42 protein-coding genes and 1 tRNA gene (1 of these 43 only partly in view) are annotated in these 46,400 nt (G+C 40.1%); 23 read left to right on the forward strand and 20 right to left on the reverse strand.

What is annotated here, in order from left to right:
• The 4 genes from H148_RS17420 to H148_RS0107140 form a co-directional block, all read left to right on the forward strand.
• On the forward strand, nt 1-947 hold the 3' portion of the coding sequence (locus tag H148_RS17420) for an amidohydrolase family protein (RefSeq protein WP_051286265.1). 352 nt of this gene lie to the left of the window's left edge; the window shows 947 of its 1,299 coding nt (coding positions 353-1,299); its start codon lies beyond the left edge, outside the window; the stop codon is at nt 945-947.
• 315 nt (nt 948-1,262) lie between these two features.
• Entirely contained in the window at nt 1,263-2,558 is a 1,296-nt protein-coding gene (locus H148_RS17425) for an L-lactate MFS transporter (RefSeq protein ID WP_245583396.1), read from the forward strand.
• Nucleotides 2,559-2,945: 387 nt separating this feature from the next.
• Nucleotides 2,946-3,434 carry an RNA polymerase sigma factor gene (locus H148_RS0107135; RefSeq protein WP_029034188.1) on the forward strand — a complete coding sequence of 163 codons (489 nt, stop codon included), beginning with the start codon at nt 2,946-2,948 and terminating at the stop codon, nt 3,432-3,434.
• Nucleotides 3,418-4,023, forward strand: a complete 606-nt coding sequence (locus H148_RS0107140) for a hypothetical protein (protein ID WP_029034189.1) — start codon at nt 3,418-3,420, stop codon at nt 4,021-4,023. The genes H148_RS0107135 and H148_RS0107140 overlap by 17 nt, the downstream gene beginning before the upstream one ends.
• Before the next feature lie 117 nt (nt 4,024-4,140).
• Here the strand turns inward: H148_RS0107140 and H148_RS0107145 are convergent, their stop codons facing one another.
• From H148_RS0107145 to H148_RS0107165, 4 genes are all read right to left on the reverse strand, one after another.
• A complete protein-coding gene (locus tag H148_RS0107145; RefSeq protein WP_029034190.1) occupies nt 4,141-5,433 on the reverse strand; it encodes a paraquat-inducible protein A in 1,293 nt (430 codons plus the stop codon).
• A gap of 320 nt (nt 5,434-5,753) precedes the next feature.
• Complete coding sequence (locus H148_RS0107150) at nt 5,754-6,359, reverse strand: hypothetical protein (RefSeq protein ID WP_029034191.1); 606 nt, start codon at nt 6,357-6,359, stop codon at nt 5,754-5,756.
• 161 nt (nt 6,360-6,520) lie between these two features.
• Entirely contained in the window at nt 6,521-6,670 is a 150-nt protein-coding gene (locus tag H148_RS18595) for a hypothetical protein (protein WP_156877220.1), read from the reverse strand.
• Nucleotides 6,671-6,726: 56 nt separating this feature from the next.
• Nucleotides 6,727-8,067, reverse strand: a complete 1,341-nt coding sequence (locus tag H148_RS0107165; protein WP_029034192.1) for a ferredoxin reductase family protein — start codon at nt 8,065-8,067, stop codon at nt 6,727-6,729.
• A gap of 551 nt (nt 8,068-8,618) precedes the next feature.
• Between H148_RS0107165 and H148_RS0107170 the strand changes: the two genes are divergently transcribed.
• Nucleotides 8,619-8,897 carry a TFIIB-type zinc ribbon-containing protein gene (locus H148_RS0107170; RefSeq protein WP_245583397.1) on the forward strand — a complete coding sequence of 93 codons (279 nt, stop codon included), beginning with the start codon at nt 8,619-8,621 and terminating at the stop codon, nt 8,895-8,897.
• A 222-nt stretch (nt 8,898-9,119) separates the two neighbouring features.
• On the opposite strand, the gene H148_RS19035 is transcribed toward H148_RS0107170, so the two are convergent.
• Together H148_RS19035 and H148_RS0107180 are read right to left on the reverse strand one after the other, a co-directional pair.
• Nucleotides 9,120-9,422: a GIY-YIG nuclease family protein gene (locus tag H148_RS19035; protein ID WP_029034194.1), complete on the reverse strand. Its 303-nt coding sequence runs from the start codon at nt 9,420-9,422 to the stop codon at nt 9,120-9,122.
• Between the two features lie 137 nt (nt 9,423-9,559).
• Nucleotides 9,560-9,632: transfer RNA gene (locus H148_RS0107180), tRNA-Phe, on the reverse strand.
• 118 nt (nt 9,633-9,750) lie between these two features.
• Between H148_RS0107180 and H148_RS0107185 the strand changes: the two genes are divergently transcribed.
• From H148_RS0107185 to H148_RS0107215, 6 genes are all read left to right on the forward strand, one after another.
• Nucleotides 9,751-10,482 (forward strand): type III pantothenate kinase, encoded by a 732-nt coding sequence (locus tag H148_RS0107185; protein WP_029034195.1) that lies wholly within the window; start codon nt 9,751-9,753, stop codon nt 10,480-10,482.
• Nucleotides 10,479-11,726 carry a BamG family beta-barrel-assembly machinery protein gene (gene bamG / locus H148_RS0107190; protein WP_029034196.1) on the forward strand — a complete coding sequence of 416 codons (1,248 nt, stop codon included), beginning with the start codon at nt 10,479-10,481 and terminating at the stop codon, nt 11,724-11,726. The genes H148_RS0107185 and bamG overlap by 4 nt, the downstream gene beginning before the upstream one ends.
• A 34-nt stretch (nt 11,727-11,760) precedes the next feature.
• A complete protein-coding gene (locus H148_RS0107195; RefSeq protein WP_029034197.1) occupies nt 11,761-13,131 on the forward strand; it encodes a hypothetical protein in 1,371 nt (456 codons plus the stop codon).
• 1 nt (nt 13,132) lies between these two features.
• Entirely contained in the window at nt 13,133-13,699 is a 567-nt protein-coding gene (gene lptC / locus H148_RS0107200) for an LPS export ABC transporter periplasmic protein LptC (RefSeq protein WP_029034198.1), read from the forward strand.
• Nucleotides 13,700-13,892: 193 nt separating this feature from the next.
• Nucleotides 13,893-15,179: a hemolysin family protein gene (locus H148_RS0107210; protein WP_029034200.1), complete on the forward strand. Its 1,287-nt coding sequence runs from the start codon at nt 13,893-13,895 to the stop codon at nt 15,177-15,179.
• A gap of 97 nt (nt 15,180-15,276) precedes the next feature.
• Nucleotides 15,277-17,397 (forward strand): peptidylprolyl isomerase, encoded by a 2,121-nt coding sequence (locus H148_RS0107215; protein WP_029034201.1) that lies wholly within the window; start codon nt 15,277-15,279, stop codon nt 17,395-17,397.
• Nucleotides 17,398-17,558: 161 nt separating this feature from the next.
• Here the strand turns inward: H148_RS0107215 and H148_RS0107220 are convergent, their stop codons facing one another.
• Together H148_RS0107220 and H148_RS0107225 are read right to left on the reverse strand one after the other, a co-directional pair.
• The gene (locus H148_RS0107220) at nt 17,559-18,479 is read right to left on the reverse strand and encodes a GYDIA family GHMP kinase (protein ID WP_029034202.1); all 921 of its coding nucleotides are present in this window, start codon (nt 18,477-18,479) and stop codon (nt 17,559-17,561) included.
• Nucleotides 18,479-19,792 (reverse strand): hydroxymethylglutaryl-CoA reductase, degradative, encoded by a 1,314-nt coding sequence (locus tag H148_RS0107225; protein ID WP_029034203.1) that lies wholly within the window; start codon nt 19,790-19,792, stop codon nt 18,479-18,481. Before H148_RS0107225 ends, H148_RS0107220 begins: the two co-directional genes overlap by 1 nt.
• Before the next feature lie 209 nt (nt 19,793-20,001).
• Here H148_RS0107225 and H148_RS0107230 point away from each other — a divergent pair, with 209 nt between their 5' ends.
• The 4 genes from H148_RS0107230 (at nt 20,002) to H148_RS0107245 (ending at nt 26,567) form a co-directional block, all read left to right on the forward strand.
• On the forward strand, nt 20,002-22,203 hold the full coding sequence (locus H148_RS0107230) for a S9 family peptidase (protein WP_029034204.1): 2,202 nt from the start codon (nt 20,002-20,004) through the stop codon (nt 22,201-22,203).
• The gene (locus H148_RS17430; protein WP_037324732.1) at nt 22,203-24,134 is read left to right on the forward strand and encodes a peptide MFS transporter; all 1,932 of its coding nucleotides are present in this window, start codon (nt 22,203-22,205) and stop codon (nt 24,132-24,134) included. Before H148_RS0107230 ends, H148_RS17430 begins: the two co-directional genes overlap by 1 nt.
• Nucleotides 24,134-25,921: a peptide MFS transporter gene (locus H148_RS0107240; RefSeq protein ID WP_029034205.1), complete on the forward strand. Its 1,788-nt coding sequence runs from the start codon at nt 24,134-24,136 to the stop codon at nt 25,919-25,921. Before H148_RS17430 ends, H148_RS0107240 begins: the two co-directional genes overlap by 1 nt.
• 94 nt (nt 25,922-26,015) lie before the next feature.
• Entirely contained in the window at nt 26,016-26,567 is a 552-nt protein-coding gene (locus H148_RS0107245) for a thioredoxin family protein (protein WP_029034206.1), read from the forward strand.
• A 63-nt stretch (nt 26,568-26,630) separates the two neighbouring features.
• On the opposite strand, the gene H148_RS0107250 is transcribed toward H148_RS0107245, so the two are convergent.
• The 5 genes from H148_RS0107250 to surE are packed head-to-tail and all read right to left on the reverse strand — an operon-like array spanning nt 26,631 to nt 31,408.
• On the reverse strand, nt 26,631-28,646 hold the full coding sequence (locus tag H148_RS0107250) for a ComEC/Rec2 family competence protein (protein ID WP_029034207.1): 2,016 nt from the start codon (nt 28,644-28,646) through the stop codon (nt 26,631-26,633).
• 37 nt (nt 28,647-28,683) lie between these two features.
• Nucleotides 28,684-29,235 (reverse strand): C40 family peptidase, encoded by a 552-nt coding sequence (locus H148_RS0107255; protein WP_029034208.1) that lies wholly within the window; start codon nt 29,233-29,235, stop codon nt 28,684-28,686.
• Nucleotides 29,232-30,350: a lipid-A-disaccharide synthase gene (lpxB, locus tag H148_RS0107260; RefSeq protein WP_029034209.1), complete on the reverse strand. Its 1,119-nt coding sequence runs from the start codon at nt 30,348-30,350 to the stop codon at nt 29,232-29,234. Before lpxB ends, H148_RS0107255 begins: the two co-directional genes overlap by 4 nt.
• A gap of 1 nt (nt 30,351) precedes the next feature.
• The gene (locus tag H148_RS0107265; protein ID WP_029034210.1) at nt 30,352-30,633 is read right to left on the reverse strand and encodes a hypothetical protein; all 282 of its coding nucleotides are present in this window, start codon (nt 30,631-30,633) and stop codon (nt 30,352-30,354) included.
• Nucleotides 30,626-31,408: a 5'/3'-nucleotidase SurE gene (gene surE / locus H148_RS0107270; RefSeq protein WP_029034211.1), complete on the reverse strand. Its 783-nt coding sequence runs from the start codon at nt 31,406-31,408 to the stop codon at nt 30,626-30,628. Before surE ends, H148_RS0107265 begins: the two co-directional genes overlap by 8 nt.
• Before the next feature lie 146 nt (nt 31,409-31,554).
• Here surE and H148_RS0107275 point away from each other — a divergent pair, with 146 nt between their 5' ends.
• Complete coding sequence (locus tag H148_RS0107275; RefSeq protein ID WP_029034212.1) at nt 31,555-33,687, forward strand: carboxy terminal-processing peptidase; 2,133 nt, start codon at nt 31,555-31,557, stop codon at nt 33,685-33,687.
• Between the two features lie 295 nt (nt 33,688-33,982).
• Here the strand turns inward: H148_RS0107275 and rodA are convergent, their stop codons facing one another.
• The 6 genes from rodA to purH are packed head-to-tail and all read right to left on the reverse strand — an operon-like array spanning nt 33,983 to nt 41,031.
• Nucleotides 33,983-35,233, reverse strand: a complete 1,251-nt coding sequence (gene rodA, locus H148_RS0107280) for a rod shape-determining protein RodA (RefSeq protein WP_029034213.1) — start codon at nt 35,231-35,233, stop codon at nt 33,983-33,985.
• 2 nt (nt 35,234-35,235) lie between these two features.
• Entirely contained in the window at nt 35,236-37,104 is a 1,869-nt protein-coding gene (mrdA, locus tag H148_RS0107285) for a penicillin-binding protein 2 (RefSeq protein WP_029034214.1), read from the reverse strand.
• Nucleotides 37,101-37,607: a hypothetical protein gene (locus H148_RS0107290; protein WP_029034215.1), complete on the reverse strand. Its 507-nt coding sequence runs from the start codon at nt 37,605-37,607 to the stop codon at nt 37,101-37,103. The genes mrdA and H148_RS0107290 overlap by 4 nt, the downstream gene beginning before the upstream one ends.
• The gene (mreC, locus tag H148_RS0107295) at nt 37,600-38,427 is read right to left on the reverse strand and encodes a rod shape-determining protein MreC (RefSeq protein WP_029034216.1); all 828 of its coding nucleotides are present in this window, start codon (nt 38,425-38,427) and stop codon (nt 37,600-37,602) included. Before mreC ends, H148_RS0107290 begins: the two co-directional genes overlap by 8 nt.
• A gap of 9 nt (nt 38,428-38,436) precedes the next feature.
• Nucleotides 38,437-39,465 carry a rod shape-determining protein gene (locus H148_RS0107300; protein ID WP_029034217.1) on the reverse strand — a complete coding sequence of 343 codons (1,029 nt, stop codon included), beginning with the start codon at nt 39,463-39,465 and terminating at the stop codon, nt 38,437-38,439.
• A 39-nt stretch (nt 39,466-39,504) separates the two neighbouring features.
• Nucleotides 39,505-41,031, reverse strand: coding sequence for a bifunctional phosphoribosylaminoimidazolecarboxamide formyltransferase/IMP cyclohydrolase (purH, locus tag H148_RS0107305; protein ID WP_029034218.1), 1,527 nt, complete (start codon nt 41,029-41,031; stop codon nt 39,505-39,507).
• Between the two features lie 147 nt (nt 41,032-41,178).
• Here purH and H148_RS0107310 point away from each other — a divergent pair, with 147 nt between their 5' ends.
• The gene (locus H148_RS0107310) at nt 41,179-42,432 is read left to right on the forward strand and encodes an ABC transporter permease (protein WP_029034219.1); all 1,254 of its coding nucleotides are present in this window, start codon (nt 41,179-41,181) and stop codon (nt 42,430-42,432) included.
• An 82-nt stretch (nt 42,433-42,514) separates the two neighbouring features.
• Complete coding sequence (locus H148_RS0107315; protein WP_051286267.1) at nt 42,515-43,831, forward strand: serine hydrolase domain-containing protein; 1,317 nt, start codon at nt 42,515-42,517, stop codon at nt 43,829-43,831.
• 136 nt (nt 43,832-43,967) lie between these two features.
• On the opposite strand, the gene H148_RS0107320 is transcribed toward H148_RS0107315, so the two are convergent.
• Nucleotides 43,968-44,423 (reverse strand): GAF domain-containing protein, encoded by a 456-nt coding sequence (locus H148_RS0107320; RefSeq protein ID WP_029034221.1) that lies wholly within the window; start codon nt 44,421-44,423, stop codon nt 43,968-43,970.
• 87 nt (nt 44,424-44,510) lie between these two features.
• Here H148_RS0107320 and xrtF point away from each other — a divergent pair, with 87 nt between their 5' ends.
• The 5 genes from xrtF to H148_RS0107345 form a co-directional block, all read left to right on the forward strand.
• A complete protein-coding gene (gene xrtF / locus H148_RS0107325) occupies nt 44,511-45,068 on the forward strand; it encodes an exosortase family protein XrtF (RefSeq protein WP_029034222.1) in 558 nt (185 codons plus the stop codon).
• Nucleotides 45,052-45,501: an exosortase F system-associated membrane protein gene (locus H148_RS0107330; protein ID WP_029034223.1), complete on the forward strand. Its 450-nt coding sequence runs from the start codon at nt 45,052-45,054 to the stop codon at nt 45,499-45,501. The genes xrtF and H148_RS0107330 overlap by 17 nt, the downstream gene beginning before the upstream one ends.
• A 30-nt stretch (nt 45,502-45,531) precedes the next feature.
• The gene (locus H148_RS0107335) at nt 45,532-45,930 is read left to right on the forward strand and encodes an HYC_CC_PP family protein (RefSeq protein WP_029034224.1); all 399 of its coding nucleotides are present in this window, start codon (nt 45,532-45,534) and stop codon (nt 45,928-45,930) included.
• 77 nt (nt 45,931-46,007) lie between these two features.
• Nucleotides 46,008-46,199, forward strand: coding sequence for a hypothetical protein (locus tag H148_RS0107340; RefSeq protein ID WP_029034225.1), 192 nt, complete (start codon nt 46,008-46,010; stop codon nt 46,197-46,199).
• Nucleotides 46,192-46,400 (forward strand): ISAon1 family transposase N-terminal region protein (locus H148_RS0107345; protein ID WP_029033138.1); only part of this gene is annotated, 209 nt, incomplete at its 3' end. The genes H148_RS0107340 and H148_RS0107345, both read left to right, overlap by 8 nt.

Consider the following 46,400-nt stretch of genomic DNA (forward strand, 5'->3'; position numbering starts at 1 on the left):
CAAAAAGAGCCAGGTCTTATCTTGATGCGGGCATTACGAGTATAAAGGATTTGGGAAATTCAGGGCTATTTCTTGATGTGGCTTTACGCGATGCGATTAACGAAGGCACCGTTGAAGGTCCGCGTATTTTTGCATCGGGACCCATCATGGCTGCTGCCGGTGGCCAAATGTATGGAGTTTCACATGATCACCAGGAGCTGGTAAATCTTGAATATCGAATTATTGAAAGTGTGGCAGATGCAAAGAATGCTGTTCGGGAACACATCAATCAAAATGTTGATATCATTAAAATTTGTGCTGATAATTTGCCGAATAATATTCGTTTAACGGTTGAAGAAATGAAGGCTATTGTTGAAACTGCCCATTCCTACGGAATTACTGTTACAGCACATTCCGTTACCAATCAATCGGCTTGGGAAGCGGCAATAGCAGGGGTGGATGGCATCGAACACGGTTTTATTCTCGCAGATTCAACTTTGAATTTAATGGCAAAAAAGAATATTTATCTCGTGCCTACAGAAAATAGCAGAAGTTATATGAATGCCTACTACACCCTTGCAGGAAGAAACCCCGCAGAACTTTCGTGGTTGGATAACTATTTTAATAAATCCGGTGAAAGACTGAACAGAGCAATAAAAAGCGGGGTGACTATAGTCGCCGGTTCAGATAATTACACCTATATTCAAATTTCTGCCGGTGCTTCTTCCAAAGATATGTTACGGGCCTACTACGAAGCGGGAATGGAGCCTTTGGATATTTTACAGTCTGCTACTTTTCTTTCTGCTAAACACTTCAAAAAAGAAAAAGAAATTGGGATTCTCCAGGAGGGTTCGTTTGCTGATATTATTGCCGTAAAAGGAGATATTGAAAAGGATTTTTATAATACTATGGAAAATGTGGTTTTTGTGATGAAAGACGGCAAGATTTATCTGGAAGATTTAGATTAAATATTGCGGGTACTTGTTGGTTTGTCTTTGACCTATAATTAGTAATAATCATTCCTTTTTTAAGAAGAAACAGAATAATCAAGACAAATAAATACACTATACTCTGGATCCTGAATCAATTTTATTTTGTGATTTTAAGAAAAATTATAGTTCTTAGACATTCAGGCGCAGGTGCAGGGGATTTTCATAAAAAATTCAGGCAGGAGAAAAATCGGACATTAAAAGTTAAGCAGAAGCCGTAGTAAACTTGCTAATAATTCTCTGTTCTTTCTACTTGTGTTTCTATGGATCATAAATTATGAATAAGAAATTGAGATGGTAAAAGAAGGAATGCCTGTAAAGGCCAAAAAGAACAGATGGCTTATAGCGCTTTCTGCAATTTGTATACATCTTTCAATAGGTGCTGCATATGCGTATAGTGTTTACACAATTCCATTGGTGGAAACCCTGGGCTGGACCGTTGCTTCAGTTACCATAGCTTTTACTGTAATGATGACTCTGGGTGGAGCTTCAGCAGCTGTTTTTGGAAAGTTTGTAGAAAGAAGTGGTCCTAGAAAATCGGCCATAGTTGCTGCAGTATTATTTGGAATTGGGCAGGCAGGATCGGGTTTTGCCGTATCGATTGATTCTCTTGAGCTTTTTATTCTTTCGTATGGATTTCTTAGTGGAGTTGGACTCGGCATAGGATATATTGCTCCGGTGTCGACCCTGGTAAAATGGTTTCCAGATAGACGGGGACTGGCAACAGGGATGGCAGTATTAGGCTTTGGAACAGGTGCCCTTATCACGGCCCCCGTCGCGGCTGCTCTTATGGAAAACGTGGGTATCTCTACAACCTTTTATATTTTAGGGACAAGTTATTTTATTTTGATGCTGCTTGGAGCCCTATATATCGCTCCGCCTCCACGCAACTGGATGCCGCAGGGTATGAAAGAAAAAAGCATCAGGGGCGTACGAAAACTCAATGATCTTTCTTCTCTTACTGCAAAGAAAGCAGTGAAAACAAGGCATTTTTGGATGCTATGGACTATTATGCTCATTAATACCAGTGCAGGTATTATGATGATCTCTGTGGCTTCACCGATGGCCCAAACCATTGGCGGACTCTCTGCCGCAGCTGCAGCGGTCATGGTAGGTCTTATGGGGATCTTTAACGGTGCAGGACGTATAGGTTGGGCAGCAGCATCTGATTATCTTACACGGCCTGTGGTGTTTATTATATTTTTTGTAATTCAACTCGTCGCTTTTCTTACCCTGCCTAACACATCCAGTGCTTTGGTCTTTCAGGCGCTTATATTTTTGGTGGTGAGCTGTTATGGAGGTGGGTTCTCCAATTTACCGGCATTTATCGCCGATCTCTTCGGAACCAAAGAGCTCGCTGCTATTCATGGTTATCTTTTAACCACCTGGTCTCTGGGCGGACTAATCGGTCCCACTTTGGTTTCCCAAATTTATGCCGGGACAGGCAGCTACATACCCGTTTTTCATGTCTTCATCGCATTAATTGCAGTGGCTTTGGTCATAGCCGTCCTTTTGAAGTGGGATGTAAGACGCATTAGAAAACGACAAAAAGAACCTGTAGCCACAGTCTACGATGAAACTCAGGGTTAATAAATGTTCAGTGTTTCTTGCTGTGTAAACAGTTTTTCGTGCAGGTAATTCCTAAATTATGAAATCAAAACACTCTTTTTAGGCAGGACGATCATCCCAATCTTATAACCACTTGTCACGTCATAACTTTCTCCTACAATAACATCTTTATTTTCATATTTCCTCGTTTCTTGTATAATCCATGTGGATGTTTCAAAAAATTACAGATGTAGGGAGGGCTGTAATTTAACAAGAGACCCTTCTGCCATAATTAAACTTGAGAGAAAATCACCTGTTAAATCTTTAATCAAATAAGAAAAGGATCTGAAGTCTGATTGGCAACCTAAAAAACTTCTGCTGAAAGTGTAATAAATTAGAATTTGAGCCACTAAACAAGAAAAGTATAGTTTGAGCAGCGATTTTTATAACTCATCAATTTTACCATTTGCCCCCATTATCATCAAGATTTGCCGTGCATATACAGATTCACAGGAAGATTATGAAGACTACTACCAGGAAGTCTGTCTGCAAATATGGAAAAGCAGAGATAACTTTAAGGGAAACTGCAAATGGTCTACCTGGATCTACAGAATATCTCTAAATGTTTGTCTGACTCTACTGAAAAAGAAAAATAAAAGCCAGATGCTTCCTGCTGAAGATAAAATAGTCGGGGAACCACAGGAATCACAATATTTTTCAGACAATGACCTATTTCAACTTTATGAAGCAATTAAAAAATTGTCTGAAGTAGACCGGGCAGTGATCCTCTTATATCTCGAAGAAAAATCATACCAGGAAATTTCTGATATCATAGGAACCAGCTCGAACAATATTGGAGTTAGAATAACAAGGATTACAAAACGACTAAAAAAATTATTAGATGGAAAATTCGATTGAAACAATATGGACCAAAGGATTTTTGAAAGAAGAGGTTCTGGCTGCACCCAGGATAAACAATTTATATCAAAAGAAGTCCAAGCTTCTTATTGAGGAGCTCAAAAAAACCTACAGAACCGATAACAGAGGTATAATACCATTGGCAATCCTGGCAGTAATTGGATTTAGTGTTGCTGGTCATGTGATCGTGGGCTTATACGTTATGGCACTAATGATGGGTATGTTTTTTCTAAACAAGAACAAACTGGTTTCTCTCGAAGAAATTAGTATTGAATCTACAACCTATGATTATTTGCTGAAGTACCGGGAAATGCTCTTTCACCTGAAAACTTTCTACACCCGTCTGTTAGGATTTGGCCTTCCCGTTGCCGGATTATTTGGATATTTTCTGTTCTTCCGGAATAGTGCTATCCTTAAAGATCTTCTTCAGTTAGAGGAAATATACATTATAGGAATTCTCCTGGGAATTTCACTGGTTCTTTCGGCACTGGGGATCCTGGCTTACCGGATCAGCCTTCAGCTTATGTATGGCAAATTCCTCCTAAAACTTGAGGATATGATAGCAGATATGAACGAACTCCGGAAGTAGAATTAAACTGTAGAGCAGTAATTTTCATTTCCCTTAGCACATTGGATGACCCGGTTCAAAGAATTACTAAGAGGTGTCAAAAATGCCATTTTAGAGGGGTAACCAGGAAATGCTCCCCTATGTTTTTTCTTTTTTACGGGTAATCCTTTTCAGAATAGTGGAGAGGATCAAACTGAATAAAACAAACCCAATAAAAATGATGAATCCGGGCTGCAATGAAGTTTTATTGGTAGAAATACTTACCAGGGATTCAGTTTCCATATTAAGATCGGACAGCTGGTTGTCCAGTATGCCCTGGAATCCTATATAGGCCATAAAGACTGCAATTACGTAAACATCTGCCATGCTCCACTTACCCGATTTAAATGCAAAGAACCTCAGAATCTCATTTTTCCTTAGCTTTTCACTTCCGGCGAGATAGATTTGAGTAGAAACTAATTTGGCAACAGGAAAAACTATACTGAAGACTAGAATAAGAAGCCCCACGAAAAATGAATCCACTTTTCCCGTTTCAAAAAGGATATCGATTACCTGCAGGATGCTTTTACTCTGAAAAAAGATCACCTGGTCATTAAAAGTTATTTCTTCCCCGATCAGTAAAAAATTTACTTGTTGGAAACGTGCATCTATTTCTATCATAGGGGCAGTGAGCCCGGCAAAAAGCACAATTAATGATACCAGGACAGAAATGATAAATAAAGGAGTGTGTAAAGGTCTTTGATTCCGAAGTAACCACCAAATAAGCAGAAAAACCACAATGATTCCGAGAAGGATGTAGGTGTGGTAATAGGTTTGCGCCTCCAGTTTCCTGAGATCATCTGAAGTTTTTCGGTTGAAACTTTTTTGGTCTTCTACATCATATTTTTCCAGAAGTTCATTTATACGCAAAACGGCAACTTCAGAATTTGCGTGGGTCATATCACTATACTCCTGAAGTTTGCTTTTTATGACGAACTTAAGTGCTTCTTTATTTTCAGGCTTCTGAATTTCATCTACTATTGTCTGGGCGAACATAGGTACAAGAGCCCTAATCTTTTCTTCGGGAACCAGGGCCCTAACCGCAAACTTCCTGAGTTTCCCCTTCAGGCTCTTTTGTTTGAGGTTCATCAAACTATCACCTTTGTCGATCCCGGTGGTTAAAATATTCTCTACCTGAAGTACTAAAGTGTCTTCCTGTTCGGGGGTAAATTCAAATTCGTCAATACGGTTCAGGACCATATTGGTCAAATGATCCCGCCATATATTCACCGATAAAATTCCGTGGGTAATGCTGTTTAATTCGCTGTAATCCTTTTTTATTTCGGCTGCTTCCGAAGAAAATTTGTATACGAGATAGCTGCTCCACGCAGCAATTGCGAGCAGGGCACCGGTGACAATCACAAGGAGAATGCGTTGTAGAGATTTAGACATTAGGACATTGATAGATAGTATTTTATAAAATGTACTCCTATTATCCGGAAAAAAATCATTTCCTAACGTTTGGCTGTATCAATTTGGGAACTTTTGGGAAAAGAGGTGGAAAATGCGTGAGTTTGTTTACTGGCTCTTGGATGAAGATGCTGAAACATGTTCAGCACGACGATGGTTTGTGAGCATGTAGCGGTTTTCTCTCCCGCTTCACCCTGAATTTATTTCAGGGTTTTATAGATGAGGTTGTTGAAACAAGTTCAGAATGACGGAAACAGGTGTCAAAAATGGCATTTCAGAGAGGTATTTTAAAGCACCTTAAGTTATTCTGTGATGCCGTACCTTCTATACTTTTTGATCAGCTTTTTCACGCCTTGCATTGAGAGTGTTTCCGCATTATTAACGTAATCCCAGCTATTGTCGTCTTCGCTTTTTGTCACTTTTGCAATAGCGGCTACATTACTTTCGGAGAGAAGCTCCTGGGAATTGAGGTCATAAATCTTTATGGAAATACCGGCTTCATTTGTTTGTGTAGAGAAGCCTACTGACGGGGCATGAGCGAAAGAACCCATTTCATTTTTAATCATATTTGACTCCACAGTAATTAGGAAGTCCATCCCGGTTGCCTTTTGCAAATACTGAAGTTGTTCCGTTGAAGGATCCTGAGGCATGTATTTTGGAACTTCTTTCCGTTGGCTTAGGTCATCAATAGAGACAAGGGAGTCGCCAAGAACTTTTTTAAAACCTTTAAGGGCTACTTTTTTAATGCGCTCTTCATTATAGTTGGTGTAGGGCCGGTTAAGTATCCACTCTCCTTCTGAAAAGTCTATCATTCTTCCTTTTTCAAAGTGATAATGATATTTTGTGTTGCCACAGGAAGTGAAAAGCAGGAGAAAACCAGCAAGGATCAAAAAGGGAATTTTTTTCATAGTTTTTTAGAACGGATTGTTCCACCCATCCATTGCTATCTCCAGAATATAATTCAGCAGCACCAGGAATAATATTGCCTGGAAAAGGTAGGCGATGATATTTAAGGCCTTTCTGTATTCCTTCAAGATTATTTTATTGACTTTTAATTATTCCAGATAAGTTAATGGGTAAAATAATACAGCGCCTTCCCACTGAAATATCCTGCTGTTAAAAATAGTAGTCCCAGAACAACTATTCCTACGATAAGCCATAGAGTTTTGTCTGCAGAATTTTTAAAATCGGGCAGATAGGTGCCTAATAGTTTTTTCATAATACCGATCATTAGGTTTTTAGGTTAGTACAAAAATCAACTTTTTGTTACACTATTTAATTAAAATCAAATTCTTCAGAATGTATTTTTGCTTTTGGAACTTTTAGAGCTCGGAGTTCTTTGCAGATTGTCTTTCTCATACTTTTTGGTCCGCAGATGAATATTTCTTTGGTGTGGATTTCAGGATGCTCACTGGGTTTAAAATAACCGTTGATTTCTTCAGAGATCACCTCTACATGAAATCCCGGCATTTTTTTCTCCAGGGCTTCAAATGTTGACAAATGTATGGCCGCAGCAATATTTTTCACACAGTAATAAAGCTCAACTTTTAGAGAATGATTGGGAGTGTTAAGCAGGTAATTTGCCCAGCTCAGGAAGGGTGCAATTCCAACCCCGCCTCCAAGCCAAACTTGCTGCGCATTGGTGCTAGAGTAAAAAAACCTTCCATAAGGTCCTTCGAGCAAAGCAGGGGTGCCGGGTGCTACTACTGAGTACAACCGATTTGTGTAATCTCCGAGAGATTTCACCATAATCTTAATTCTGGCGTCTTCGGTGCGGTCACAAATAGTAAAAGGATGACTTTCTGCAGGAAGATCTTCAGAAAGGAAAGTAAAGAAATAAAATTGTCCAGGTTGAAAAGAAATTTTAGTATTCTTTCTTGGCTGAAGTTCTATCTCAACTATGCTGTCATTTAAATATTGCACTCCAATTACAGTAAACTGGCTTTTCTTTTTTACCAGATCAAAAAATACAGATTTGTAGAGCCAGGCCGAGATCCCGCTCGCCGAAAGCAAACTTAAGTAAATCCCGAGTAAAAGATTTTCAGAAAAGGATATTCCCTGGAAAAATAGGTGCGCCACTCCCAGAATAAAGAAAAATCCCATGAATTTATGGGAGATCTTCCACTTATCATACGGAATCTTTATGACAAGTGTGAAAAATATTAGTATTATCATTCCCCAAAGCGCCCAACTTCCCAGGTTTATTGCCAGGCGACGGTGAAGAGGGAGCAGGTACCATAAAGCTTTGGAAAAATCCTGAGGGATCCATCTAAGGGCTAAAAAAACTGGATGTGCCAGGATGCAAAAGAATGCAGTCTTCCCCATCACGCGATGAATTTTGAAAACCTTATCCAGGCCTCCAAACCAGTTTTCAAATATGCTTAAACGAGAGGTTAGAATTAAACTGAGAGAAAATAGTGCGAAGCCTGTAAGGGAAGACAGTTGACTTGCATAGACAAGGAATGGGCTGAAATTGTGCTTTACGGTAGTTTCGGGATAAGAGATCATCCACAACGGGATAACCAGGAGCGCAATTCCCCAAAACATCCAGGAACCGTATTTTTTTTCAATCAAGAGACCTGTGCGCGGCTTGTTTGTGAGTTCATAGGACAACATATCTTATTGATTTGTGATTTCATATCAATGCACAGCAGTATAAATGCTGTTTGTAAGATGTCCAGAAGGGTGGAAAGGAATCTTAAGATCTTTGTGTTTCAACACATCGATTAGCACTTTAAAATTACAATTAAAATTAATAGGTTGATATCTAAAATTCAAAAAATCTTCCCGAAAAAGATAGGCAGAATTGACCTTTTTAGAAGGTCAAATTAACATTGCGAGATTATGACCTTATGAAGAAGGTTAACAGTTCTATACCTCGTCATTCTGCATAGCCCCCCTTCTAGAATAAGCAAGAATTCCCTTGGATAAGTTCATTTATGAACAGGGGCCATAATCCATGAAAGATTGGAGGATGTTTGGAGCCGGAAGTATTTAGGTAAGGGAATAGAAAAGGAGTGAGACCGGACGCTGAAGGAGTGGGGGCTGGTACTTAATTGTGTTATTTAAAACCAACATGAATTTTTATTCTATATATTCTGGATCATTACTTTTATACATTTTTTAAGGATATAACAAGGTAAAAATGGCTAAAAAACCTTATTTTGATGGCTAAAATAAACAAGAAAAATATGAAATGTCCCAATGATAATACTACACTAATAATGACCGATAGGAATGGAGTAGAAATTGATTACTGTCCCGAATGTCGTGGAGTCTGGCTGGACAGAGGTGAATTAGATAAAATAATTGAACGATCGGCGCCTCAGGCTCAGGGAAATACGAATCAGCAGTTTCGCAATGATAAAAACTACAGTTCACGGGAGAATTATCCTCAAAGGCCTAAGAAGAAGGAATCATTTCTTGGTGACTTATTTGATTTTTAATTGAAAACTTGATGGTTTTCTGAAGTAGTACCAGCTGATTTCATCAATACTTGTATTTCAGATGATAATCTTTGGAATCATTGAGGATTTCTCATAATGAGGATAGATAATACTTTCCCTGAATCTGTTTGTTCTAAATTTTGTTGAACTTCTGGAATTATATTTTTTTAAAAAAGTACAGGAAATGGCTTAGAAATTCTTGAATTATTTAGTCATTAAAAATCAATTTTTTCCTGAAGGCTTAACTCTATATTCTAATAGGTCAGCAAGTAATTCAGGATGATCTATTATTTCCTCAATAAATTTCCTGTTCTTCTTTTTCTTGATAAGCCCTTTCAGGTAAGTTGCTTCTTCTTTCGAGGTACATTTGAAAATTAATTTAGCCTCCCAATCAGAGGCAGCTTTGGTAAAAGCTTTAATCCTTTTGTGACTGTTGTGCAGTTCAATTCTGGTCGGAACATTATTTGTTTCACCCGTAAAATATTTGTCGGTTGTAGGGCTGTATATGATGTAAAGAAAATGCATGTATAAAAGGTAAGGAAAAAAGATCCATTCTTCCTCTTCAGATTAACCAGAATTTTTACCTGGTCCACAACATTTAGGAATGATCCTTAAGATAAAAAAGCCCTCAAATTTGCATTTGAGGGCTTCTGCTTTGCTTGTGGTGCCTCCAGGAATCGAACCAGGGACACAAGGATTTTCAGTCCTTTGCTCTACCAACTGAGCTAAGGCACCAGTGCTTAAAGCGGCTTACCTTGTAGTAAGCGGGTGCAAATATAGATTCAAATTTATTATCTCCCAAAGGAAAATGGAAAAAAATGCTTTTGTAATTTAGCTTTTTCAAACATCCACAATGAACCTCGTAATTGATATAGGCAATAGTATCGCTAAACTCGCTGTCTTCCAGCAAGATAAAATTTTGAAGAAAATTCCCATTGGCAAATCCGGCTTAAAAAAAAGTATAGCTGAAACCCTCCAGTTACACCCGGAAATCAAAAATGTTGTTGTTTCCAATGTATCTTCAGCAGAATGGGAGCTTCCAATGGAGGTGAGAAATCAGGTGAAGGTTGTAGAGCTTTCCGTAAGCACTTTATTGCCCTTTAAGAATAGTTATGGCACTCCTAAAACCCTGGGGAACGATCGAAGAGCACTAATGGCAGCGGCTGTAAAACACCATGCAGGAAAAGACGTTCTGGTGGTTGACGCCGGAACTTGTATTACCTACGATTTTAAAACGGCTGAGGATGAATATTTGGGCGGTGGAATATCTCCCGGGTTAAAAATGCGATTTTTAGCCCTCCATAATTTTACCGCAAACCTTCCGTTAGTAGAAGCAGGGGAGGTGCATGAATTAATTGGTACTTCGACCACTTCTTCAATAACTTCGGGCGTAATGAATGGTACTGTCATGGAAATTGACGGAATAATTAATGGGTATAAAGAAAAATATCCCAATTTAATATGCATTATTACAGGAGGAGATGCAACTTCCTTGTCTGGAAACTTAAAAAATGGCATATTTGCGAACTCCAATTTCTTATTGGAGGGTTTAAATTATATTCTAGAATTTAATATCGATCAATGACAAAACGATTGTTTGTAATCGTATTCATTTTATTTTCAGTGATTACGACTGCTCAGGAGCGAACTTCCTCACCTTATTCCTTTTACGGTTTAGGCTTAAATACCTTTAAGGGAACCGTTGAAAATAAATCTATGGGTGGTCTTAGCATAATATCAGACAGTATTCATGTTAACCTTCAAAATCCCGCAGCGTACGGTAGGCTTAAGTTAACAACCTATGCAGTCGGATTGAGCAACACTTCCGTAAATATGGAGTCGCAGGATGAAAACTCCTGGAGGAATTCCAGTTCCCTTGATTATCTTGCGGTAGGAATTCCTACCGGAAAACTGGGCTTCGCTTTTGGACTGGTGCCTTACTCCTCTGTGGGATATAATATAAATGATGTTGACGAAGCAGGCGGAGTGGCCAGTAGATACTCCGGAAAGGGAGGTCTTAACCGCGTTTTTCTTGCCGCGGGTTATGCGATCACACCAAATATAAGCCTTGGCGCAGATGTTAATTATAACTTTGGAAATATTCAAAATAAAAGTATTTTGGTGCGGGAAGGTATACAGTTTGGTTCACGGGAAATTAACAGAAGTGACCTTAGTGGCTTCACCTATAAAATCGGACTGGACTACGAAAGGATGCTTAATGAGAGCTTTCAGTTTAAATTGGGAGCGCATTTTACGCCAGAAACTACCTTAAAAGCAGAAAATAAAAGGGAACTTGCAACTTTGCTTTTGGGGAGTGAAGGTCAGGAAGTCACTGTAGATAAACGGGAAATAACTCCCCCCGACTCAGAATTTGTTCTACCCTCCAGCCTTAGCGTAGGAGCAGGTATTGGGTTGCCAAGAAAGTGGTTTGTAGGGGCCGAATATGTGACTACTGCAGCAGGGGATTACAGTAACAGGGCTTTTGCCATTGAAGGTGCTTCTTTTGAACAGGCAGCAAAATACAAAGTGGGGGGTTATTACATCCCCAATTACAATTCTTTAACCAGCTATTTTAACCGTATTGTTTATCGTGGAGGACTGCGTATGGAAGAGACGGGGCTTCACCTCAACGGGGAATCTATTGATGAGTTTGGCATAGCTTTTGGTTTAGGACTACCAGCAGGAAGGATGTTAACCAATATCAACCTGGGATTTGAGTACGGACAGCGCGGTACCACAAGTTCGGGGTTAATTCAGGAAAACTTTTTTAATGCCATGATAAGCTTCTCGTTAAATGACAGGTGGTTTATCAAAAGAAGATTCGAATAATCACAAACTATTAATCAGGAATAAAACTTAAATTATGAAAACCAAGGTTATACTATTTCTTTCCGGGGTCTTTCTGGGTACAGGAGCCTTGCAGGCACAGGCTAACCAGGAGTGTGCCACTACGGCAGCTCTTGCCTATAGTGATGCAAAAGCAAAAAACTATGATGCGGCATGGACCAGGATCGAAACTTTAAGGGAAGAATGTCCTTCATATCATATAGCTACTTATCAGTATGGAGAAAGAATACTAAAAGATAGACTGGAAAAAGCACCCGATGCCGAGAAGAAGGCTATCGCACAGGAGTTAATTGAAATATACAGAGAGCGTTTGCAGTACTTTCCTTCCAAAACTGATGAAGGAGATGTGAATGCCGATATAGCACAGCTTACCTATGACGTAAAGTTGGGGACCACAGAGGAGCAATATGAGGCTTTTGATAAAGCTTTTGAGCAAAATCCAAACAGCCTTAATGCGAAATCCCTGTACACTTATTTCTACCTGTTGGTAGAGTTGCAGGATGCTGGTAAAAAAGATCTTCAGGAAGTATTCGATAAGTACGATGTTGTGATTGCAAAACTGGAGCAGCAGGAGAATGAAACAGCAGAGTCTTTGGCAAATCTTATAGAAAAGCAGGAAGCCGGAGAGGAATTATCAGCTAAGGAGAAAGCAAGACTTAACGCTTACGAGAAAAACCTGGTAGCTTATAGTGCCGTTAAGGGTAGTATTAATGCCAAATTGGGTCAACGTGCAGATTGCGATAATCTTATTCCGCTTTACAGCAAAGACTTTGAAGCTAATAAAGGTGATACGGAATGGTTGAAGCGAGTGAACAGCAGGTTGTCTGCAAAAGATTGTACAGAAGATCCACTTTTTGTAAAAGTGTCTGAGGCCTTACATCAACTTGAACCATCTGCAAGTTCTGCATATTCTTTAGGACAGTTAGCTGAATCTAAAGGGAATACTGCAAAAGCAATGGAATATTATAACCAGGCTGCCGAGTTGCAAGAAGATCCATCGGTTAGGGCGAATATCTATTATAGAATTGCCAATAACCTAAAGGAAAAAGGACAGTATGGAAACGCAAGAAATATGTACCGAAAAGCGATTGCTTCCAAGCCATCACTTGGTAGAGCATATCTTCAAATTGCGAACATGATAGCCCTTAGTGCAAACAATTGTGGAGATACAGCTTTTGAGAAAAGAGCAGTATACTGGAAAGCTGCCGAATACGCCGAGAGAGCTGCAAGGGTAGATCCTTCAATAAGTGGTACTGCTAATGAAACAGCAAGCGCTTACAGAGGTAGAGCACCGCAGCGCCAGGATATCTTCCAGAATGATATGCAAGGTAAAACCATCAACATAGGATGCTGGATTGGAGAAAGTGTAAGAGTACCTAACCTGTAATATGAATTTTACATACGGGAAAATTTTAAAAAGCATTGTTGCAACCCTTGTTGTAACAATGCTTTTTTCTTGTGAGGGTAATTTAAAGGGAGTGCAGCAGATGGATATCCCCGAGGATGCACCACAATCTGTTGGAACGGGAATTAATTTGAAGTATATAGATTCTGGTAAGGTCGTGGCGACTTTAAAAAGCGAAACCATGAGAGATTTCTCAAACAAAGGTTTTCCCTACCGGGAATTTCCGGATGGTCTAACTGTTGAATTTTTTGATGAAGATCAAAAGAAAAATACTGTTACTGCAAATTATGGAATTGTATATAATGAAACGGGACTTATAGATCTGCAGGGGGATGTAGTGGTGGTGACAAGTGACAGTACACAACTCATGGCCGATCAACTTTATTGGGATCAGGCCAGGAACTGGGTCTTTACAGATCATCCTAACACCATTAGGTTCAGGAACGGAGCAGTCAATGAAGGACAGGGTTTTGATAGTAATCAGGAATTCAGTAATTTCCGTTCAAGGTCCAATGTAGGGGTGCAAATCTTAGAAGAAGACAAACAATGATGAAATTTTCGAAATTTTTTGAATTTGCCTATTTGGCAGCGGCTGCGTTTTTTCTTTACGAGGCTATTATGATTTGGGATGAGCAACGCAATCAAGCTTACCTTTTTCTTTTTTTTGTTGTGGTTGGAATCTTTATGTTTTTCTTTAGAAGACACTTCAGGCATAAGTACGGTAACAGGAAGAAATAGGTTTTATGGCCTTTGAAATAATTATCATCTTATGCTCCCTCATCCTTTCAGCTTTTTTCTCAGGGATGGAGATCGCATACGTATCTGCCAACAAGATACATGTGGAGATCGAAAAGAAGCAGAATGATTTCTTAGCACGTATCCTCACCCGGCTTACTCGCAAACCATCCAAGTTCATAGCCACCATGCTTGTGGGAAATAATATTGCCTTAGTTATCTACGGGTTTTTTATGGGTGACCTGTTGATGAAGTTAATGGCGCCGGAAAATTTTTCCAGTGAAATTGTAGTCTATCTGCTTACAGATCTTAGTCTTATTACCCAAACCATTATTTCTGCACTTATTATCCTGCTTACTGCGGAATTTCTCCCCAAAGTATTTTTTCAGATTTACGCCAATTTCCTTCTGAAGTTCTTTGCAGTTCCCGCTTATTTGTTCTACCTGCTATTTAGTTTTATCTCCTCCTTTGTGATTTGGATATCAGATTTGGTGCTGAAGCGGTTCTTTAAAACTCAGGGAGACGAAGTGCAACTGGCTTTTACAAAAGTCGAATTGGGAAATTACATTTCTGAACAAATGGAAAAAGTGGAGCATGACCAGGAAGTTGATTCCGAAATCCAGATTTTCCAGAATGCGCTCGAATTTTCTGAAGTGAAATCCAGAGAGGTAATGCTCCCCAGGACCGAAATTGTTGCAGTTGATATTACTACAGATCCCCGGGAACTGGTAGAGACCTTCACAGCCACAGGGCTTTCAAAGATCCTTGTTTACCGCGAGAATATTGACGACATCATTGGTTACATCCATTCTTTTGAACTTTTTAAAAAGCCAACAACCATAAAATCGATTCTGCTGCCGGTGGTCTTCGTCCCTGAAACCATGCTTGTAAAAGATGTTCTTAACATTCTTATCAAGAAAAGAAAGAGTATTGCCGTAGTTATTGATGAATATGGTGGCACTAGCGGGATGATGACCGTAGAGGATATTGTAGAAGAGCTGTTTGGAGAAATAGAAGATGAACACGACCCTGTTATTCTCATAGAAGAAAAATTGGAAGAGAACAGATATCTTTTTGCGGCGCGGCTGGAAGTAGATTATCTTAATGAAAATTATAAATTGAATATCCCCATTGGAGAAAATTACGAAACCCTTGGGGGGTATATTCTAGATCATACCGAGGAAATTCCTCCTAAGGACGGAATCGTTGACATTGAAGATTTTACCTTCTATATCAAGGAGGTGTCCAACACAAAAATTGAACTGGTGGAGGTGATCTTGAATCCAAAGGATTAATTTTTATTTTTTCCCCACATTTTGCAGATTTATAGTTTTTTAATAAAGCTAAAAACGTTATTTTCGCCCCCTATATTTTTGAATTAACAATTAGATAATGGCAGTATTAAATTCAATAAGGCAACGCTCGGTATTCTTAATCGTGATCATTGCTTTGGCACTTTTCTCGTTCGTATTGGCCGATGTGATTAGGAACGGAGGGATGGTTTCCCAAAAATCTCAAAACACTATCGCTACCATTAATGGTGAAGACATTGAAAGGGAGCAGTTCGCCCGGCAGGTAGAAGCTGTTCAGCGTAATATGGGGCAAAATGCAACTACTTCCCAGGTAGTGGCCCGTGTTTGGGAAATGAATGTGCGAAGAGCTTTAATGCAAGAGCAGTTTGAAGAGCTCGGTATTCGTGTGGAAGAGGCCCAGGTAAAGGAAATGATGAGGTTAGAACTTGGGAACAATCCCAGTTTCACAAATGAAGCTGGAGTCTTTGATGAAGCCAAATTAAGAGAATATGTAGCTACTCTAAAGTCTACTTCTCCTCAGGCATACCAGCAGTGGGTAGAATATGAAAACAACCTGGCAGAAACTGCCAGAGAGCAAATTTATTTAAATCTCGTAAGAGCAGGAGTAGGTGCTACTCTTTTGGAAGGTGAGCAGGCTTACCAGTTTGATAATGATAATGTAAATATGGAATTTGTGTATATTCCTTATTCAACTGTTGAAGATGCACAAGTAGAGGTTTCTAAAGCCGAAATTCGTGATTATATTGAAGCTAATCCGGGAAAGTTTGAGACAGAACCTACGCGTGATATTCAGTACGTGCTTTATGAAGAAACACCATCTGTAGAAGATGAAACGGAAGTTAAAACAGAACTTCTGGGGCTTCTTAATGAAAGAGTGGAATTCAATACTGCGACTAACGCGACCGATACAATCGAAGGATTTGCAACAACAGGAGATTGGGAAACATTTGTGAATGAAAGGTCTGATGAGAAATTTCAGGATAGATTTCTGTTTAAGAACCAGTTACCTGCAGAGCATGCCGATTCTCTTTTTAATCTCCATGAGGGTGAAGTTTACGGACCATTTAAATTTAATAATTCCTGGAGAGTTGCGAGAGTAGTGGAAACTGCGCAAATTCCGGATTCTGTAAAAGCCAGACATATTCTTGTAACCTGGCAGGGCTCTCCCGTTGGAGGGGAGGTGACCAGAAGCAAGCAACAGGCAGAGCAGCTGGCAGACAGTCTTGCTAACGTGGTAAGAGCGGATAGAGATGAATTTGCCGATTTGGCTTCTCAATTTTCAGCCGATGCATCTAATAAAGAAGATGCGGGAGAGCTTGGATGGGCAGGTCCCGGTACATTTTTACCAAGATTCAATGATTTTATTTTTGAAAATTCTGCCGGAGAGATCGGTGTTGTTGAATCTGAATTTGGTTATCACGTGATTCATATTCAGGAGCAAACAGATAGAGAAAAAGCAGTGAAACTTGCTACTGTTTCAAGAACTAGCGAGCCATCAGAAAAAACAGCTAACAATCTTTATGCGGAGGTAACAAGATTTGAACTTGGGACTCAGGATGCTAATTTTAGTGACCTTGCCAAAGAGAGCGGTAAAGAAGTGAGGCCGGTTATGGAAATTCAGGAACTGGAAGAAAATATCCCTGGAATTGGTGCGCAGAGAACAATAGTTCAATGGGCTTTTGAAGATGATGTGGAAGTGGGTGATGTACGAAGATTTGAAGTTCCTTCGGGTTATGTGGTTGCACAGGTAACTGCCGTTAACGAAGGAGGATTAAAATCTGCAGAGGCGGCTTCTTCAACTGTAATTCCAATTCTTCAGAAACAAAAGAAAGCCGAGATTATTAAGTCAGAAATAAGCGGTAACACTCTTGAAGAAATTGCTCAGAATCAAGGTGTACAGGTGAACACGGCAAGTGCTGTGAACCGCAATAGTCCAACGCTTCCGGGAGTGGGCAGCGAACCTAAAGTGGTAGGAGTTGCATTTGGGCTTGAAAGTGGGGAAACAAGCAATCCTGTAGCGGGTGAAAAAGGAGTTTTCGTAGTAGAAGTGCTTCAAAAGATCGATGCGCCTCAAATGGAATCTTATCAACCTTATGCTGCAAGAGAAGCTTCTGCGCGTAGAACAACTGTGAATACAGAAGTTTTTGAAGCTCTTAAAGAATCTGCAGAAATAGAAGATAATCGTGCAAGATTCTACTAAGGATCTGCCGGTAAATTATACAAGAAGGCCCTTCATTTGAAGGGCTTTTTACTTTTGGTACAAATATATTGTTAGTTAAGATAACCTATTTTTCCAGGTTGGGCTAGTTTGGACTTCGAGGACTGGAATAATGGTCGAAGCCGGCATGGAAAAAGCTTCTTTTAAAGAATAATTTCAGAATAAGGCAGAATTGTAGAGTAGCCTTTTCTTTCGAAGTACATTAAATCTTCGGCTGTACCTGTGGCTAGTACAAAATCACCACCCCAGCCGCCTAGGCTTTTTACTGCTCCCGGATAATCGGGGAATAACCGGTTTTTCACCTTTTGCAGGCCGAGGAGTTGAGAAATAATGTTCTCATGTACTTCCAGTAAAAGTTCAAATTCCAATAGATCTTTGCAGTTAACGATAATATGGGTAAGTGCAGAGATCTTTTCTATTGCAGTGTCTAAAGCTTTTTTATCCTGCTGCCTGTAATGCTCAATTGAATGCCGGCTATTCTGTTTTTGATTGAGATGAACAAAAAAGAGTTGATCTTTAAATGGTGGGGCAAATGAAGTCTTTAAAATGCTGTTTTGTGATTCGTTTTTTTCAAAAGTTACAGGTGTTTTTTGCATGGCAACCGCTATATCATACCCGCTACCACCAAAAGTGCTTTCCAGGAGCTTGTATGGATCAATTTGCATCCATTTTGCAAGGTTGGCTATTAAAGTAGAAGACGTTCCAAGGCCCCAGTGTCGTGGGAAATCTGTTTTTGTATTAATTTCATAGCCGTGATTGCATTTTAGAATTTCGGGTGCCATTTTTGCTGCAGAGAAGAGTGTCAAAAATAGCATTTTTGACACCTCATTATTTTGATGCTTCTGAGGAACTTCTGAATTTTCAAGATCTGCGATCTCAAATGTGTCCTGAAACCATATCTCCCCTTTATGGTCCAAACTTTTCCATTGTATTACTGGATCTTCAGTTTTTTTCACCTCCAGGGTTTGACCAAATTTTGTTGGTAATGCAAAAGCTGTGGCTCCATCGAGTACTACATATTCTCCGCTTATCAGTAATTTTCCGTGGCTGTAAAACTTCTGCATTAGTTTCTTAACTTATTAAATTGTTCCTCCACTGCACTGTGTGAAACCTTATTGGTCTTAAAATGATTTACTAACACCTCTTTTTCATGAACAGTTGCCTGCAATTGATTGAGTATGTTCATGAGGTGCATTTTCATATGTCCCTGTTGTATCCCTGTGGTAATAAGTGATTTTACAGCCGCGAAATTTTGAGCCAGTCCTGTTACTGCTACTATCTTCATCAAATCCTCGGCCGAAGGTTTTTGAAGGATCTCTAAGGCGATCTTTGAAAGTGGATGTAAACCTGTAAGGCCTCCCACAGTTCCCAAAGCCATTGGAATTTCCATCCAAAACCTGAACCGTCCATCCCTCACATCGACGTGAGAAAGGCTGGTGTATCTTCCATCTTTCGAAGCGTAAGCATGAATTCCGGCTTCCACAGCTCTAAAATCGTTACCCGTTGCCAGGACAACTGCATCAATTCCATTCATGATGCCTTTGTTGTGGGTCACCGCACGATGAGGTTCTGCCTCGGCAATTTTTAAAGCCCTTACAAATTTTGCTGCAAAATCTTCGCCGCTCATTCCATGATCGGCCAGTTCTGTGACGGGGCAGGAGACTTCGGCCCTTACGATACAATCGGGAACATAATTGGAAAGGATGCTCATTACTATCTCTATTTCCTTTTCTGAAGCATCAAATGCTTCGTGACTTTTAGCTTCGGCCTGGAAGGTCTCAGCAAAACGTTCAAGACAGGAGTTAATGAAATTGGCACCCATAGAATCCTTAGTTTCAAAGGTGCAGTGGAGCTGATGGTAGTTTACCAAAAGATCAGTTTTATCCCGAAGTTCGATATTCACTACTCCGCCACCTCTTTTTTCCATGTTCCGGGTAAGAGGAGTAACGGCCTCCAGTAATTGTGGTTTGACTTTCTTAAAAAAATACTGAAGCTTCTCCCGGTCCCCAGAATACATAAAATGTACCTGACCAATTTTTTGGGTTCCCAGTACTTCGGCTTTAAAGCCACCGCGCGAACCCCAAAATTTAGCAGCCTTGCTGGCCGCAGCAATTACCGAACTTTCTTCTATAGCCATAGGGATGGCGTAAAGTTGGTTATTGATGAGGAAATTTGGTGCAAGCCCAAATGGGAGATAATAGTTCGTAAGTGTATTTTCTGTGAACTCCTCGTGGAGTTGTTGCAGGCTGGAATTGGAGTTCCAGTATTGAGTTAATATCTCTCTGGCCTTTTTATTGTTCGCCAGGTAAGTTTTGCTAAGCCATTCAATTTTTTCCTCCTTTGAAAGCCTGGAAAAGCCCGAAATTGGATTGATCATTACATTATTTTTGGAAGCCCAAAGATACAACTACTGAAACAAACGCTGAGGGATATAAAAATTTGTAAAAACACCAAAAGATACTTTGACCTTTTTTTCTTTTTCATCCCTTTACCTCATTAACATCTTCTTATGATTTAACACGAAAATTCCTGTTTTTTAGCCGAATTTTCACTAAACTTGGCAAGCAAAATTTTTAAACGCAAATAATGAAGTTGACCCACGGGCTTTTGGCCCTTTTTCTTTCGGCTACAACGGTACTCACTGCACAGAAAAAAGAAATCACACTTGAAGATATTTGGGGAGGCACTTTTCAACAGGAAAGAATGGAGGCTCTGCAATCCCTGGATAATGGAGAGGAATATGTGGTGCTTAATTTTGATCGCAGCGCCGGCACCTCGGCCATTGACGTTTACTCCTATAAAACAGGAGAGAAAACACGTACTATAGTGAATAGTAAGGATCTTGAAGAGATCCAGTATTTTTCTAACTATGAATTTAGTGAAAATGAAAACAAGCTGATATTAGGAACAGAAATAGAATCAATCTACAGACGTTCAACCCGCGGAATTTTCTACGTTTACGACCTGCAAAACGGGGAGCTTAAAAAGATTTCCGACCAAAAAATTAAAGAGCCTACCCTGTCACCCAATGGGGAGAAAGTGGCCTATGTCTTCGAAAATGACATATACGTTAAAAACCTTTCTTCGGGGGAAGTAACACAAGTTACTACCGATGGGGAAATGAATAAGATTATCAATGGTGTGGCTGACTGGGTGTACGAAGAAGAATTCTCTATTGTTCGCGCCTTCCAATGGAACAAGACAGGTGAGAAAATTGCCTTTTTAAAGTTCGATGAAACTGATGTGCCTGAATTTTCAATGGATGTATACGGACAGGATCTTTATCAAACTCAGACCACTTTTAAATATCCTAAAGCAGGTGAAGAGAATTCTGAAGTAAGCCTCCATATTTATGACCTTCAGCAAGAAGAAATTTCAGATGTTGATCTTGGAGATTTTGAAGATTACTACATTCCGAGGATAAAATGGACCAATGATGCAAACATTCTGAGTGCTCAGGTTTTAAACCGCCACCAGAACGTTTTAGATCTCTTGTTCGTAAATGCTGAAACAAACGAAGCTAAGGTGGTGCTCACAGAAACCGATGGGGCCTATGTGGACGTGACCGATAATTTGACATTTTTGGAGGACAACAGCTTTATCTGGACCAGCGAAAGGGACGGCTGGAACCACATTTATCTTTATGACAATACAGGAAAATTGAAGGAACAGGTCACCCGTGGAAATTGGGAAGTGACTGATTATTACGGGCTGGATCCAAAGACAAAAACCATTTTCTACCAAAGTACCGAAAATGGAAGTATCAATAGGGATGTTTTTTCGGTCAAAACGAGCGGAAAGAATAAAAAACAGCTAACAGAACAGGTGGGGCAGAATAGTGCTGACTTTAGTGCGGACTATACCTACTTTATTAATACTTATAATAGTGCTACTACTCCATACGAGTTTTCTTTGCGTAGAGCGAAGGATGGAGAGATGGTAAGGGAGATTCTTAACAACGAGGAACTGCTCTCACAAATCGCTCAGTTTACCTATACACCCAAAGAGTTTACAACCCTAGAAGTGAATGGCAATGAACTGAACATGTGGATGATCAAGCCCCCAAACTTCGATGAGACGAAAGAATATCCTTTGTTTGTAGCGCAGTATTCAGGCCCTGGTTCACAGGAAGTGGGAAATCGCTTTAATAGCACAAACGACTACTGGTATCAAATGTTAGCAAGTAAAGGTTACTTCGTGGTGGGGATTGATCCCCGTGGTACCGGTTTTAAAGGTGCTGCCTTTAAAAAGGTAACTCAGAAAGAACTCGGAAAATTTGAAGTCGAAGATATTATTGAAGCAGCCAGGATCCTTGGCGCTCGTGAATATATTGATGAGGACAATATGGGAATATGGGGCTGGAGTTATGGAGGCTTTATGTCTTCAAATGCTCTGCTAAAAGGAAATGATGTTTATAAAATGGCTATTGCCGTTGCACCTGTGACCAGTTGGAGATTTTATGACACAATTTACACCGAACGGTATATGACCACTCCCCAGGAAAATCCTTCCGGTTATGATGAGAATTCACCCATTAATCATGTGGAAAAGTTAAAAGGAGATTATCTGCTTATCCATGGTACGGGAGATGACAACGTTCATGTACAGAACACTATGAGAATGATAGAGGCGCTGGTACAGGCAAACAAACAGTTTGACTGGGCAATTTATCCCGATAAGAATCATGGTATCTATGGTGGTAATACCCGTTTGCACCTTTACACTCTTATGACCAATTTTATTGAAGAAAATTTACAAGTTAATTCCAATATCAAATCATCCCTATAATGGCACAGGCAGCAACAGCACCTCAAAACCGTGAATTATTTGGTCACCCGGTTGGTCTATATGTTTTATTTTTCACAGAAATGTGGGAACGTTTTTCCTACTATGGGATGCGTGCCATCCTGGTACTTTATCTTGTAAGTGCTACAACTGGAGGTAATGCGGGTCTGGGATGGACAGGAAGTGAAGCAATTGCCCTTTATGGCTGGTATACCATGCTTGTATATGTGGCTTCGATCCCAGGAGGAATAATTGCCGATAAGCTGCTTGGACAGAAAAAGGCGGTGCTATGGGGAGGAATTATTCTGGTACTGGGACACGGGATCCTGGCAGTCGAAGAGATGTGGGCTTTTTACTCCGGTCTGGGATTAATAATAATAGGTGTTGGACTATTAAAACCCAACATTTCCACAATGGTAGGAGGCCTGTATCGAGAAGGAGATTTACGTCGAGATAAAGGGTTTACAATTTTTTACATTGGGATAAATTTGGGAGCTTTTCTTTCCAGTATTATCGTGGGGTATGTTGGTGAAGAGATTGGATGGCACTGGGGCTTTGGACTTGCAGGAATAGCCATGGCATTTGGTCTTCTGGTGTACATGTGGGGACAAAAATATCTTATTGAAGTAGGGAATTTATTATCAAAAGCAGAGCGTAGTGAAGGAGCCTCTATGGGTGGGATGTTTAAAGAATTACTGAAATCGCCTCTTCAGTTAGTTATCACCTCTATCTTAATGATCCTTTCCGTTTATTACCTAATAGTTGAATCCATTCCTTATGGATTACTGTTTATCTTCCTGACTCTGGTGACGGCTCTAATGTTAATGGTATATAAAGATCTTACGACGCAAGTTATGAAGGATAGATACGTCGTCATGATCCTGTCCTTCCTTTTAGTGGTCGTTTTCTGGGGAGCTTTTGAGCAAGCCGGTGGATTGATGAATATTTACGCTCTTGACAAAACCGACAGAACTTTTTCTTACTCTTTACCGCTTATCGGTAGCGAAGTTCCTGCCACGTGGTTTCAATCGCTAAATGCTCTGTTCATTATCATTTTCGGAGTTGCAGTTGCAAACTTCTGGGCAAAAAGAAAACTTAAGAACAAAGAGGCATCTTCAATCTTTAAGATGGCAATTGGAGTTATTATCATGGGCTTTGGTTTCGTCTTCATGGCAATGGCTGCAGAGAATTATGTGCCCAATGAAACTAAATCGGCAATGTACTGGCTTGTTCTTGCCTATCTTTTCCATACCATTGGAGAACTTTCTGCTTCGCCTGTGGCACTATCATTTATTACCAAACTTGCTCCCGTAAAGTATGCTTCCTTAATGATGGGAGTTTATTTTGCGGCGACGGGTCTAGGGAATAAAGTAGCAGGACTCATTGGGGAATTTTCTCAAGGTGAGCCCGTGGTTGTGATTCTAGCAGTAGACGGATCGGAAGTATCTGAAACCTTTCAGATAAATGATTCTGTTTTTGCTAAAAATCAGGATTTTAGAATGACAGGTGAGATTTATGAGGAAGATGGACAGATCCGGGTGCGCGAAATGAACACTGGAGAGCCCATCTTAGATTACGTTGCCTTCGATGACGAGGAGAATAAAAGTTTAATTCTTGAATCCCTTCGCGAGGAGGAAGTTACTGAACAAGATCCCTACCAGGTTGTCATTGACTTTAAAAAGAGTGAGGATCTAAGTGAGTATAGCGGGAATTTCATTATAGATGAAGTACAGACCGATATGGAATATAGAACCTTTTGGGGGATTACCATTTTCACAACCCTTTTTGGTTTAATTGTGATCCTGCTCCTAAAACCTCTTAAACGTCTTACACACGGAGTTGAGGATGAAGAGAGAGAGCTACCACAACAGGAGAATTTTGAGCTTGGAGACGAAGATCTTGTAGATAAAGAAGATAAAAAAAGAAAAAAATAATGGCAGCGACGGTTCCAGCGGCAGAGAACGATTTTTTTAAATCCAAAGTCTTAGGCCATCCCGCCGGCCTGTTTGTTCTTTTCTTTACAGAAATGTGGGAACGCTTCTCATTCTACGGAATGAGAGTGCTTCTTATTAACTTCCTTACAATGGCTATTGTTGGAGTTGATAATCCCGGCTGGGGTTGGAGTGCAGAGAATGCAGGTGCTCTTTTCGGAACCTATGCAGGATTGCTTTACCTCACTCCAATTGCGGGTGGTATTATTGCGGATAAAATTACCGGCTATCGTTGGGCAGTAGTTATTGGTGCAGCGATTATGACTTTGGGTCATGCTTCTATGGCCTTTGAAACAGAATTCTCCCTCTACTTTGGTCTTGCCTTGCTTGTGATAGGTACAGGTTTTTTTAAGCCGAATATTACCTCTATCATTTCTGAAATGTATGACGGCAAACCTGATAAAAAAGATGGTGCCTATACTATCTTTTATATGGGTGTAAATGCCGGCGCATTCTTTGGAATGCTGCTGTGCGGCTATCTGGCCGAAAGGGTAGGATGGAGCTGGGGCTTTGGTCTTGCCGGAATTTTTATGTTATTGGGAACCCTGCAGTTCTGGCTTGCAAAACCGCTTTTTGGAAATATAGGTGGAGTACCAGATAAAGCTAAACTGGCCGAAGAAAAGCGCAAAGAAGAAGCATCGGGGATAAAGGACCATTCTCATAACCCGTTTACCCTCCTGGATAAAATCCTTATTGTTGCAACCTCGGTAATTGGGTTGCTTTATTTGATTAATGATCCGGTTTCCAGGATTGGCAGTTTAAATCTTCTGCCTGCAGTTATGCCATTTGACTTTCGGGGAGAGCCTTTTTCGGGGCCGCTTGCATTAGCTTTAATTGGGCTTGTATTGTTTCTCTTCCTTGTAATTTCAAGAATTTCCCGCTATGCAAAAATAGTTCGTGACCGAATGATCGCGGTAATTATTTTTGCCTTTTTCACAGTATTTTTTTGGATGTCATTTGAGCAAGGAGCTACATCACTTATCATTTTTGCCCGTGATTCTGTAGATCGTATCCTGACTGGAACCGGTGCTACAGTGTTTAACGTATTTAATACGCTTCTGACCGTGGTTCCGTTGATGATAATCACCTGGGTGCTCTTCTTGTTGTGGAAGCAGACATACAAGCGTGTTTTAGGTTCTAACATTGTGCTGGTCATTTGTTTTGGGCTTATTTGGGCAGTAGTGATCTGGATGTTGGTGAGAGATTTTCAGGGAGATAAGACCGAGATCACCGTTTCCTGGTTCAGTATTATTAACTCTTTCTTTATTATTGTCTTTGCTTCCTTCTTTTCAAAATGGTGGGAAAGCAAGTATAATCCTTCCGCAGCATGGAAATATAGTTTTGGTTTGATACTCTTAGGATTAGGATTTGGATTGCTGGCTTTTGGTTCCCATGGAGTTGCCGAAGGTGCAAAAGTGAGTATGGTTTGGCTTATTCTGGCTTATCTATTCCACACCCTTGGTGAACTTTGCTTATCACCGCTCGGGCTTTCTTATGTAAGTAAACTGGTGCCGGCGAGGATGATTGCGTTTATGTTCGGGATGTGGTACCTGGCGATTGCAATTGGTAATAAACTTGCTGGTTCTTTTGGAGGAATGATCAATAAAATTTCTGAAGAGTACAGTTTATCTGTCTTCTTTCTTATTTTCACTGTAGTTCCAATAGGCGCAGGAATATTGGTCGCTCTTTTAAATCCTTTACTGAAGAAATTGATGCACGGGATTAAATAAATAATTCTTAAAAATTTATTTTTACGCCCTTCTCTGTGGAGGGCGTAAATTTTTTAAAATTAGGAACGACTATTGCTAAGGAGAAAGAAAAAGCATGGAAAAAATTATTCTCAGCATTGTTATTTTGCTTTTTATGGCACCCGCTGTGGTTTCCCAGGAGATTAGGTGGATGACCATGAATGATGCACTTGAGGCTCAAAAGAAAAAACCGAAAAAAATATTTCTTGATGCTTACACCACGTGGTGTGGCCCCTGTAAATTACTTGATAAAAATACTTTTTCTAATGAGGATGTTATCAAGTATATAAACAAACATTACTATCCTGTAAAATTCAATGCCGAAGGTGTAGAAGTGGTAAATTACCGGGAGCACACTTTTACCAATCCGGAGTACGACCCCCTTAGGAAAGGACGCAACAGCACCCATCAGTTTGCCCGGGCCATGAAGATCACGGGTTATCCCAGCCTTGTCTTTTTTGATGAAAAAGGAGCTCTTATTGGTCCCATCCCCGGCTATAGAAATCCGCACCAACTCGAATTGTTTCTTAAGCTCTTTGTTGATGAGGATTACAAGAAGATCAACAGCCCTGAAGCCTTCCAGACTTATTCGGCAGGATTTGAAAACGAATTTAAGGTTTCAAACTAAATTTTAATACCCTTCCCTTTCTATACCTCATTTAGATTTTAATCGTTGTAAAATCTTTTTCTTTTATTCAATAATATATGCTCCATTTTCCCCGGTATAATGGAAAAAAACATCGTTTTCCGCAGCAGTTATTTTCCATCTTTTTATAAAAGAAGGGTAATTGCTGCCATCGGCAATGATAACTTGCGGCTTATTGTCTTTTAAAACCCGTTCCAGGTTCAGTCGGGGAGAACCGGTGAGAAGCAGATAAGGTTTGGAGGGAATTGTTTGTGGAAGAATTCCGGAGCTGTCAAGTACTATCAAAAAATGCTCTTTTAGAAGGTATACGTTCTCCAGGTTTTTTTCTTCCAGGTTTGAAAATTTTTGGCCTACCATGTAATTCCGGAGAAGTTTCAGGTCCCTTGCAGTTGCCGGAAGATCATGGTAGACTTCAAGTTTCTTGGAATTCTGTTTTGCAATTATGCTGCTTCGGCTTTTATGGAAGATAATTAGCTGCTCGTCCTGTTGAAATTCAGAAAAAAGATAAATTACCTGAAGAACGACCACACTGAAAAGAACGGCTATGATTCTTTTATACTTGAAAGTTCGCCATAGCAGAAAGATTAGGAAAAAGAAAAAATACCAGCCAAACACCTCGGACAGGTTAAATGGAATATCCTTAAAAAGAAATTTTTCGTGGCCTGCAATCCAGTCTACTGTTCTAATAAGAATTTTAATGATGTACTCATAAGTGATGGCAAGAAAAGAAGGCAATATATTTATAACAGCCAGAATAATTACCAGCACACCCATCATAAGGATGAGGCCCAGAAATGGAAGGATGAGCAGGTTTGTAAGGAAGAAAAGTCCGGGGAACTGGTGAAAGTAATATAGACTGAGAGGTAGAACTCCCACCTGAGCGGCAATTGTAACTGTAAGCAAATCCCAAAAATATTTCATGATCCTGTTAGGGGGAGAGTATAGACGGCGCAACAAAGGTTGAAAAAGTATAATGGAAAGCACTGCAAGGTAGCTCAACTGAAATCCTACTTCGAAGACCCATTGTGGCCTAATGAGCAGTAGCAGCATAAGGGACAGAAAAATGGAATTTAGTGAACTTGTGCGCCTGTTGATCTCCAAACCAACCGCCAGGAAACTGAACATGGTCACCGACCTCACCACCGAAGGAGAAAGTCCTGCAAGCACAGCGAATCCCCAAAGGCATACGATGATACATAAAGTCTTTATGATTTTGCCATTTTTGATCCTTGTAAGAGGTTTGAATAGCCAATGAAGGAGCAATAAAATAATTCCCACATGCAACCCTGAAACCGCAAGGATATGAATGGCTCCCGATGCCGCAAAGTTGTTGTAGGTTTCGGCAGAGATATCCTGCTTTTGACCTAGTAAAAGAGCCTGCACTAGTGACAACTCCTCCTTTCCAAAATTATTTTCTTTAAGAGAAGTTGTAATTTTCTTTCGGAATTTTGCGGCTGCAATCTGCAGTCCGGTTTCAATATCGGGTAATTTAGTGTAGATCCCTTCCCGGAAATCGGTTTGGCGCCAAACTCCTTTACGGGACATAAAAGTTGAATAATCGAATTGGTGAGGATTGAGTGGAGAAGCAATAGGTTTTATAGACGAGGAAAGCAGGATTTTCTCACCTTCCAAAAAGGGGTTTTTAAGACTGTCTTTTGGAATAAGCAATAAGAGCTTCCCATGCGACGCTTCTCCATTTACCGATTCAACTTCGGCTATGAATTTATTACTGTAAAGATCCGGCTTCAGGCCTTCTTTGATGCTGAGCTTCAGGAGGGGGATTTCTTCCGAAGAAACCTTGTTAAGATAATGTTGTGGCTGATTTTCCGGCAGATGAAGACTGGTAACAAAAATTCCGAGGAGAAAAAAGAGGATCAAAACACTACTTCCGAAGAAAAGATCGGGGAAAAGCAGCTTCCTAGCCCTAAAGTAAGCGAGACCAAATAAAAATAGTCCCGGCAGCAGTGTCAAAAGTGCCAGTTCCAGGGATAATTCCAGAAAGAATCCGCTGCAAATTCCGAGTAGCAGCAAAAGAGTAAGCCGAATAATTGCTGTGTTCAAATTATTATCTGTCAGGGATTTACCCTAAGATAATAATTTAAAGAATGCGGCGGGCCATTACAAAATGTTCCCTCCAGTAGTTCTCATCAAGGGCCGAAATAATCACACCTCGCGAGGTGCTGGAATGAATGAAAAAGATCCTGTCCTCATCAAGTTGCACCACCAGGCCAACGTGGTTGATGTTCTTTTTTCGTCTGTCAGTTATAAAAAATAACAGGTCTCCCGTTTTTACCTGAGGTAGTTCTAATTGCTCCCCTAGTAATGCCATGTCTCGAGAGGATCGTGGCAGCTCAATATTGTTCGCTAAAAAACAGGTGTAAACGAGACCGGAACAATCCATGCCTTGAGGAGTAGTGCCGCCATATTTGTAGCTTGTTCCTAAAAATTGAAGGGCATGATCAATGATACTGAAGGTTTCTTCTTTCAGGTCTTCTACGAACTCTTCATCGGGATCGTAAAAGTCGGGAAGCTCTGCGTATTCGCCATTCCTTTCTTCTGCTGACTTCTGCAAAGTCGAAGGGGTCTTCCCGGCACCACAGGAGGTCAATGAAATGATAAGGAACAACAGGGTAAATTTCCAGATCTTCATATTCCTGAAATCTTTTTATAAATAAGCTGCGCCGTTTTCTCACTTGCACCTTTCCCTCCAAGTTTTTGCTCCAGTTCAAAATAATCTTCAAAAACCTTTTTCCTGTGCTCCTCATCTAAAATTCTGCAGAGTTCTTTTTTGAGGTTCTGGTGGTTAAAGTCATTTTGAATGAGTTCTTTCACTACCTCCCGTTCCATAATTAGGTTCACTAAAGAAATATATTCAAGATTGATCACCCGTTTTGCAATTTGATAGGATATGAAGTTGCCTTTGTAGCAGACTACTTCCGGAACTTTGAGTAATGCAGTCTCCAGAGTGGCAGTACCTGAAGTCACCAGGGCCGCAGTAGATATTTCAAGAACATCGTATGTGCGGTTCATTACCAGGTGTATATTTTTCTTCTTAATGTATGGCCGGTAAAATTCCTCTTCCTGGCTTGGGGCTCCGGCAATTACAAACTGATAATCTTTAAAATCTCCCGTCACACTGAGCATGGTTTCAAGCATTTTTGCAATTTCCTGCTTTCGGCTTCCGGGGAGTAAGGCAATTACTGGCCGGTCATCTAAACCATGTTCAATTCTAATCTTTCGGATATCTGCGGGAGGGCGATCTCCAATAGCGTCTATAAGTGGATGACCAACGAAATTGACTATATAGTCATGCTTTTCCTCATAAAAACCTTTCTCAAAAGGCAGGATGACGTACATTTCATCTATATCCCGCTGAATGTCTTTGATCCTGTTCTCTTTCCAGGCCCAAATTTGCGGTGAAATGTAAAAATGTGTTTTATATCCTTCCTTACGTGCCCATTTTGCAATCCGCAGGTTGAAACCGGGATAATCGACAAAAATGATCACGTGAGGACCCCATTTTTTTATGTCTTCTTTACAAAAGGAAATGTTACGAAGGATTGTGCGCAGGTTCATGATCACTTCAGCAAAACCCATGAACGCCAGGTCGCGGTAGTGCTTTACAGGTGTACCGCCTTCCTGCTCCATTAGATCTCCACCCCAAAACCTGAATTCGGCTTTGGGATCGATCTTCTTGAGTGCTTTCATGAGGTTCGCGGCGTGTAAGTCACCCGAAGCTTCTCCTGCAATAATATAGTACTTCATATTAAGTGAGCTTAATTACTGCAATGACTACTGCAGCAAGGAGAGAAGCCATTAAAACTCCCCGGGCACGATAGATTTTTTCTTTCTTCAGAAAATAGAAAAATGGAAGAAAATTAAGGATCGCCCCGGCAGTTATGAGAGTACTAATAAAACCTCCCTCAATTGATTCCTGAATAGTATCTATAACAGGTAAATCAGAAAAGATAAGAATGTATATGAGCATCCCGATGAGGTTAGCTGCAATGCCAGATAAAAAACCGATGAGGATTTCCTTTTTAATCATTTAGATCCCATGTATTTAGATCCCTAAGGAATTGATGTGCCGTAAGGTCAAATTGAACAGGTACAACCGAAACATATCCTTGTGAAAGGGCATATTCATCACTGTCTTCTCCTTCGTCTTCATTGATGAATTTTCCCGAAAGCCAATAATAATCGCGCCCCTGGGGATTCGTCCTTTTATCGAATTCCTCTTCCCATCTTGCATTGGCTTGTCGGCATACTTTGATGCCTTTGATCTCCGATTCTTTTAACTTCGGAAGATTTACATTTAAAACTACGCCTTTTGGAAGACCATGTTTTAGAACCTGCCTGGTTATTCGTTTTACAAATTTTTTGCATGGCTCAAAATCGGCATTTAGGGAATAATCCAGCAGGGAAAAACCTATTGCCGGAATCCCTTCAATTCCCGCTTCCACAGCGGCACTCATAGTGCCCGAATAGATTACATTTATGGACGAGTTGGAGCCGTGATTAATTCCGCTCACACATAGGTCTGGCTTGCGGTGCAGGATCTCCTGAGTGGCAATCTTTACACAATCGGCAGGTGTCCCAGAACAGCTGTATTCTTTATGTTTATAAGTTTCTTTAACCGTAATTTGATCACAAAACAGAGTGTCGCTTATGGTAATGGCGTGCCCCATTCCGCTTTGTGGGCTATCGGGCGCTACCACGATCACATCTCCCAGCTGCTTCATTACATCTATGAGGGCTCTTATTCCCGGAGCCGTTATTCCGTCGTCATTGGTTACTAAAATGAGCGGTTTTTCCTGAGACATTTATGAAAAATTTATGGCTGCTAAAATAAATTAATTTCCTGAGGAAAGGCTTATATTCGTAAATTAACAAAAAAGAAGAAGACTATGGAAGTTGGCATAGTTTTTAATGTACTACAGTAATACTAATGACGAAAATACAAACCATAATGAAAAGGAACTATAAGCTACTGGTGCTGGTTTTGCTGTTTGCCGCAGCTTCTTGCAGTTTTACCACAAAGACATTTAACGATCCCAATAAAGACAAAACCTTAATTGAATTAATTTCTTATGTTCTGAAGAATGGACACTATGATGCGAAGGAAGTAAATGATTCCTTTTCTTCAGAAGTATATAAAGATTATCTCGAAGCTTTAGATCCACTAAAAAGATATTTTTATGCTAGTGATATAGAAGAGTTTAAGCAATATGAAACCCTTCTTGATGACGAGATAAAGAATAGTGAGATCAACTTCTTTGATCTTACTCATACCCGATTATTAGAACGTATGGCCGAAGCTGAAGGGATTTATAAAGAAGTCCTTGAGCAGCCTTTCGATTTTAGTAAAGAAGAGGCTTTAGATACAGATTACAGCAAACGTGACTATGTGAATTCTCAAGAAGAAATGAAGGAAAGATGGAGAAAACAATTAAAGTTTTCGGCGATTTCAAATTTTTATGATCAAAAGAAAGAGCAGGAACGTGAATTAAAAAATGATCCCGATTTTGCTGTAAAGACGGATGTTGAGCTTGAAGAGGAAGCCAGGAAATTGACAAGGAATTCTTTGAACGAATACTTTGACTTTAGCCAGGATCTTGAAAGAAAGGATTGGTTCTCTGTTTATGTAAATGCTATTGTAGAGGAATTTGATCCACACACCTTCTATTTTGCACCACAGGACAAGGATCGTTTTGATCAGGCGATGAGTGGAAAGCTGGAAGGTATTGGTGCCCGTCTTCAAAAGAAAAATGACAATGTCAAGATCATGGAAGTAATCTCGGGTGGACCTGCCTGGAGAGGAGAAGAAGTTGAGGTAGGTGATGAAATTATTAAAGTGCAGCAGGAAGATGAAAATGAGGCGGTTAGTGTTGTTGGAATGAGACTTGACGATGCTGTCAATTTGATTAAAGGCCCTAAAGGCTCTAAAGTGATACTTACTCTTAAGAAAGTTGACGGGACAATTCAGGAGGTTGATATTATTCGGGATGTTGTAGAGATTGAAGAGACTTATGCTAAGGCTGCCAAAGTTCAAAAGGATGGCCGCTTGTATGGGGTGATTAACTTGCCAAAGTTCTATTTTGATATGGAAGATTATTCTGAAAGAAACGCAGCTTCCGATGTTAAGAAAGAAATTATCAGACTTAAAGAAGAAGGAATGGACGGGCTTGTGCTCGACCTTAGAAATAATGGGGGAGGGTCTTTAAAGACTGTTGTGGATATTGCCGGGTTGTTCATTAAAGAAGGACCTATAGTTCAGGTGAAATCAAAAATTGGAGGACAGGAAGTTCTTAAAGATAAAGATCCTTCTATCCTTTGGGATGGACCGCTTGTGATTCTCGTAAATGAACTTTCAGCTTCAGCTTCAGAAATTTTGGCTGCCGCAATGCAGGATTATAAAAGAGCCGTAGTGATTGGTAGTAAACAAACTTATGGTAAAGGTACTGTTCAAAATGTCCTAAACCTTAATGATTATGTTCGTAACAACAACCTTGGGGATTTAGGAGCATTGAAGATTACAACCCAAAAGTTCTATAGAGTTAATGGTGGTTCCACCCAGTTAGAAGGTGTTAAAAGTGATGTGGTGGTGCCCGATCGTTATTCTTTTATCGATATTGGTGAAAAAGACCAGGAGAATCCGCTTCCATGGGATCAAATCGAGGCAGCATCTTTTGAGGAATGGGATGGTTATATTGACTTCGAAGAAACACTATCCAACAGTCAGAAAAGAATGGCCCGAAATGAGCATATTGAGTTAATAAGGGAAAATGCAGAGTGGATAAGAGATCAACGGAATAGTACTTCTTTCCCACTGAACTATGCAGAATATAGCAGTGAAATGGAGCTAAATGAAGAACAAGCGAAAAGATTTGACCAGATTTCTGAATACCAGTCAAACCTAAGCTTTGAATCTCTGCCCTACGAAAGACAATTGTTTAGTGTAGATACTGTTCTTGCAGAGAAGAGAGAAAGATGGCACGATAACCTGGCCAGTGATATTTATATGGAAGAGGCTGTACATGTGCTGGAAGACATGAAGATGAATAACATCAAGAAATCAAGTCTTGCTGACATTAAAAAGTAAGAAGAAGAAAAATTTATTATCAAAAAAGGGCTTTTCTAAAGCCCTTTTTTTGTGCGATATAATGATCAGGAATTTGGGTATTCATATTGGCCAGTAAATTTAATCCTGATCCTTAGAAGCGATTTCGTGAAGTATACGTCGTGTTCATCTTAAAGGAATTGACTACTGAGTTCAAAAAAGAGATTTTGTACAGTGAATAATTAACCAGAGTCCAGAACTGAAATAATTCTGAGCAGGGGTATATAGCGAAGGGCCTATTTTCCTGAATTTAAAGCCATATCTAATTTCTCAAATCTTACCAGAATGACATTCTCTCGGAGTCTAGCTTAATAAAAACAAAGAGGAGAATCGTAAAACCCCATAATCCTGAACCTCCATAGCTAAAAAATGGTAGCGGGATTCCCACGGTAGGGAAGATCCCCAGCACCATACCTATATTTACAAAGAAATGCACAAAAAGGATCCCGGCAACGCTGTAGCCGTAAACACGATTAAATTGGGATTTCTGTCTTTCAGCCATATGGATGATCCTGAGCATTAAGAAGATGAAAAGAAGCACTACAACAGAGCTTCCTACAAAGCCCCATTCCTCGCCCACTGTACTAAAGATATAGTCGGTATCCTGTTCGGGAACAAAGTTTCCTTTAGTCTGAGTGCCTTCAGTCCAACCTTTGCCAAACCAGCTTCCACTACCTACTGCTATTTCACTTTGATTAGTGTTGTACCCTATTCCGCGGTTATCTACCTCTTTTCCGAGCACTATATTGAATCTGTCCCTGTGGCGCTGCTCAAAAATATTTTCAAAGATATAATCGACTGAAAAGGATAGGGCAACGGCCATGATAAGAATACTTAAATAAACCATAATTCCCGTTCTCTTTCTTTTTGTGAAAAAATAGAGAAAGATCACCAGGCCAGTGGCACCAATAGACACCCAGATGGGACTTAGGACGAGAGTAAGTATGAAAACGAGAATCCCCAAAGTTCCTGTAATAAGATAAGCTCCTGAAAGACCCTCCCTGTAAAGTGGAAAGAAAAATGCTGCAAAAACCATAGCGCTCCCTGCATCGGGTTGGGGCAGAATGATCAATGCCGGCAGAGCTATAATTATAAATGCCTTAATCTGATCTGCCCAATTGCGAATATTCGTTTGAATATCACTAATAAATTTAGCCAGGGCAAGTGCCGTGGCTACTTTGGCAAATTCTGCCGGTTGTATTGTAAAGCTGCCTATAGCGTACCAGGATGTAGCTCCATTAATGGTCTTTCCAAAGAAAAATAATCCGATAATGGAGATTAGGGAGAAGATATAAATGACGCTCGAAAATCGTTCGTAGAACTTTGCTTCCAGTGAGAGAAGAATAATAATTAAAAATATACTGAGAAATATGAACAGCATCTGCTTTCCATAAACTTTATCAAGGTCAAAAAAGGATGTGGCGGTATCGTCCAGAGATGCAGAGTATATATTAACCCAGCCTATGATTACCAGCAAGAAATAAATGAGGATTGTAAGCCAGTCAAACTGGGAGATCGTCTTGGGCATAATTACTGGTTAATTCTAAAAGGTTCCCCAGTGAGAGGTTTTGCGTACTCATCTTCCAGACTGTGAGTAAGGATCCAGTCCTCCATGTCTGTACGGGTAATCTCTCCTTTTAGATACTTCTCAATTATTAATCCGGCAATTCGGCCGGCGTAGCGTCCTCCCCAATATCCATTTTCTACAAAAACTGCTAATGCAATCTTTGGGTTATCTACAGGGGCAAAGGCAACAAAGATCGAGTGATCTGTTAGTTGAACTCTTTTCCCATCGATCCTGGTAAAGTTCTCGGCTGTTCCGGTTTTACCTGCTATCTCTATGCCGGGGATACGGAGTGCAGCTGCCGTACCCGATTTATATACTTCGTGCATTCCTTCTACTACCGGTCCAAAATGCTCGGGGTCTATGGTAGTGATTTTCTTCTCGGTGAATTCTTTTTCCTTTATGGAACTTCCTTCAATTTCTTTTAGGATATGTGGGGTGTAGAACCAGCCACGGTTAGCAATTGCCGCGGTCATGTTGGCCAATTGTATAGGTGTCATTAGCACTTCTCCCTGCCCAATTGCATTCGAAAGGGTCGCTGTTGAAAACCACTTATAAGTAGGAAAATTGTAGATCTGGTTGTAGTAGTCTGAAGTAGGTATCTTTCCCGGCCTTCCTGTAGACAAGTCAGAACCGAGATAACCACCCAGTCCAAAACTTTCCAAATGATTAGCCCAGGTATCTACACCTTCCTGAGGAGTAGGATATTTCTCTATAATTCTACGGTAAACATTTGCAAAATATGCGTTACAGGATTGTGCGATTCCCGGAACCATGTCGAGTGGACCGGCGTGTGGGTGGCACCCCATTTTTCTGCCTCTTCCATAGAAATATCCTCCATGACAGGAAAAACGTTCCTCGGTAGTTACCACATCCTCTTGTAGGGCGATTAATGCATTAATTGTTTTAAACGGCGAGCCTGGAGGGTATTCTGCTAAAAGTCCACGGTCAAAGAGTGGCTTGGAAATCGAATCCAGCCACAGTTTTGTGAAATTTTCAGATCTTTTACGACCTACAAGGGCGGCGGGATCATAATTGGGAGCAGTAACCAGCGCCAGGATCTCTCCTGTTGCCGGTTCTATAGCAACAATACCGCCTCTTTTGTTTTCCATGAGAATTTCACCGTATTTCTGAAGCTCTGCATCAATAGTAATAGTGATGTCATTCCCTTTTTTTGGAAGAGTGTCAAAAATGCCTTCTTTATAAGGTCCCAGGTCACGGTTAAATCTATCTTTTTGAATATATTTTACACCTTTTACCCCTCGCAATAGTTCTTCATAGTAACCTTCAACACCTTGTCTGCCTATGAGGTCACCAGATATATAATACGGATTTTCACTAACGATACGCTGGTTGACTTCGGCAATGTATCCAAGCACATTAGCGCCGTGCTCTGTATAATAGTCCCTCAATGATCGTTTCTGAATGTAGAATCCTTCATATTTACGCATTTTTTCGGCGAGGTATGCATATTCGCTTTTTGTGAGCTGAGGAATTACTACCGAAGGCAGGCGTGGAGAATAAATTTTTGCTTTATCCAGCCGCTCTACTAATTGGTCCGGAGTAATGCTTAATATATTACAAAGTTCTGTGGTGTCGAAAGGTTTGAGGTTGCGTGGAATCACCATGACGTCATAAGAGGGCTGGTTAGAAACCAGGAGCTCTCCATTGCGATCATAAATAAAACCGCGTTGTGGATAGTCATAAACAACTTTAATGGCATTATTCTCAGAGAGTCCTACAAAGGAGTCATCCAACACTTGCAGGTAGAAAAGCCTGGCCAGAAATATAATTCCGGAAGTGATGACTATTATGTAGAGTAGAATTTTTCTCATCTGGATCGTTTGTTGAATAATGCAAGCGTTAGGAAGACCAGAATTATTGTAAACACTGCAGAAAAAATTGTTTTTTTAAGAAGTAGCAATAAATGTGCAAAATTGAAAAATTCCAATAGAAACATTATAAAATGATGTACCAGCACAAGGATCATTACATAACTTATTCTTGCTCCAGGCTGTGTACTGGAGAATTTAATGGTTTGGTAATCATAACTCACTCCAAAGGAAAAGCGCAGGATGACAGGACGAATGTAAGCGGCTACCACACATGCTGCAGCATTGATGCCGCCGCTGTCTTCAAAGATGTCAATTCCCCAGCCCAGGAGGAAACTTAAAAAAATAAAAAGTGTTTGATTACCATTAAAGGGATACAGGATAATAAAGAGAACATACAGGTAAGGATTAACGTAGCCAAGAAAATTAATATTATTCAACAACAGTACCTGTACCAATATGAGCACTACGAATCGGAGAGCATTGGTGGCAATAACACTATTCATCCTTGGAAAGATTTTGCAGAGCTTTTATTTCGCTCTGGCTGGTATTTTCAATGACATAAACATAACCAAGGTTGGTCATATCATTAAATAATTCAATGTTTATGTTGTAATAACTTTCACTTTGATCGAGAGAAAAGTTTTTAATTGAGCCGATAGGTAAACCTTTGGGGAAAATAAGAGAGCGTCCTCCCGTGATAATAGTATCTCCTTCGGCTATTGGTGCAACAGAGGGCACATCGGTAAGTTGGACAACGTTTGGATCATCACCATTCCAGATTAATGTTCCAAAATGGTTGGAGTTTTTAAGCTGGGCATTAATCCGTGAGTTAGAGTTGAGAATGGAAATAACTGTAGAATAATTTGGTGAAACATTTTCTACAATTCCCACAATTCCCCTGCTGGTCACTACACCCATATCCCCTTCAATTCCATCTCGTGCCCCACTCTTAAGGGTAAGATAGTTGTTTACTTTCGCATAGTTATTATTAATGACTTCTGAAGCTCTAAAAATATAATCGGCATTAAAGCTGCTCGTATCCTTATAAGTCTGAATTTCCAAAGAATCTTCGAATCCGGCAAGGCGGGTACGGAGTCTTTCATTCTCTTCCAGCAAACGCAGGTTGTACTCTTCGAGGTGAAAATAACTGTTGATGTTGCTTGTCCAGCTATAAATCCCACCACTCATAAAATTGGCAGAACTAATAAATTTACTTTTTTGATAAGAGTGGGACTGGATGGTCAGGAACAGGGAAAAAGTCAGCAGCAATAAGAATAGAATATTGTTCTTATTGCGAATAAGAAAATTAATTATTTGCTGCATAAGCTACTCCTACTTTATCAAGATCCCCTTGTAACGATGAAGGGTTTTCAGGCAAATTCCTGTCCCGCGAACAACTGCCCGTAAAGGATCTTCGGCGATATAAACGGGAAGATCGGTCTTTTGTGATAGTCTCTTATCCAGACCACGCAGCATGGATCCTCCACCGGCAAGGTAGATCCCGGTATTGTAAATGTCGGCTGCAAGTTCCGGCGGAGTTTGTGAAAGGGTTTCCATCACTGCATCTTCGATCCTTAGGATCGATTTATCCAGGGCCTTGGCAATCTCGCGATATGAAATGTTGACCTGCTTTGGTTTTCCTGTAAGCAGATCCCTTCCCTGTACATTCATTTCATCTGGCGGCACCTCTAGATCTTCGGTGGCAGCACCAATCTGGATTTTAATTTTTTCAGCAGTACGTTCACCAACATAAAGGTTGTGTTGCGTACGCATGTAATAAACAATATCGTTAGTGAAAACGTCCCCTGCAATCTTTACAGACTTATCGCAAACAATTCCTCCAAGCGCGATCACTGCAATCTCGGTAGTACCACCCCCTATATCTACAATCATGTTTCCTTTTGGCTGCATAATATCCACTCCAATTCCAATTGCCGCAGCCATTGGTTCGTGGATTAGATAAACCTCTTTCCCATTAACTCTTTCGGCACTTTCTTTTACTGCACGCATCTCCACCTCTGTAATTCCCGATGGGATACAAATCACCATCCTTAAAGCAGGTGTGAACATCTTCTTTTTAAGAGCGGGAATTTCCCTAATGAACATGGTAAGCATCTTTTCGCTCGCATCAAAATCGGCTATTACTCCGTCTTTTAAAGGGCGAATAGTTTTGATATTCTCATGGGTTTTTCCCTGCATCATCGCAGCTTCTTTCCCTACAGCTATAATCTTACCTGTTGTACGGTGACGGGCAACAATAGAGGGACTGTCCACCACAACCTTGTCATTGTGTATAATAAGAGTATTCGCAGTTCCTAAATCTATAGCAATTTCTTCAGTGAGAAAATCGAAAAATCCCATGTTAAGTTAATTAGTTGAGGTTTGGTAAATGTAATAAATTTAATGTTTAAAATGCCTCGTGCCGGTCATTACCATTGCAAGATTGTTTTCATTGCAATAGTCAATACTAAGCTGGTCTTTAATGGATCCACCGGGTTGAATTACAGCAGTGATTCCTGCATTATCTGCAATTTCAACACAATCGGGAAAGGGAAAAAATGCATCACTCGCCATTACTGCTCCACGGAGATCAAACTCAAAGGATTTTGCCTTGTCAATACTTTGCCGCAAGGCATCAACCCTGGAAGTCTGCCCCGTTCCGCTCGCCAGTAACTGATTATTCTTTACCAGAACTATAGTATTGGACTTAGTATGTTTACAAATCTTTGAGGCAAACAACAGGTCATTTAACTCCTGTTGGGAAGGTTTATTGTTGGTTGAAAAGGTTAATTCTTCTTTAATGTCGGTTTTTAAATCCTTGTCCTGTACTAAAATTCCATTCAAGCATGTGCGTACAAGCTGTTGCGGCAGTTCTGTTTCCTTCTGAACCAGTAGCACCCTGTTTTTTTTGCTTTTTAGAATATCCAGAGTTGCTTCGGAATAACCGGGAGCTATGACAACCTCACAAAAAAGTTCATTTATCTCTTCGGCAGTTGCTTTGTCAATTTCGGTATTGCCGATCAGAATTCCGCCAAAAGCTGAAACCGGATCTCCTGCCAGAGCATCTTTATACGCCTGAAGCAAAGTTCCCCTCTGGGCCAGTCCGCAGGCGTTGTTGTGCTTTAAAATAGCAAAAGTGGGATTTTCATTCCGGAATTCATTCATCAGGTTTACCGCTGCATCTACATCGAGCAGGTTGTTATATGAAAGTTCTTTTCCGTGCAGCTTATCGAACATTGTAGAAAAGTCCCCGTAAAAATGCCCTTTTTGATGGGGGTTCTCGCCATATCTCAATTCCAAACCTCCGTTATAGCTTTTCTTAAAGGCAAATTCTTCGGTATTTAAATAATTGAAAATAGCGGTATCATAGTGAGAAGAAACATTGAAAGCTTTGGCCGCAAATCTCTTACGGTCGCTCAAGCTTATTTTTCCCTTGCCTTCAGAAATGAGCTGCAAAAATTCAGCATAATCATCAACTGAAGATACGCAGGTAACGTCTTTAAAGTTCTTGGCAGCTGCTCTAATCAGGGAGATACCGCCGATATCTATTTTTTCAATAATATCTTCTTTTGAAGCACCAGAAGCTACTGTTTTTTCAAAGGGATAAAGATCCACGATCACAATATCGATCTGCGGAATTTCATATTGCTCTAGTTCAGCTTTGTCCTGCTCATTTTCGCTACGGTTCAAAATTCCGCCAAACACCTTTGGGTGCAAAGTTTTAACCCTTCCGCCCAGTATAGAAGGGTAAGAGGTGATGTCTTCAACCGGTACCACGTCTATTCCCAGATCTTTAATAAACTTTTCGGTTCCTCCCGTGGAATAGATGGTAATATTGAGTTCATTCAGCTCTTTAACAACGGGTTCCAGCCCATCTTTACTAAAGACAGAAATAAGTGCAGATTTCGCCGATTTAAAGTCGCTCATTGTGTTGGTTTTGTTGAGGTTGCAAAAGTAATTATTTCGATATTAAATTAAAGGGCTGCTGCCTTTAATTATATATTTATTTTGTAACGAATTTTCAAAGCCGGCGTCTTATTAAGGGCAGGTTTGTAATAACACAGAAAAAGTACGATGTTAATATATTTAAGGGTTCTTAAAGAGAGTTTTTTTTTCGCTATTAGCGCTCTGGTAAACAATAAACTACGAACCATGCTGTCTCTCCTGGGAGTGACCATTGGAATCTTTTCTATAATAGCAGTACTTGCGGCGGTAGATTCACTGGAAAAGGAGATAAAAGGCAGTCTTAGCTCGCTGGACAATAGTACCATGATCCTTACCCGCTTTTCCTTCGGTCCAACCGAGGTGCCACAATGGAAAAGAGAACAGTTTCCCGACGTGAGTTATGAAGAATACGAATATCTCAGTCGCTCTGTCCCCGATGTCTCAGCTATGGCCTATGTCCTAAATGTGCCCCAGGAAAATATTAAATACAGTGATAAAACTGCATCAAATGTTGGAATAGGCGCAGTTTCCTCAGAATATTATGATATTGAAGCTTTGAAAATTGAAGAAGGCAGGTTCTTTAATATGGCCGAGGCAGCGAGCGGTAGCCCTGTTATTGTCCTTGGTCATGATGTTTATGAGAATCTTTTTGGAAACAGCAATGCACTGGGGGAACAGGTACGGCTCTATGGAAGAAAATTTACTGTAATAGGGGTCCTGGAAAAAAAAGGAGCCAGTCTCTTTGGAGGAAGTCATGACACGAATGTTTTTGTGCCGGTGAACGTGGTAAGGAGGATATACGGCGGAAGTAACCGCGGTACATTTCCGCAGGTGGTCATTAAGCCGTCTCCCGATGTTGACAGCAATGAATTAATAGCTTATATCTCTCAACAACTACGCAATTTCCGGGGATTGAGACGGGATGATATCAATAACTTTTTTGTGAATCAGCTGGAAGGATTTACAGATCTTATTGATAACATGACCGGTCAGCTGAATTTCTTTGGATTAATCATTAGCGGTTTCTCCCTCCTGGTAGGGGGTTTTGGAATTGCCAACATCATGTTTGTAAGTGTGAAGGAACGCACCAACCTAATTGGGATCCAAAAATCACTTGGAGCCAAAAACAAGTTTATCCTTTTTCAGTTTTTGTTTGAAGCGATCATTCTTTCGGTCATTGGTGGATTAATAGGGCTATTTCTGGTTTGGCTTGGAGTTCTTGTCGCGTCTCAACTGACCGACAGTTTTGAATTTGTCCTTTCCCCCTGGAACATGTTTATTGGTACTGCGGTATCGGCAGTTATTGGATTAGTGTCAGGAATAGTACCGGCGATTTCTGCTTCAAAACTTGATCCTGTCGAAGCGATTAGAACCGGGATGTAAATTTTGGTCCTACTTGGTATAACATAATACTATTTTATGTAGATTTGTTTTTCAATCAATTAATCATATAAACAAAACGAACATGAATAAATTATTAATCTTACTAACTTTTAGTTGTGCTCTCATTGCCGGAGCACAGGACTTTGACCGGCAAAAAATGGACAGCCTCTTTTCCGTCGTTGAAGAAAACAACAAAGGGATGGGTAGCTTCGCTATTCATAAGAATGGGGAGCCGGTTTACAGGGAAGCCATTGGCTATGGTGATATAGCTAAAAACATTGAAGCAGATGCCCGTACAAAGTATCGTATTGGATCAATTTCCAAGACGTTTACTGCAGCCTTGATCCTGCAATTAGTAGAAGAAGGAAAACTGTCACTGGATACCAAATTGTCCAGGTTTTATCCTAATATTCCTAATGCTGAAAAGATTTCCATCGAAGATATGTTAAGACATCAAAGCGGACTTTTTAATTTCACCAATGAGAAAGCTTATTTGGATTACATGGAACAACCTAAATCTAAGGAGGAGCTTCTCGCAGTTTTCAGAGCACATGAACCTTCGTTTGAACCAGGGGAAAAGAATGATTATTCAAACACAAATTATGTACTTCTTTCTTTAATTCTGCAAGATGTGGAAAATGACAGCTATGCGGAGGTGCTTAAAAAGAGAATTTTGGAACCACTCAATTTGGCCGACACCTACTACGGAAGTAAAATAAATTCAGATCACTCCGAAGCTTATTCTTATCAAAAGAAAAAAGATTGGGAACCTGCAACCGAAACCGATATGAGCATCCCCATGGGAGCAGGCGCAATAGTTTCCACTCCTTCAGATCTTAATTCCTTTTTTACAGCCTTGTTTAAGGGAGAAGTACTTAAGCCAGAAACCTTGGAAAAGATGAAAACTTTCGAAAATGGATATGGAATGGGCCTTTTCAGTTTTCCCTTTAACGAGAAAACTTTATATGGCCATACCGGGGGAATTGACGGATTCAATTCTATGAGCATGTACTATCCCGAGGAAAATTTGGCTGTTTCCTATATTTCCAACGGTACAGATTTTTCACCAAATGAAATTTTAATTGGCGCTATGAGCATATTCTGGGGGTTGGATTATACGCTACCCTCTTTTGAACCAGTTATAGAAGTTCCGGAAGAAAAGCTTAAAGAATATGCAGGAACTTATGGAAGTAAAACATTTCCTTTAAAAGTGAATATATTTGTGGAGGACGGAACTTTAATGGGACAGGCCACGGGACAACCTTCCTTTCCATTAGAAGCTTATGATGAAGATAAATTCCAATTTATAAGAGCCGGATTAAAACTTGAATTCAGTCCACAGGAGGATAAAATGACACTGCTGCAGGCCGGCAATACTTATGAACTTTCCCGGGAATAGATAAATCCTGGAAGGACAAAAAACAAAGGGTGTCAAAAATGTAATTTTTGGCACCCTTTGTTTTTATAATTCTCAGGCTGTCCCTTTACCTCCTGTTATGAGCTACTCTCCCTTTGGGAGAGGCGGGGGCGTGGGTTTATAGAATTTCAGCTACCTTTTCATTCACAAATTCCAGGAATCGTTCATCTTCTTCGGTAAAAGGATCGGGTACATTGGAATCAATATCTATCTGACCGATATTTTCTCCATTTTTGAACAAAGGCACCACAATTTCAGCTTTGACGTGAATGCTGCAGGCAATATAATTATCCTGAGCACTAACATCGGGCACAACAAAGTTCTGGTTGGAAACAGCAACCTGCCCGCATATGCCTTTTCCGAAGGGAATAATAGTGTGATCTGTAGGTTCACCTGCAAAAGGCCCTAACTTCAGCTCATTTTTGTCACCGTTCTTAAAGTAGAATCCCACCCAGGTGAAATAATCTACTTCGGCTTTCAGAAGTTCACAAACCTTAGAGAGTCGTTCGTCGACCTGAGCTTTATCATTGGCGAGGATTGCAGTAACCTCTTGTTTTAATTTTTCAAATGACATTGTTTACTTTTTGAGCAAAAGTATTTAAAAAATCAGCTTTTTTAGTCGGTATAAATAAATACTTTTGATAAACCCATTAGCAAAAATTTGCGACAACTTCTTCAAAGATACGCCCCTGTAGTCCGGTTCATTTTTACCTTTTTGGGTACATATCTCCTGTTGGCATTTTTGTATAATGTATATCTTCAAAATTATGAGTCGGCAATATATTACCCCGACTATCTTACCCACCTTGTGGCGGTGCAAAGTGAAGTGGTGGTTTCGGCTTTTGGGTATAATTCTGAAGTAACTCCCGGTTTTCCGGAGTCTAACATGCATCTAAAGGTCAATGGGTTCTTTGTAGCACGAATTATAGAAGGCTGTAATGCCGCCAGTGTAATTATACTATTTGTCTCCTTTATGTTGGCTTTCTCCGGCAAAATTAAAACCACTTTTTATTTCACTCTGGCGGGTACGGTAATTATTTATGTGACCAATATTCTTAGGATTGCCTTTATGGGTATTGGAATTTATGAACTTCCCGAATATGCCCATTTCCTGCACTCAATAGCTTTCCCATTGGTCATCTACGGGGTTGTTTTCCTTTTATGGGTGCTTTGGATCATCATTTACACTAAAGAAATTATACATGAAGGGAGTCTTTAAGATCATTATAATTCTTGGTCTTGTTGGGGTACTTGCCCTAATTAGGATTTATGAATACCAGTATTTCTACGATCCTTTCATGTATTTTTTTGAAAGGGCTTATCAAAGTGGAGAGACCATAAATTATACATTTGAAATGTTTTTTAATGTCTTTTTACGCTTTGTACTTAATACTTTGGTCTCGCTTTTGATCCTATGGGTAGCCTTCCGGAGTTGGGGGATCATTAAATTCTCAAGTCTTATTTATACAGCATTTTTTGTCGTACTTTTTCCCGTTTTCATTTATCTTATGGAGAATGTTCGGCCGCAGGAATATCTCGCTGCTTTTTATGTACGCCGATTTTTAGCTCATCCACTGCTTATTCTTATTTTACTGCCGGCTTTTTATTATTACAGGCTTAGTAGAAGTGTGAATATTGAGAAAAAGTATTGATAAGAGTTTTTTTACTAAATTTGCATCTTAATGAAGCAATTTTTTCACAGATCGGCCTCTTTTGCAATGGCATTTTTGGTGCTGTTCTCTACCGTGTCCTTTACGGTGGACAAGCATTTCTGCGGAAAAGTCTTAGTAGATCAGGCTGTTTTTTCTGCAGCAAAGACCTGTGGAATGCATGCAGATATGCCTGCTTCGACTGAAGATGAATGCTGTGATGAAGAAAAGGTTCTGGTAGAGGGACAAACGGAACTTAAGGTTTCTTTTGATGATCTTGACCTGGAACAACAGGTTTTTCTCACCGGCTTTACCTACTCGTATCTTGATCTTTTTATTGAAGAACCACAGGGAGAAACACCATTTTCAAATTATAAGCCTCCTTTACTGGTTTACGACATTCAATTGCTCGACCAGACTTTCCTTATTTGATATTTAAATTGATTTTTTAAATCCTGCCTGTCGGGGTTGCTGTGTTCATTCACGTTTGATCAATTAAATTTCAAAGAATGCTTTCAAAAATAATTCATTATTTTCTTTATAACCGGCTGGTAACCATGCTGCTGCTTATTTTCATGATAGGCTGGGGAGTGGTCACTTCGCCGTTTGACTGGAATTTCGACCTATTGCGGATCAATCTCAAAAGTTGTGGAGGAATTGAAGTAAAGCTAGATATTTGCAGAAAAACTAGAGGTGGATAATTACCTGGATTTACTTAAGCTTGTATTGCCGCAATTCCTTGTAGAGCATTTTGATTTGATAAGAAGTAGAAAAGAAAAAGAAGTACTTCACCTTTACTTTGAGGAACGCAATACTCCTCCTCAGGAACATTCCTCAAAACTTTTAGTGTCTAAAGGATTCCATAAAGAAGTTACTATTCAGGATTTTCCCTTGCGAGGTAA

This window comes from Salinimicrobium terrae DSM 17865, from assembly GCF_000424665.1.
GTDB classification, from domain to species: domain Bacteria; phylum Bacteroidota; class Bacteroidia; order Flavobacteriales; family Flavobacteriaceae; genus Salinimicrobium; species Salinimicrobium terrae.

Excerpts from the sequence above, each read along its gene's own strand:
- H148_RS0107245 (WP_029034206.1), top strand. The coding sequence starts at position 26,016 with ATGGAAAAAATTATTCTCAGCATTGTTATTTTGCTTTTTATGGCACCC.
- H148_RS0107320 (WP_029034221.1), bottom strand. The coding sequence starts at position 44,423 with ATGTCATTTGAAAAATTAAAACAAGAGGTTACTGCAATCCTCGCCAAT.
- rodA (WP_029034213.1), bottom strand. The coding sequence starts at position 35,233 with ATGCCCAAGACGATCTCCCAGTTTGACTGGCTTACAATCCTCATTTAT.
- H148_RS0107210 (WP_029034200.1), top strand. The coding sequence starts at position 13,893 with ATGGCCTTTGAAATAATTATCATCTTATGCTCCCTCATCCTTTCAGCT.
- H148_RS0107240 (WP_029034205.1), top strand. The coding sequence starts at position 24,134 with ATGGCAGCGACGGTTCCAGCGGCAGAGAACGATTTTTTTAAATCCAAA.
- H148_RS0107310 (WP_029034219.1), top strand. The coding sequence starts at position 41,179 with ATGTTAATATATTTAAGGGTTCTTAAAGAGAGTTTTTTTTTCGCTATT.
- lpxB (WP_029034209.1), bottom strand. The coding sequence starts at position 30,350 with ATGAAGTACTATATTATTGCAGGAGAAGCTTCGGGTGACTTACACGCC.
- H148_RS0107290 (WP_029034215.1), bottom strand. The coding sequence starts at position 37,607 with ATGAATAGTGTTATTGCCACCAATGCTCTCCGATTCGTAGTGCTCATA.
- H148_RS0107315 (WP_051286267.1), top strand. The coding sequence starts at position 42,515 with ATGAATAAATTATTAATCTTACTAACTTTTAGTTGTGCTCTCATTGCC.
- H148_RS0107255 (WP_029034208.1), bottom strand. The coding sequence starts at position 29,235 with ATGAAGATCTGGAAATTTACCCTGTTGTTCCTTATCATTTCATTGACC.
- H148_RS0107165 (WP_029034192.1), bottom strand. The coding sequence starts at position 8,067 with ATGTTGTCCTATGAACTCACAAACAAGCCGCGCACAGGTCTCTTGATT.
- H148_RS0107140 (WP_029034189.1), top strand. The coding sequence starts at position 3,418 with ATGGAAAATTCGATTGAAACAATATGGACCAAAGGATTTTTGAAAGAA.
- H148_RS0107330 (WP_029034223.1), top strand. The coding sequence starts at position 45,052 with ATGAAGGGAGTCTTTAAGATCATTATAATTCTTGGTCTTGTTGGGGTA.
- purH (WP_029034218.1), bottom strand. The coding sequence starts at position 41,031 with ATGAGCGACTTTAAATCGGCGAAATCTGCACTTATTTCTGTCTTTAGT.
- H148_RS0107335 (WP_029034224.1), top strand. The coding sequence starts at position 45,532 with ATGAAGCAATTTTTTCACAGATCGGCCTCTTTTGCAATGGCATTTTTG.
- surE (WP_029034211.1), bottom strand. The coding sequence starts at position 31,408 with ATGTCTCAGGAAAAACCGCTCATTTTAGTAACCAATGACGACGGAATA.
- H148_RS0107230 (WP_029034204.1), top strand. The coding sequence starts at position 20,002 with ATGAAGTTGACCCACGGGCTTTTGGCCCTTTTTCTTTCGGCTACAACG.
- bamG (WP_029034196.1), top strand. The coding sequence starts at position 10,479 with ATGACAAAACGATTGTTTGTAATCGTATTCATTTTATTTTCAGTGATT.
- H148_RS0107300 (WP_029034217.1), bottom strand. The coding sequence starts at position 39,465 with ATGGGATTTTTCGATTTTCTCACTGAAGAAATTGCTATAGATTTAGGA.
- mrdA (WP_029034214.1), bottom strand. The coding sequence starts at position 37,104 with ATGAGAAAAATTCTACTCTACATAATAGTCATCACTTCCGGAATTATA.
- H148_RS0107185 (WP_029034195.1), top strand. The coding sequence starts at position 9,751 with ATGAACCTCGTAATTGATATAGGCAATAGTATCGCTAAACTCGCTGTC.
- H148_RS17425 (WP_245583396.1), top strand. The coding sequence starts at position 1,263 with ATGGTAAAAGAAGGAATGCCTGTAAAGGCCAAAAAGAACAGATGGCTT.
- H148_RS0107215 (WP_029034201.1), top strand. The coding sequence starts at position 15,277 with ATGGCAGTATTAAATTCAATAAGGCAACGCTCGGTATTCTTAATCGTG.
- H148_RS0107195 (WP_029034197.1), top strand. The coding sequence starts at position 11,761 with ATGAAAACCAAGGTTATACTATTTCTTTCCGGGGTCTTTCTGGGTACA.
- H148_RS0107170 (WP_245583397.1), top strand. The coding sequence starts at position 8,619 with ATGGCTAAAATAAACAAGAAAAATATGAAATGTCCCAATGATAATACT.
- lptC (WP_029034198.1), top strand. The coding sequence starts at position 13,133 with ATGAATTTTACATACGGGAAAATTTTAAAAAGCATTGTTGCAACCCTT.
- H148_RS0107150 (WP_029034191.1), bottom strand. The coding sequence starts at position 6,359 with ATGAAAAAAATTCCCTTTTTGATCCTTGCTGGTTTTCTCCTGCTTTTC.
- H148_RS17430 (WP_037324732.1), top strand. The coding sequence starts at position 22,203 with ATGGCACAGGCAGCAACAGCACCTCAAAACCGTGAATTATTTGGTCAC.
- H148_RS19035 (WP_029034194.1), bottom strand. The coding sequence starts at position 9,422 with ATGCATTTTCTTTACATCATATACAGCCCTACAACCGACAAATATTTT.
- H148_RS0107220 (WP_029034202.1), bottom strand. The coding sequence starts at position 18,479 with ATGCAGAAGTTTTACAGCCACGGAAAATTACTGATAAGCGGAGAATAT.
- H148_RS18595 (WP_156877220.1), bottom strand. The coding sequence starts at position 6,670 with ATGAAAAAACTATTAGGCACCTATCTGCCCGATTTTAAAAATTCTGCA.
- H148_RS0107265 (WP_029034210.1), bottom strand. The coding sequence starts at position 30,633 with ATGATTAAAAAGGAAATCCTCATCGGTTTTTTATCTGGCATTGCAGCT.
- H148_RS0107145 (WP_029034190.1), bottom strand. The coding sequence starts at position 5,433 with ATGTCTAAATCTCTACAACGCATTCTCCTTGTGATTGTCACCGGTGCC.
- H148_RS0107225 (WP_029034203.1), bottom strand. The coding sequence starts at position 19,792 with ATGATCAATCCAATTTCGGGCTTTTCCAGGCTTTCAAAGGAGGAAAAA.
- H148_RS0107340 (WP_029034225.1), top strand. The coding sequence starts at position 46,008 with ATGCTTTCAAAAATAATTCATTATTTTCTTTATAACCGGCTGGTAACC.
- mreC (WP_029034216.1), bottom strand. The coding sequence starts at position 38,427 with ATGCAGCAAATAATTAATTTTCTTATTCGCAATAAGAACAATATTCTA.
- H148_RS0107275 (WP_029034212.1), top strand. The coding sequence starts at position 31,555 with ATGAAAAGGAACTATAAGCTACTGGTGCTGGTTTTGCTGTTTGCCGCA.